The organism is Streptomyces sp. NPDC024698 (assembly GCF_055559015.1).
On the sequence record NZ_JBVHLK010000008.1, the window covers coordinates 281,486 to 337,844 of the forward strand.

Here is a 56,359-nt window from a genome sequence, read left to right on the forward strand (position 1 = left end):
CGGCGCCGTGTGGTGGCGGCGCACGTCGACCTGCATCTCCATGTACCGCTGGTGTTCGTTCGTCACGTGGTAGAGGTCGCGGGGCAGGGTGTGGATCGGCCGGGGGTCGCCGAGCATCTCGCAGTCCATCCCGATGACATGCGAGACGATGTCACGGACCGACCAGCCGGGGCACGGGGTCCGCCGGTTCCACTCGCCCTCCACCAGCGGCTGCACCAGCTCGGATATCGCTTCGATGGAGTGGGCCCAGGCGTCGGCGTAGGACTGAAGACTCGGATGCAGACTCACGGAACGGGACCCCTCGGGCGGTTGGACGCGGGCAGTGCACAGGCAGCGGGTGTCTTGGGACGCTAAGTTACGCTGCTGTGAGGCACCCCGGCAGTGCTTTCGTGTGACGATCGTAGGCCCGTATGGACGGCTCGAATGCCAGGACGGTGGTAGTGTGCGCGCCTCGCTCCTCCAGATCGACGTAAACGAAGACGAATCGGTCGCTTCCCGCAGGCTCCGGGTGGCGGACCTGGTACGGGATCAGGCCGGAGCCGATCTCGTCGTGCTCCCCGAGCTGTGGACCACCGGCGCCTTCGCCTACGAGGAGTTCCGTGAGCAGGCCGAACCGCTGGACGGGCCGACCCACGAGGCGATGAGCAAGGCGGCGAGCGACGCGGGCGTGTGGCTGCACGCCGGCTCGATCCCCGAGCTCGCCGCGTCCGGGACCGGCACCGTGGCCGAGGCCCCCCTCTACAACACCTCCCTGGTGTACTCCCCCGCCGGTGAACTCGTCGCCGCCTACCGCAAGATCCACCGCTTCGGCTTCGACCAGGGCGAGGCCGTGCTGATGGGCGCGGGCACGGACCTGGTGACGGTGCGGCTGCCGGAGACCGTCCTCGGCCTGGCCACCTGCTACGACCTCCGGTTCCCCGAGCTCTTCCGCGGGCTCGTCGACGCCGGGGCGCAGACCCTCGTCCTCTCGGCGGGCTGGCCCGAACGGCGCCGTGCCCACTGGACCCTGCTCGCGCAGGCGCGTGCCGTCGAGAACCAGACGTTCGTCCTCGCCTGCGGAACGGCCGGTACGCACGCGGGAGTTCCCCAGGCCGGTCACTCGATCGTGGTCGACCCGTGGGGCGAGGTCCTCGCCGAGGCGGGTCCCGGCGAGGAGATCCTCACCGTGGACTTCGACCCGGCCAAGGTCGCGGCGACCCGGGAGCAGTTCCCGGCCCTGAAGGACCGTCTGCTGGGCCTGGACACCCCGGCCCGCTGACCACCGCGCGCGTCCGGCCGGCCGGGGTCTCCCCCCACCACCCGTGCCGGACGCCCGCACCCGGCCGGGGACCCGGAACCCGAAGTCCCCGGGACGGGTGCCGCCCTCCCGTACCGTCAGTCGTCCCCTCGCTCCTTCTCCGCGAGATGGATCACGCACACCGCGACCGCGATCAGCAGCGCCGGATCGGCGTCGTCGCGTACGACGTCGACGCCGTAGGTGTCGCGGAGGTGGAGCCAGCGCCGGGAGATCTGGGCGAGGAGTTCGTTGTCGTAGTCGACGGCGAACTCACGGTCGAGGATCTTTCCGCTGACGTCGAGTTCGGTGCCGTCGACCAGCGACACCCGATAGTGATTGCGGAGCAGGGACAGACGCTTGCGCTTGATGGTCGCGAGCGGATCGCCGTCCCGCTCGATGATCATCGTGTCGCGCAGCGCGAGCATCTTCTGGTGGATGTCGATCAGGACGCGTCCGCGGGTGTCCTTCAGCTGGAAGGTGTCCCGCAGCCGCATGGCCTTGCCGTCGACGAGGAAGACCTTGTTGCCGTGGTCGTCCTCGATCCAGTAGTCGTCACCGAAACCCAGCAGCCGGTCGCGCACGAGGTATCTCATGCCGTCACCGGTTCCCCGCCGAACGCCCCGAAACGCCGCCGGTAGGCCGACGGGCTGAGTCCGGGACCCGGCAGGGTGGCACCCTTGATCGCATGAACGCTGCTTCCTCCGCCCCGCGCCGTGTCCGTGTCCGTGCTCCCGAGCTCGTGGGGAAGGGCGGGTGGCTCAACACGGGTGGGAAGGATCTGAAGCTCGCCGACTTCCGGGGCCGGATCCTGATCCTGGACTTCTGGACCTTCTGTTGTATCAACTGCCTGCACGTCCTGGACGAGTTGCGGGAGCTGGAGGAGAAGCACCGGGACACCGTCGTCATCGTCGGGGTGCACTCGCCGAAGTTCGTGCACGAGGCGGAGCACCAGGCGGTGGTCGACGCCGTGGAGCGTTACGGGGTGGAGCACCCGGTGCTCGACGACCCGGAGCTCGCGACCTGGAAGCAGTACGCCGTACGGGCCTGGCCGACGCTCGTGGTGATCGACCCCGAGGGGTACGTCGTCGCCCAGCACGCCGGCGAGGGGCATGCCCACGCCATCGAGCGGCTGGTGGAGGAGCTGGAGGCAGAGCACGCGGCGAAGGGCACCCTGCGCCGGGGCGACGGGCCGTACGTGGCGCCCGAACCCGAGCCGACCGTGCTGCGCTTCCCGGGCAAGGCGCTCGCCCTGCCGAACGGGAATCTGCTGGTCAGCGACACGACCCGGCATCAGCTCGTGGAGCTGGAGGAGGACGGCGAGACGGTCGTCCGGCGTATCGGATCGGGCGGCCGGGGCTTCGTGGACGGCGCCGCCGAGAAGGCGGGGTTCAGCGAGCCGCAGGGCCTCGCGCTGCTGGACGAGGGCACGGTCGTCGTCGCGGACACCGTCAACCACGCGCTGCGCCGGGTCGATCTCGCGACCGGCGCGGTCTCCACCCTCGCGGGCACCGGGCGCCAGTGGTGGCAGGGGTCGCCGACGTCGGGTCCGGCGCGTGAGATCGATCTGTCCTCGCCGTGGGACGTGGCCCTGTTCGGCGGGAAGATCTGGATCGCCATGGCCGGGGTGCACCAGCTGTGGGCGTACGACCCGGCGACGGAGGGTGTGGCGGTCACCGCGGGCACGACGAACGAGGGGCTGGTCGACGGACCGGGACCCGAGGCCTGGTTCGCGCAGCCGTCGGGGCTCGCCGCGACGGCCGACCGGCTGTGGTTGGCGGACTCCGAGACCTCGGCACTGCGCTGGGTCGACCTGGACGAGGTCGTGCACACGGCGGTCGGCACCGGTCTTTTCGACTTCGGGCACCGCGACGGGGCCGCCGGACAGGCCCTGCTCCAGCACCCGTTGGGTGTCACCGCGCTCCCCGACGGTTCGGTCGCGGTCTGCGACACCTACAACCACGCGCTGCGCCGCTACGACCCCGCGACGGGTGAGGTGACCACACTGGCCACGGATCTGCGGGAGCCGAGCGACGCCGTGCTGGTGGGGGACGACATCGTGGTGGTGGAGTCGGCCCGGCACCGGCTGACCCGGCTGCGGCTGCCCGAGGAGGCCGTACGGGTCGAGTCGGTCGCCCATCGCACGCAGCGCGCGGCCACCGAGGTCACCCCGGGGGCCGTCAGGCTGGACGTGATCTTCCAGGCGCCGGCCGGGCAGAAGCTGGACACCCGCTACGGCCCGTCGACCCGGCTCCTCGTCTCGGCCACACCGCCCGAGCTGCTGCTCGCGGGTGAGGGCGCCGGCACGGATCTCTCACGGGCCGTCCAGCTGAACCCGGCGGTCACGGAAGGCGTGCTGCACGTGTCGGCGATGGTGGCGTCCTGCGACGACGACCCGGACAACGAGTACCCGGCCTGTCATGTGCACCAGCAGGACTGGGGGGTGCCGGTCCGCCTCACCGAGAGCGGAGCGGACCGGCTGCCCCTGGTCCTCGCGGGCATGGACGGCTGAGCGGACTCAGACGCCGTATCCGTCGGAGTAGCCGTCGCGGCGGCGCCGGTCGTCGTCCACGACGGTCGCCGCGGGCGGTACGACCACGCGCCGGCGCCTGGCGATGCTGCTGAAGGTGGTCACGCCGATCAGTCCGACGATCATGAGGATCACGCCGACCAGATGAAGGTTGACCCCCTGCATGTGCCAGTCGGTCGCGAACGTGAGGATCGCCCCCGCGGCGATGAGGATGATGCATCCGCCCAGGCCCATGGGTGTCGTCTCCTTGTGATGGCAACTCCGAGTCGTTCCGGACCTGTTCCGGGTACCCGGGACCTCGCGGGCCATGCGGAGGCGGTTCCCCGCATCGCGCGCCGCCGCTCGTGGCGGCGGCGCGCTCCACCTCAACTCGACGTGGGTTTCGCGGCCGGGGCTATGCCTCCAGGAACGCCACCAGCGCGTTCGTCAGCAGGAACGGGTCGTCTGCGCCGCAGAGTTCGCGGGCGCTGTGCATGGACAGGATGGCCACGCCGATGTCGACCGTTCTGATGCCGTGCCGTGCCGCCGTGATGGGGCCGATGGTGGTGCCGCAGGGCATCGAGTTGTTGGAGACGAAGGACTGGAAGGGCACGCCCGCCTTCTCGCAGGCGGCGGCGAACACGGACCGGCCCGAACCGTCGGTGGCGTAGCGGTTGTTGACGTTCACCTTGAGGATGGGGCCGCCGTTGGCGCGCGGGTGGTGCGTCGGGTCGTGCCGCTCGGCGTAGTTGGGGTGCACGGCGTGGCCGGTGTCGCAGGAGAGGCAGACAGTGCCGGCGAAGGCGCGGGCCCGGTCCTCGTAGGAGCCGCCGCGGGCGAAGACAGAACGTTCCAGCACACCGCCGAGCAGCGGTCCGTCTGCTCCGGTGTCGCTCTGGGAGCCGTTCTCCTCGTGGTCGAAGGCGGCGAGGACGGGGATGTACGAGAGCTTGGAGCCGTCCGCCGCGACCGCCGCGAGCGCGGCCGTGGCCGCGTGCACGGACAGCAGGTTGTCCATGCGCGGTCCGGCGAGCAGTTCGTTGTCGCGGCCCAGATAGGAGGGCCGTTCGACGGAGTGGGTCATCAGGTCCCAGCCGGTGACCTCGCCCGCGCCCAGTCCCGACTCCTGTTCCAGGAAGGAGATCAGGTCGCCCTCGCGGGTGTCGCCGAGTCCCCAGACGGGCTGGAGGTGGCGCTGCTTGTCGAGCTTGAGCCCCTCGCTGGTGACGGAGCGGTCCAGGTGGATGGCCAGCTGCGGCACGCGCAGCAGGGGGCGGTCGATGTTGACCAGGCGGGTCGAGCCGTCCCGCAGCGACAGCCGTCCGGCCAGGCCCAGGTCCCGGTCGAGCCAGGAGTTCAGCAGCGGTCCGCCGTAGATCTCCACGGCGATCTGCCGCCAGCCGTGCGCTCCGGTGTCGGGGAGCGGCTTGACCCGCAGGTTCGGGGAGTCGGTGTGCGCGCCGATGATCCGGAAGGGTGTGTGGGCGTCGGCGCCCTTCGGCACGTACCAGGCGATGATCGCCCCTCCGCGCAGCACGTACTTCCCGCCGCTGGTCCCGTCCCACGCGTCGGTCTCGGCGACCTGACGGAATCCGGCCTTCTCCAGCCGCTCGGCGGCGGTCGCCACGGCGTGGTACGGCGTGGGGCTCACCGCGAGGAAGGACATGAGGTCGTCGGTGTGGCCGCGGTCGAAGCGGGTGGGTGCACTCATGGGTTCACCTTAACGACGCACGAGGGCCCGCTCCCTGGGTTGGGAACGGGCCCTCGTAAGGGGGATGTGAAGGGTGGACACCTTGGGACACCTGAGCGGACGAACAGGTGCCGGACCGGTGTCGGGTGGGCCCGGCGGGCCTGGACGGGGCCTTAGAAGGCGGCCTCGTCCAGCTCCATCAGGTCCAGGTCGACGCCCTCGGCGAGCTTGCGGGCACCGGTGACGCCGGGGAGGACGTTGGCGGCGAAGAACCTCGCGGCCGCGATCTTGCCGGTGTAGAAGGGCACATCCTTGGCGGAGGCGGTCTCCAGCTTCTCGGCGGCGACGGCGGCACCGCGCAGCAGCAGGTAGCCGACGACCACGTCACCGGAGGCCATCAGCAGGCGGGTGGTGTTGAGGCCCACCTTGTAGATGTTCTTGACGTCCTGCTCGGTTGCGGCGAGGTCGGTCAGCATCAGGCCGACGATGGCCTCCAGCTCGACGGCGGCCTTGGCGAGCTGCTCACGGGCGGTGGACAGCTCCTCGCCGCCGGTGCCGAGGGCCAGGAACTTCTTGATGTCCTCGGCGAGGGAGTTCAGCGCGGCGCCCTGGTTGCGGACGATCTTGCGGAAGAAGTAGTCCTGGCCCTGGATCGCGGTGGTGCCCTCGTACAGCGTGTCGATCTTGGCGTCACGGATGTACTGCTCGATCGGGTATTCCTGGAGGAAGCCGGAGCCGCCGAAGATCTGGAGCGACTGGGCGAGGAGCTCGTAGCCCTTCTCGGAGCCGTAGCCCTTCACGATCGGCAGGAGGAGGTCGTTCAGGGCCTCGGCGGCGGCGGTGTCCTCACCGGCGGCCTGAAGGACCTGGATCTCGTCCTGGACGGCGGCGGTGTGCAGGACCAGGGCGCGCATGCCCTCGGCGTACGCCTTCTGCGTCATGAGCGAGCGGCGCACGTCCGGGTGGTGCGTGATGGTGACCTTGGGCGCGGCCTTGTCCATGAAGTCGGCCAGGTCGGTGCCCTGGACGCGCTCCTTGGCGTACTCCAGCGCGTTCAGGTAGCCGGTGGACAGCGTGGAGATGGCCTTCGTGCCGACCATCATGCGGGCGAACTCGATGATGCGGAACATCTGGCGGATGCCGTCGTGCTTGTCGCCGATCAGCCAGCCCTTGGCGGGGTGGCGGTCGCCGAAGGTCATCTCGCAGGTGTTGGAGGCCTTCAGGCCCATCTTGTGCTCGACGTTCGTCGCGTACACGCCGTTGCGCTCGCCCAGCTCGCCGGTCTCGAAGTCGAACTCGAACTTCGGGACGAGGAAGAGGGACAGGCCCTTGGTGCCGGGGCCGTGGCCCTCGGGGCGGGCGAGGACGTAGTGGAGGATGTTCTCCTCCATGTCGTGCTCACCGGAGGTGATGAAGCGCTTCACGCCCTCGATGTGCCAGGAGCCGTCCGCCTGCTCGATCGCCTTGGTGCGGCCGGCGCCCACGTCCGAGCCGGCGTCCGGCTCGGTGAGGACCATGGTGGAGCCCCAGCGCTTCTCGACGGCCATCGTGGCGATGTGCTTCTGGACGTCGTTGCCCTCCTCGAAGAGGATGCCCGCGAACGCGGGGCCCGAGGAGTACATCCACACGGCCGGGTTCGCGCCCAGGATCAGCTCCGCGTACGCCCAGATGAGGGAGCGGGGCGCGGTGGAGCCGCCGATCTCCTCGGGCACGCCGAGGCGCCAGTACTCGGAGTCCATGAACGCCTTGTACGACTTCTTGAAGGACGCCGGGACGGGCGCGGTGTTGGTCTCCGGGTCGAAGACCGGCGGGTTGCGGTCGGCGTCCGCGAAGGACTCGGCCAGCTCGTTCTCCGAGAGGCGGGTCAGCTCCCCGAGGATGCTCTTGGCGGTGTCCGTGTCCATTTCCGCGAACGGGCCGGTGCCGTACAGCTTGTCGCGCCCGAGCACCTCGAAGAGGTTGAACTCGATGTCGCGGAGATTCGACTTGTAGTGCCCCATGGCGACGGCTCCGTAAGGGATCGGCGAGGCACTGACTCCTCGCATCTGGTTCACGTACCAACAAGTAGCTTCGATGATGCTACCCGTCAGTAATAAGAAGCAACCCCGAGTGGGCCATATGTGGCCCACTACTCTTTGACGCATGTACGGCTACGAGCAGAACGCAGGCGCCCAGCAGGGGTACGTCCCGCCGCAGCAGCAGATGCCCGGCCAGATGCCGGACGGCCAGATGGCCGGCGGGTACGGCCAGCAGCAGCCCCTGTATCCGGAGCCGTCCCCGCCGTCCCTGCCGGACGCGGTCCGCGCCTTCACCACGGGTGCCATGGCGGCCGAGGACTTCCAGCAGGTCTTCGCCACCTCCAAGGTCTACTGTCCGCGCGGTGACAACCCCGGGTTCCTGGCGCTGCACAACACCCAGCAGCCCGTGATCCCGATGTTCACCTCGCTCAAGGAACTGCGCCGGTACGCGGGCAAGGAGTCCAAGTACTTCGTGATCACCGGGGCCGAGGTGATCGACCTGCTGCCCACGGGCTACGGCTTCGTGATCGACATGGAGGGCAAGCACCGGATGGTCTTCGACGCGAAGGCCGTGGAGCAGATGGTCGACTTCGCCATGCGCCGTATGTACGGCTGACGGTCGCCGCGGGTGCCGCCGGCGCCCCGGTGTCCGCTCGGTCGGATGCCTCTCGAACCTGTGACGCCCGGAGGGAATGCCCTCCGGGCGTCCGTCGTTACGAGTGGCAGAAAGTTCAATCCTCAACTAAACTCGAAGCACAAGGAGGTACCGACATGCCCGCAGTGACTGTCGAGAACCCGCTGGCCCTGCCCCGTGTGGCCGCGCCCGCCGACGCGGTGGAGCGTCCCGTGCTGACCGTGACGACCGCGCCCAGCGGCTTCGAGGGCGAGGGTTTCCCGGTCCGCCGGGCGTTCGCCGGGATCAACTACCGGCACCTCGACCCGTTCATCATGATGGACCAGATGGGTGAGGTGGAGTACGCGCCGGGCGAGCCCAAGGGCACCCCCTGGCACCCGCACCGCGGCTTCGAGACCGTGACCTACATCATCGACGGCATCTTCGACCACCAGGACTCCAACGGTGGCGGCGGCACGATCACCAACGGTGACACCCAGTGGATGACGGCCGGTTCCGGACTGCTCCACATCGAGGCGCCGCCGGAGCACCTGGTGGCGTCGGGCGGCCTCTTCCACGGGCTCCAGCTGTGGGTGAACCTGCCGGCCAAGGACAAGATGATGGCCCCCCGGTACCAGGACATCCGGGGCGGCACCGTGCAGCTGCTCAGTACCCCGGACGGCGGCGCGCTCCTGCGGGTCATCGCCGGTGAGCTCGACGGCCACCAGGGCCCCGGCATCACGCACACCCCGATCACCATGGTCCACGCCACGATCCGGCCCGGTGCCGAGATCACCCTGCCGTGGCGCGAGGACTTCAACGGCCTCGCCTACGTGCTCGCCGGACGCGGCAGCGTGGGCGCGGACCGCCGGCCGGTCCACACCGGCCAGACCGCCGTCTTCGGCACGGGCTCCTCGCTGACCGTCCGGGCGGACGAGAAGCAGGACTCCAACACGCCGGACCTGGAGGTCGTGCTGCTCGGCGGCCGGCCGATCAGGGAGCCCATGGCCCACTACGGCCCGTTCGTGATGAACACCCGCGACGAGCTCCAGCAGGCCTTCGAGGACTTCCAGAAGGGCCGCCTGGGGACCATCCCGGCGGTGCACGGGATGTCGGAGGGCGGCCCGCAGGGCTGAGCCCCGCCCGCGGACCCGTCGTCGCGTCGAAGGGAAGCCCCGTCCGCCGAGTGGACGGGGCTTCCCCCGTTCGGGCTTCCCCGGACGCCGCCACGGCTGACGCATGGTCAGCTGGCAGGGTGCAGCTACTCCCCGAGGGTGCCCGGCGGCTGGCGGCCTGGTGCGTCGTGATCCTCCTGGCCGCCGGGGTGGGATGGGTGGGGATCCAGCTGTGCGCGGAGTTCCGCACGGCGGTCGTGCCGGTGCTGCTCGCCCTGCTCGGCACCGCCCTGCTCGGCCCGCTGTACCGGCGGATGGTCAAGGCGCGGCTCAACCGCTCGCTGGCCGCCGCCCTCACCTGTGTCGCGGTGGCCGTCGTCGTCGGCGGTGCCGTCTACGTCGTCGTCGCCGCGCTCATCCACACCGGCGCCCAGATCGTGTCCTCGCTGCGGCAGGCCTCGCGGTCCGTCGCCGAGCACTTCGGCGCGGCGGGCACCTCGCTCGACGACCTCGCCGCCAACTCCAAGGACCTGCTGGCCAAGTTCGGCGGCACGGCCGCGTCCAACGTCGTCAGCGGGGTCAGCGTGGTGGCCGAGACCCTCGCCATGGGCTTCCTCGCCCTGCTGCTCGTGTTCTTCTTCCTGCGCGACTCCCACCGGGTGGCCGGATCGCTGCGCTCGCTCGCGCCCCGGGGGACCGCCGACGTCGTCGAGGCCATGGCCCGGCGTGCCTACGGGGCCGTCGAGGGCTTCATGCGCGGGACGACGATCATCGCGCTCATCGACGCCCTCTGCATCACCGTCGGGCTCCTGGTCCTGCGCGTCCCGGGCGCGGTCGGGCTCGGCGCGCTGGTCTTCGTGGGGGCGTACATCCCGTATCTCGGCGCGTTCCTCTCCGGCACGGTGGCCGTCCTGGTGGCCCTCGCGGACCGGGGTTTCGTCATCGCCCTGTGGACGCTCGGGGTCGTGCTCGCCATCCAGATGCTGGAGGGGTACGGCCTCCAGCCGATGATCCAGAGCCGGCAGGTGCAGATGCACCCGGCGGTGGTGCTGCTCGCGATCACGGCGGGCGCGTCCGTGGCGGGCGTCCTCGGCATGCTGCTCGCCGTCCCCCTGACAGCCGCCGCCTTCGGCGTCGTGCACGAACTCCGGGTGCGCTACGCCCCGCAGGGGCCGGACGGGCCGCCGGGCGCGGAGGGCCCCGGTACGCCGGGATTCCCCGGAGCGCCGGGGGCACCGGGACCGTCCGCCGACGCGTAGCCGTCAGCGTGCCCCCGGATCCCCCGTGCGATCCGCGTCCCCCGTGCGGCCCGCGTCCCCCGGTTCGCCGAGGTTCGGGACCGGCGTCCCGGTGTACGCCTCCCACGCGCCGAGCAGCGCGGTGTCGTCACCGGTCCCGGCCTCGCCGCAACCGGTGTCCGGCGCCTCGGAGAACTCGAACCAGATGCTCTTGCCCTGGCCGCGGGGGTCCACCCCCCAGGCGTCCGCGAGCATCTCGACGAGCAGGAGTCCGCGTCCGGACGAGGCCAGCTCCCCCGGGTGGCGCCGGTGCGGCAGGTCGTCGCTGGCGTCGGTCACCTCGACCCGCATCCGCCGTTTGCCGGGGTCGCCCGCCACCTCGGCGACGAGCAGCGCGTTCGCGTCGGTGTGCACGAGGACGTTGGTGACCATCTCGGAGACGAGCAGGACCGCGGAGTCGAGCTGGTCGGCCGAGGTCCAGTCGTGCAGGAGCTCCCGCACCTGCTGACGGGCGTCCGCGATCCGCTCGGGCTCGGCTTGCGCCACGGTCAGCATCGTGCGGCGGGCCGGCGGCCGTACGGGCGGGGCCGTGTCGTCTCCTGCGCCTTCCAGGGGCAGCCGGGACAGCAGCAGCACGGCGATGTCGTCCTCGCGCCGGTCGGCCAGCGGACCGGTGGTGTGATGGGAGGAGGGCCCGTGCACGGCCTGGACGAGGGCGTCGGCGAGCGTCTCCATGTCGCCGTCGTGGGATTCGAGGATCCGGCGGATACGGCGCCAGCCGGTGTCGAGGTCGTGCCCGCCGGTCTCGATGAGCCCGTCGGTACAGATCAGCATGGTCTCGCCCGGTTCCAGGACGAGCCGGGTCGTGGGGTAGTCGGCGTCCGGGTCGATGCCGAGCGGCAGCCCTCCCGCCGTGGGCCGCATCAGTACGGTTCCGTCCATCATCCGGATCGCAGGGTCGGGATGCCCCGCGCGGGCGATGTCCAGCGTTCCGGTCGCCGGTTCGACCTCCACGTACAGACAGGTCGCGAAGCGCACATCGGCGGGGTCCGCCGGCTCCTCGCTCGCGTCGGCGCCGCCGCTCGACCCGTACGTCACCGAGTCGGTGACCCCGTAGAGGAAGCGCGCCGCCCGTGACAGCACGGCGTCGGGGCGATGGCCCTCGGACGCGTAGGCGCGCAGCGCTATCCGGAGCTGGCCCATCAGACCCGCCGCACGGACGTCATGACCCTGCACATCGCCGATGACCAGGGCGTAGCGGCCGGCCGGCAGCGGGATCACGTCGTACCAGTCGCCGCCGACCTGGAGGCCGCCGCCGGTCGGGACATAGCGCGCGGCGACGCTCATGCCCGGCATCCGCGGGCCGAGCGTCGGCATCATCGAGCGCTGGAGGCCGTCGGTCAGCTCCCGGGCGGTCTCGGCGGCCCCGGCGCGGGAGAGTGCCTGGGCGAGCATGCGGGCCACGGTCGTGAGGACCGAGCGCTCGTCGGGCGTGAAGGTGACGGGATAGGTGAACGCCGCCATCCAGGTGCCCATGGTGCTGCCGGCGACGGTGAGCGGCAGGAAGGCCCAGGACTGCCGTCCGAAGTGCTGCGCGAGCGGCCAGGACGCCGGATAGCGGTCCTTGTAGTCGTCGGGGGAGGAGAGATAGACCGCCCGGCCCGTGCGGACGACCTCCGCGGCCGGATAGTCCGTGGCCAGCGACATCTGGGAGAAGGGGTCCTCGTCGCCCGGCTGGTGTCCGTGGTGGCCGATGATCGTCAGGCGGTCGCCCTCCGCGCCGAAGACGGCCAGTCCGTCCGGAGAGAAGCCGGGCATCGACAGCCCCGCCGCCACCCGCAGCACCTCCGCCGTGGACCGCGCCTCGGCCAGCGCCCGTCCCGCGTCCAGCAGGAACGCCTCCCGCGAGCGGCGCCAGTCCCCGGTGACAGGGGTGCGCGCGGCGGCGTCCGGCGGCTGCTCGCTGACCTCCTGAAGGGTGCCGATCAGCTCGTACTCCCCGGTCTCGGGGTCGACGAGCGGCTTGGAGCGGCTGCGGACCGTGCGGAGCACCCGGCCGTGCTCGTCCATGATCCGCATGCGGGCCTCGGCGAGGGTGCCCTCGGCGACCGCGAGGTGCACCACCCCGTCCATCTCGTTCCAGTCGACGGGGTGGACATGGGAGCGGGCGCCCGCCTCGGTGAGTGTCGTCAGCTCGGCGGGCATACCGATCAGGCGGGCGGCCTCCGCGTCGAAGGTGACCTCTCCCGAGGCGTTGTCCCAGCGCCACACGCCGGTGGCGAGAGTGGCCAGGACGTCCCCCATGGCGGGCAGGGGCTCACCGGTGCGCATGCGCCCACTGTAGGAACAGGTGATCGGTGCCTGCCACCGATGCCCGTCACCGCGCGGAGCGCCCAATGAGGGGGAGGTGACCTGGCCTGCCCGGTACCCTGGGGGTGTTTCACGTGAAACAGGCCCCCAATCCGCGAAGACTGGATGAACCTCGATGCATCGGTACAGGTCCCACACCTGCGGCGAGCTCCGCGCCTCTGACGTCGGCAGTGACGTCCGGCTGAGCGGCTGGCTGCACAATCGCCGAGACCTGGGCGGCATCCTCTTCATCGATCTGCGCGACCACTACGGCATCACGCAGCTCGTCGCCCGCCCCGGCACCCCCGCCTACGAGGCCCTGGACAAGGTCTCGAAGGAGTCGACCGTCCGCGTCGACGGCAAGGTCGTCTCGCGTGGCACGGAGAACGTGAACCCGGACCTGCCCACCGGTGAGGTCGAGGTCGAGGTGAGCGAGGTCGAACTGCTCGGCGCCGCCGCCCCGCTGCCCTTCACGATCAACGCCGAGGACGGTGTCAACGAGGAGCGCCGTCTGGAGTACCGCTTCCTCGACCTGCGCCGCGAGCGCATGCACCGCAACATCCTGCTGCGTACGGCCGTGATCTCCGCGATCCGTCACAAGATGACGGCGCTGGGCTTCAACGAGATGGCCACCCCGATCCTCAGCGCCACCTCCCCCGAGGGCGCGCGCGACTTCGTGGTCCCCTCCCGGCTGAACCCCGGCAGGTTCTACGCGCTGCCGCAGGCGCCGCAGCAGTTCAAGCAGCTGCTGATGATCTCCGGCTTCGACCGCTACTTCCAGATCGCGCCCTGCTTCCGCGACGAGGACGCCCGCGCGGACCGCTCGCCGGGCGAGTTCTACCAGCTCGACGTGGAGATGTCCTTCGTCGAGCAGGAGGACGTGTTCCAGCCGATCGAGAAGCTCATGACGGAGCTGTTCGAGGAGTTCGGCGGTGACCGTCACGTCACCTCCCCCTTCCCGCGCATCCCGTTCCGCGAGTCGATGCTGAAGTACGGCTCCGACAAGCCGGACCTGCGGGCCCAGCTGGAGCTCGTCGACATCACCGACATCTTCGAGGGCTCCGAGTTCAAGGCCTTCGCCGGCAAGCACGTGCGCGCGCTGCCGGTGCCGGACGTGGCCGGCCAGTCGCGGAAGTTCTTCGACGGCCTCGGCGACTACGCGGTCGAGCAGGGCGCGAAGGGCCTGGCCTGGGTGCGCGTGGGCGAGGACGGTTCGCTGACCGGCCCGATCGCCAAGTTCCTCACCGAGGACAACGTCGCCGAGCTGACCAAGCGTCTCTCCCTGGCCGCCGGACACGCGGTGTTCTTCGGCGCGGGCGAGTTCGACGAGGTCTCGAAGATCATGGGCGCGGTGCGGGTCGAGGCCGCGAAGCGCTCGGGCAACTTCGAGGAGAACGTCTTCCGCTTCTGCTGGATCGTCGACTTCCCGATGTACGAGAAGGACGAGGAGACCGGGAAGCTCGACTTCTCGCACAACCCGTTCTCGATGCCGCAGGGCGGTCTTCAGGCCCTGGAGACCCAGGACCCGCTGGACATCCTCGGCTGGCAGTACGACATCGTCTGCAACGGCGTCGAGCTGTCCTCCGGCGCGATCCGCAACCACGAGCCCGAGATCATGCTCAAGGCCTTCGAGATCGCCGGCTACGACCGCGAGACGGTCGAGGAGCAGTTCGCCGGCATGCTGCGCGCCTTCCGCTTCGGCGCCCCGCCGCACGGCGGGATCGCCCCGGGTGTCGACCGCATCGTCATGCTGCTCGCCGATGAGCCGAACATCCGCGAGACCATCGCGTTCCCGCTCAACGGCAACGCGCAGGACCTGATGATGGGCGCGCCCACGGAGCTGGACGAGACCCGGCTGCGCGAGCTGCACCTCTCGGTCCGCAAGCCACAGCCGAAGTAGGCAGGCTCCGCGGCACCGGAAGGCGCCGCACACCGAAGTGGCCCGGAACCAGCGATGGTTCCGGGCCATTCTCGTGCGGTCCGTGAAACCACAGCCCGCACCCATGCTGCTGACAGGTCGGCTCCCTACCGTCCCGCGCATGACTGAGACCCAAGGACTCGCGCACCAAGGGAACATGACCAGGCGCAAGGTCGTCGTCGCGGGCGGAGTGGCCGTGGCGGCCGTGGGCGTGGGCGGCGCCGCCGCCGTGAACGCGTTCGCGGACGAGGCCACGACCGGCACCACGACGGCCGCGTCCGGTGCGGAGAGCTGTTACGCGCTGACCTCGGAGACCACCGAGGGCCCCTACTACATCGACGCGGACAAGATCCGCCGGGACATCACCGAGGACCAGCCGGGCATCCCGCTGACCCTCGCGCTCAAGGTGATCGACGCCGAGACGTGCAGACCGGTCAGGAACGCGGCGGTGGACATCTGGCACTGCTCGGCGCTGGGCGTGTACTCCGGCTACGAGGCGATGAGCAACGGCGGTGGCGGCGGCGGCCCGTCGGGCGGGCCCACGGACGTCCCGTCCGGCACCCCGACGGGTGAACCCCCGTCAGGTCCGCCCCCGGGAGGCGGTGGCGGGCACACCGAGCCCACCGACGACAAGCGGTATCTGCGCGGCACCTGGAGGACCGACCGGCACGGCCGGGTCACCTTCAGGACGCTCTTCCCCGGCTGGTACCGGGGCCGTTGCGTCCACATCCATGTGAAGGTCCATGTGGACGGCACCTGGACCGACGCGGGCTACGAGGGCGGGCACGCCTGTCACACCGGCCAGCTCTTCTTCTCGGAGGCGTCCGTCCTGGCCTCGGCGGAGGTCGCCCCGTACTCCACCAGCACGACCCCCCGCACGACCCTGGACAAGGACACGATCTACCCGGGCAACGGGCACGAAGGCGGCCTTCTGTACCTCGCGTACGACAGGAGGCACATCGCCCGGGGCGTCCACGCCCGGCTGACGATGGCCGTCGCGCCGGACGAGACCCACGACAGCACCGACACCGGTCCGGGCCCGTCGGCCACGCCGTCCTGACCTCTGGGCCCGCCGGCGGTCAGGTGTCGTACGTGCCGTCCCACGGCTCGGAGAAACCGAGGCGGTCGGGGTAGAGCTCGGCCCAGGCCTCGCCCTCGTCCACACCGGCCAGCAGGCCGAACAGCACACCGTCGACGGTGATCCGGAACGGCCGGATCGCTATGTCCGTGTACGAGCGCCGGGGCAGGCTGCGCAGCAGCTTCGCCAGGTGGACGCGGGCACGGGAGAGCACCGAGAACTCCCCGGCCGCGGCTCGCTGCTGTTCGGCCCAGGTGCCGGCGCACCAGACCTCCGAGTCGCGGTAGCGGCCCTCGGAGTCGAAGGTGTGGAGAACCGTGTACAGACGTTTGTGTTCTTCCCAGCCGTCGTCGGGACGGAACCCTTCGGGGAAGGCGTACGTGATCGACGCCAGGAACTGACCGTCCGCGTACCGGCCGATGGTCTCGGTGCGGTGCTTCGGTTCGTAGGCGATCGGAATGACCTCGGGGACTGCCACCATGGCGGAAACCATACGGGTGACCGGGGGTTTAGTGGAGCCGGGGTCCATTACGGATCGGCGGCATCGGACAGAGAGTGGCTTTCCCGGCTCTTTGCCGGGTCTTAACCGCCCTCTCACCTGGTTCTCGGCGATGAAAAGGGGGGCGCGGACGGATCGTCCGTGCCCCCTTCTCATGCTCCGATTCCCCGGCCGGGAGGCCTCAGGAGAGCGACCGGTATCCGCTCCAGCCGGTGGCTATCTTCGTGCGGGAGCCGAACGATCCCTTGCCGTCCCCGTTGTTGCGGTAGAGGGCCCCGCTCGTGTCCCGGGAGACCAGGTCGGCCCGGCCGTCGTCGGTGATGTCACCGACGCCGACGACGGCGTTGTAGGAGCCGCCCCAGTCGGCGAACACCTTCACCCGGGCGGCGAAGGTTCCGTTCCCCTTGCCGTCGTAGCGGTAGAGGGTGTTGGACGTGTCCTGGACGAGCAGGTCGCCGATGCCGTCGCCGCCGAGGTCACCGGCCCCGAGGATCTTCTTGTAGCCCTTCCAGGCGTCGTAGAGCTTCACGCGGGCCGACAGTGTGCCCGTGCTCGTCCCCTTGAAGAGGTAGACGGTCCCGGTGGACGCGACGCGCGCGATCAGGTCGGGCCGGCCGTCGCCGCTCACGTCGCCGGGCGAGGTCAGGACGTCGTACTGCGTCCAGCCGCTGCTCGCGAGCGTGGTGTACGACGTCTTCGGGGTGAGGGCCGCGCCGCAGCGCGGCTTGTAGAGGCGCAGGGCCCCGCTGCCCAGCCGGACGAGGACGTCGTTGCAGCGGTCGCCGTTCAGGTCGCCGAACGGTACGGCCTTGATGCTGGTGGCCCAGCCGGAGCCGCTGATCTTCTCGCCGAACTTCCCGGTGCCGGTGCCCGACTGGAAGGTCAGGCCGCCGGACGAGTTCAGGGTGAGGAGGTCGCCGCGGCCGTCGGGTCCGTCCGGGCTGGAGAAGTCGTGCCGTACGGGCGCGCCGCTCAGGAGGAAGCCCTTGCCGGTCGCCACGGTGACCGCCGAGGCGGTGCCGATGCCGGTGGCCTTGAGGGTCCAGGTGAACTCTCCGTTGGGGAAGCGGGCGTTGTCGACCGTCGTGCCGGACCAGTCCGTCCCCACCGAGACGGTGGAAGCGCCCCCGGTGAACGTACGGGTGGCCTTGCCCTTCGCGCCGCTCTGGACGGAGGCGAAGGTGACCGACCAGGAAGTGACGGGGCGGGAGAGCAGCCAGGAGCCCTGGAACGGCATCGTGGGGTCGGCGTAGTCCGTCGCCTCGGTCGTGAAGGCCGTCACGGCCGACGGGGCGACGCCGGTCCTGGCGATGTGCGTCCGCTCGTACAGGTCGGTCCAGGCCACCATGCCCGTGTACTCGTCGACGGTCCACTTGAAGCGGCGGTCCATGGCGAGGCCCGTGTCGGCGACGTCGGTGGCGAGCACGCGGCCGGTGCCGGTCGCCGCGTCCGTCAGCACCAGGGTGCCGGCGGCGCGGTCGTGGCGGACGGTGAAGCCGTCCCCGAGCAGTACGTCGCCGCCGCTCACCGCGCGGGAGGAGGCGGCCTTGGTGTCGTACACGCCGGCCGAGCCGTCGCCGCACGTCCAGTACACCCAGCGGCCCGCTGCCTGGAGCTCTTCGGGCACGCAGGACATGCCCGGAACCGTCACCGTCGCGAGGGTCTTGTCCTCGGTCAGGCTGTACGAGGTGAGCTTGCCCGTGGTGGAGGCGCTCCACAGGGTGGAGCCGTTGAGGGCGGCGGCGCGCACGGAGCGCTTCAGCTTCTGGCCCTGGCCGAACTCGCCGATGTACTGCTGCGGGGAGGTGCCCCCGGAGTCGTAGACCGCGTAGTTGTCCGAGACGTCGACGATGTGGCCGCCCGTGGTGCCGAACTCGAGGGTCCAGTCCGATGAGCCGTCGTCGATGGCGACCAGCCGGTCCTTGCCGCTCAGGCCGGTGCCGGTGGTGCCGAGGAAGGCGTCCCGCGCGCCGTCGGCGAGACTGCCCCAGAGCATCGAGCAGGCCGTGCCCGGGTACGGGCAGCGGGTGAGCACCCTGTCCCCGGCCTCCGGCGCGGAGGCGGTGAACTGCCCGCCGGCCACGGCGAGCGTGCGCAGCGAGGTGGTGTCCATGATGTTGCTGGGGTCGTCCTCGGCCACGCGCAGGGCGCCCCGGCTGAGCGCGAGACCGGTCTTGGCGTTCTCCGTCGCCGGGACCTGGGCCAGCTGCTCCAGGCCGGGCGTGCCGTCCGCGGCCTCGGTGAGGCGCCGCACCCACCAGTCGCTCGCCCCGGTGCCGCCGGTGACGAGCGCGCCGCCGCCGGTCGCGCGGAGGACGTACGCCCCCGCCTTCGCCGCCAGGGTCTGCGAGGAGCCGTCCTTCAGGGAGTCGGCCCGCAGTTCGCTGGTGCCGGTGCCGGTGTGCAGCGGGAGCAGCAGCCGGTCGCCGGAGAGCACCGGGGCGCCGTCGAGCTGGGCACCGGGCGGGGGCAGGTCGATCACCTGCTCCTCGGCTTCGGGGTCCGTGCGGGGCTTGACGTGCAGGATGCCGCCGGCCGCGTCGTACCAGCCGATCCGGTCGTCGTCGAGGACGTCGTACTGCTGCGAGTACGGGCTGGAGAAGGCCGGGGTGGCGGTGGCCGTCGCCAGGTCGAGGTAGTACACGGAGCCGCCGACCTTGAACAGCACGCCGTGCGCGTCGGCGGCCGTGACCGAACCCGAGGTGATCCGCATCCAGTCGGGGGTGATGGCGCGGGAGCGCCAGGTGCCGTCGACGAGGTCGTGCACCGCGTACTCGGTCAGGACGGTCCGTCCGGCGAGCCCCCGGTACGCCTCGTCCGAGGTGAACGACGTCGTCTTCCGGGTCGCCGGGTCCCACAGGGCCACGGAGCCGGCCGACGGCAGCGCGACCAGGTCGGCGTCGCTGCCGTACCAGGCGATGGGGCAGTTCGAGGAGCCGAGGCTCGCGCAGGCGACCGTGGGCGTGTACACACCGTCGGCGGTCCTGACGACCGTGCTGGTGCCGTCGGCGTAGTCCGTCCACAGCAGTCCGGTGATCCCGGTCTGCCGGTGCAGGAAGCCGCTCGCGCCGGCCACCAGCGGGCGGTCGGCGCGCGGTTGTGTGCCCGCGGGGTCGGTCAGGGTGATCTCGGAGGTGGACCCGGCCGGTGCGGCCGGGTCCGCCGAGGCGCCGTTCTGCGGCAGAACGGCGAGGGTGGCGGCCGTCACGGCGACCGCTATGGAGGAGACGGCCGCGGCAAGGCCGCGCCGTCTCGGGGCGTGTCTGCCCACGTGCGATGTCCCTCCCCACGAGGGCGTTCGCCCTCGCCAAGTGAGCGGACTTTACCAGCCCTTTTACTTCCCTTGACGGGTGGGTGGGCCGGTGCGCACGGGGCTCCTTCAGCCCTGCTCGCCGCCGAAGCGCTCCTTGTACGACTCCAGGTCCTCGTCCGTGATCTTGGCGAACAGGACCGGGGGAACGGTGAAGGGGGTTCCGGCGGGGAGGAAGGCCAGGGCGCGGGCCTCGTCCGCGGTCACCCAGGCCGCCGTGTCGTCCGCGAGGGCGAAGGCCGAGCGCATCGCGCGGGCGGACGCCGGGATCAAGGGCTCCGACACCACCGAGTAGAGGTGGATCAGGTTCATCGCCGTGCGGAGCGTGAGCGCCGCGCCCTCGGGGCTGGTCTTGATCTCCAGCCAGGGGGCCTTCTCCTCCAGGTAGGAGTTGCCCGCGGACCACAGGGCGCGCAGCGCGGCGGCCGCCTTGCGGAACTGGAGGGCCTCCATCTGGGCCTCGTACTCCGCGAGCAGGCCCGCGATCTCCGTGCCCAGCTTCGCCTCGGCCTCGCCGGCCTCCGCACCCGCCGGGACCTCCTCGCCGAAGCGCTTCTTGGAGAAGGACAGGACGCGGTTGACGAAGTTGCCGAGGGTGTCGGCCAGGTCCTTGTTCACCGTGGTGGTGAAGTGCTCCCAGGTGAACGAGGAGTCGTCCGACTCGGGGGCGTTGGCGATGAGGAAGTAGCGCCAGTAGTCGGCGGGCAGGATGGCCAGCGCCTGGTCCGTGAAGACACCGCGCTTCTGGGACGTGGAGAACTTCCCGCCGTAGTACGTCAGCCAGTTGAAGGCCTTGACGTAGTCGACCTTCTTCCACGGCTCGCGCACGCCCAGCTCGGTGGCCGGGAACATCACGGTGTGGAAGGGCACGTTGTCCTTCGCCATGAACTGCGTGTAGCGGACCGGGTTCTCGCCGGAGTCCGCGTCGTACCACCAGGACTTCCAGTCGCGGTTCTCGGTGTCCTGGTCGGACCACTCCCTCGTCGCGCCGATGTACTCGATCGGGGCGTCGAACCAGACGTAGAAGACCTTGCCCTCGGCCGCGAGCTCCGGCCAGGTGTCGGCCGGGACCGGGACGCCCCAGTCCAGGTCACGGGTGATCGCGCGGTCGTGGAGGCCCTCGGTCAGCCACTTGCGGGCGATGGAGGAGGCGAGCTGCGGCCACTCGGACTCGTGCCGGGCCACCCACTCCTCGACCTCGTGCTGGAGCTTGGACTGGAGGAGGAACAGGTGCTTCGTCTCGCGGACCTCCAGGTCCGTCGAGCCGGAGATCGCCGAACGCGGGTCGATCAGGTCCGTGGGGTCGAGCACGCGCGTGCAGTTCTCGCACTGGTCGCCGCGGGCTTTGTCGTACCCGCAGTGCGGGCAGGTGCCCTCGACGTAACGGTCGGGGAGGAACCGGCCGTCCGCCGGCGAGTACACCTGACGGATCGCGCGCTCCTCGATGAAGCCGTTCTCGTTCAGGCGGCGCGCGAAGTGCTGGGTGATGTCGCGGTTCTCCGGGCTTGAGCTGCGGCCGAAGTAGTCGAAGGCCAGCTCGAAGCCGTCGTACACGGCCTTCTGCGCGTCGTGCGCCTGCGCGCAGAACTCGTCGACCGGCAGGCCGCGCTCCTTGGCCGCCAGCTCGGCGGGGGTGCCGTGCTCGTCCGTCGCGCAGATGTACAGGACGTCGTGGCCGCGCTGGCGGAGGTAGCGGGAGTACACGTCCGCCGGGAGCATGGACCCCACCATGTTGCCCAGGTGCTTGATCCCGTTGATGTACGGAAGGGCGCTGGTGATGAGGTGTCGAGCCATCGCGGGCTGCTCCCAGGTCGCTGCGTGGGGCGACGATCGCGTCCGGTTTCCGGTGGGCCGGTCGTCGCCGGTGAACCTTGAAATCGTAGCCGACATGGGTGGGCCGCCCGCTTCCCGTTTTAAGGCGTGGGAAGGGGGCGGCCGGGGTGCTGCTGAGGAGGGGTTACGGGCGCCAGTTCTCCAGCACGCCGTCGTAGACCTCGACGTCCGTCAGCTCGCGCGGGGCCGGGCCCGCGTGGAAGAAGGCCGTGTTCCCGGTCTTCAGCTTGCGCAGGTAGTCGAAGGCCTTGTTGTCGTGCTCGCCGAAGGCGACGAACGAGAAGAAGACGCCCGGGTTGTTCTTCGCCGCGTCTGTGAGGGACTGGGTGGCGGGGGTCTTCGCGTCCGGGGCGCCGTCCACCTGGAAGATCACCAGGGCGGGGTCGGCGGAGCCGGAGCGCTGGTGGTGGGTGACGACCTCCTCGACGGCCGCGTGGTAGCTCGTACGGCCCATGCGGCCGAGGCCGGCGTGCAGGTCGTCGACCTTGTTGTCGTGCTCGGCGAGGGTGAGGGCGCCGGTGCCGTCCAGCTCGGTGGAGAAGAAGACGACGTGGACGGTCGCCTCCGGGTCCAGGTGGGCGGCGAGGGCGAGGGCCTGCTCGCCGAGGGCCTGGGCGGAGCCGTCCTTGTAGTAGGCGCGCATGGACGACGAGCGGTCGAGAACGAGGTAGACCTTGGCGCGGGTGCCGGTGAGGTTCCGCTTCTCGAGCGCGGAACCGGCTTCCTGGTACGCCGTCACCAGGGCCGGGGCCTCGGACTTGACGTGGGTCAGGGGGACGGCGGGGGTGCCCGCCTCGGCTTCGCCTTCGGCGGGACTGTTCCCACCCGCACCACCCGTGCTGCTTTCGTCATCGGCTGCGGGGGTCGCCAGTGGGGCGTCGCCACCGTCGGCGACCGCGGGCACATCCACGAGAGCGGCCTCGGCAACGGGCTCCGCCTCGGCGGCAGCCTCCGGCTCGGTGACGGGTTCGGCTTCCACCTCGGCCGGGACCTCGGCGACGGGCTCGGCCGGGACCTCCGCGACGGGCTCGGCCGGAACCTCGGCCTCGGCAACGGGCTCCGCCTCGGCGACGGGTTCGGGCTCGGTTTCCGCCTCGGCGACGGACTCCGGCTCGGCCACGGGCTCGACCTCGGCAACCGGCTCCGCCTCGGCGACGGCTGCGGCGACCGGCTCGGACTCCGCCTCGGCGGCGGGCTCGATGACCGGCTCAACCTCGGCGACGACCTCCGCCTCGGCAACCGGCTCCGCCTCGGCGGCTTCGGGCTCGGCTTCGGCAGCAGGCGCGGCTTCGACGACCGTCTCGGCCTCGGGCTCGGCGACGGCCTCGGTCTCGGTGACCGGCTCCGCCTCGGTGACGGCGACCGGATCCGCCTCGGTGACGGGCTCGGCGACCGTCTCGGCCGCGGCCTCCGCCTCTGTGACCGGCTCGGCCTCAGCAGCAGGCGCGGCCTCGGTCTCGGTGACGGCTTCGGCGACCGGCTCGGCGTCGGTGGCCGACTCGACCTCGGGCTCGGTGACGGCGACCGGCTCCGCCTCGGCGGCAGGCTCGGCCTCGGTAACCGGCTCCGCCTCAGCGGCAGGCTCCGGCTCGGGGGCCGGCTTCGGTGGGGGCTGGGATTCGCTGGTGGGATTCGCCGGAGGCGCTTGCTTGGGTACCGTCACGTTGTCGAAGGCCGCCGAGACCAGCTCGTCGACCACGGAGGGTTCCGATGCCGGAGCCGGAATCCTCGGCTCGGCCTCGGGAGAATCGGGAGAAAGTGTCGGCTCCTCGGCGGGAGCCGGGACCGCCGCGGTCGACGTGGCCTCTCGCGAGGTCTCCGCGTCAGCGTCACGACCCTTGCGTGAGCGGCCGAACGCATTCCGCAGGAGAGTGAGAATGCCCATGTGCGCAACCCTTCGCGTGAGTTGATCCCGTCAATCCCTGGCCAGGACGGACACGTAAGGTTAGCGGCCACAGATGGTGATCTTCGGCAGGGGCGGCGCTCCGGACGACCGTCGCGTCAACCCCCTTACAGCGCCCACGGGTTCACTTTCCTACCATGGTGATTTGTCGGAATTCCGAATTCCGTCCGTCCCGCGCACGGAGCCGGGACGATGGCCGAATAGTCGGTGCCGACGCCGTCCCTGTCAATGCGGTGAGGCGATCGCCCTGGCTGCCGCGACCTCCTGCCGCACCGGTTCGAGCACGCTGCCCGCGGGCCCGGTGAGCTCGGTCGGGACGGCGAACAGCACGTCCGTCCCGCGCAGCCCCTCGGACAACTCCCTCAGCTGGCGGGCGATCGTGGTGATCTCGGCCGCGGACGGCTCGTCCGCGCCCTGCCGGACCCGGACCCGGGCGGCGGTCGTCGCGTCCACGATCCGCTCGACGGCCACGACGAGCGGCATCCAGGCCGCGGCGCGGCGCCCGTTCGGCGGCGGCTCGGTCAGCGCGCGCTGGAACTCCGTACGGATGGAGGAGAGGTCGCGGTACAGCCGGCGTCTGCTGCGGGCGCGGGCCGGCGGATCGGCGGCGTCCCCGAAGGCCAGCTCGACATAGCCGGCGGTGTCGGCGACCGCCCGCGCGAGCCGGTCGCCGACCCGGGCGTGCCAGCTCTCCGGCCACAGGAGGTACCCGGCCACCAGGGCGATGGCGCAGCCGATCAGGGAGTCGACGAGCCGGGGGACGATGAGCCCGGTGCCCAGGTGGTTGAGGATGTCGGACAGCAGCAGGATCACCGGGGTGATCGCGGCGGTCTGATAGCCGTAGCCGCGCGGGGTCAGAGCCGGGATGAGCGCGCCGAGCACCATCAGCGCGGGCACGTCCCACCAGCCGCGCGGCACCACCGTGAACACGGCCGCCGCGACGACGAGGCCCGCGACCGTGCCGAGCGCGCGCAGCAGGGCCCGCGAGAAGACGGAACCGTAGTCGGGCTTCATGACGAAGGTGATGGTGAGCGCGACCCAGTACGAGCGTGGCACCTCGACGGTCGAGACGAGCACCTGGCCGAGGCCGATGCACAGGGCGAGCCGGGTGCCGTAGCGCCAGGAGGCTCCCGACAGCAGGACGTTGCGGGTGGTGCGGACGGCGCGGACGCGCAGCGCGGCGGGCCGGCCGAGCCGGTCGTCGAGGGCGCGCGGGTCGGGGGACCGGTCGGCCACGACACGGGCGGCGTGCCGCAGGGCGTGGTCGACGGCGCGCGCGGTCTCGTCGGCCGGGGCGGGCAGCCGCAGTTCGGCGGGGCCGGGCCGGCCGGCCTCGACGGCGTCGGCGAGCAGGTGCATGGAGGCGGGGATCGCGGCGGGCAGGGGCGTGCCCCGCTGGTGGGCGACGGGGGCGGCCTCGACGATGGGGGTGAGGGCGTTCAGCTGGGCGAGCAGCCGGACGAGGTCGGGGCTGCGGCCGTGGTGGAAGGCGCGCCGGGCGAGGACGAGGTCGTACGAGTCGTTGAGGGACCGGGTGACGGCGAGGCGGAGGCGCTCGTACGCGTCGGTGCCGCCGGCGGCGAGGAGGTCCGCGACGCTGCGGTAGGTGCCCGCGACGGCGGATCGCTCCGGCACCCCCGAGCGCAGCGGCCAGGCGAGCAGGGTCAGCGCGAGGACGAGGAGTCCGCCGCCGGACATCAGCAGCGGGGCGAGCCACCAGGCGCCGGGGAGCGGAAGTCCGGCGCCGATCACGCAGTTGAGGAGCAGCAGCAGTCCGGTGACGGAGGCGACCGCGCCGATCGACGAGATCATCCCGGAGACCAGGGCGACCAGGGTCACCGTCGCGACGGCGGTCCAGCCGTGTCCGTAGACCGCGGCGCCGATGGTGACGCCGATCGCGCCGGAGAGCTGCGGGACGGCGATGTTGAAGATCCGCATGCGGTACGCGTCCGCGGTGTCGCCGATGACCCCGGACAGCGCGCCCATGGAGGCGAGGGCGCCGTACGCGGGCTGTCCGCAGGCGAGGCCGACGGCGAGGGGGAGCGCGAGGGCGATGCCGGCGCGGGCCGCGGCGGCCCGGTTGACGGGGAACTGCTCCGGCCGGAGGTTCCTGACCAGCCAGTCGGGAGGGGTGAGGCCGATGGGGAACTCGCGGGACATGTCCCAAGTATGGCGGTTTCCCGGGGACTCCCTCCGGGCCGGTCCGGCCGGCGGGGCCCTGGGCGCGGCTGAGCGTCCGTGTCCGGTGTGAGGTCAGGCACCCACCCGGGTCGACGGTTCCGCGGGTGTCGGCCGGGGCGCCTCGGCCGGCCGCCGTCTGCGGACGTACGCACCGGCCAGCGCGGAGGTCAGAGCCACCGTCAGACCCAGCGCGAGCAGCAGCCAGCTGACGAACCGCAAGGTCTCGGTGAGGGCGTCGTAGACCGCGCCCGCGGCCGTGCGGGACACGTCGGGCGGCAGGTCGGCGAGGGTGAGCCTGCGGCCGACGGTGATCGCGACACCGAGCAGCGCGGCGCCCAGCGCGGTGCCGAGGCCCGTCGCGAGGACCGCCCGGCGACGGCGTACGGCGATGACGATGCCGGTCGCCGCGAAGACGACCGACGCCGACGGGAGCCAGAATCCGGCGACTTCGAGCACGTGGAACCCCTTCCGGAGCCGGGCCAGGTCCTCCGCCTCGAGCACGGTGATCTCGGCGTGCTCGACCGGGATCCGGTCGGCCAGCGGCATGTGGTCGTCGGCGAGCCGGCGTTTGACCCGCTCGGTGAGGGGCGCGAGATCGACGGTCACCGCGCCCTCGCGGTCCTCGCGCAGCGCCCGCATCACGGCGTCGTGCGCGGCCAGGTTGGCGGCCTCCCACGCCGTGCGGTACGCCTCGGTCTCGGTGAACGAGCGCACGGCGTCCCGCACGAAGTGGTTCACCGGCCCCTGGAGCCGGGGCCGGACGTGGACCTCGCGCAGGATGTCGTCGGTGACGCCGGCCGCGATCGCGTCGCGGACGTCGTCGTCGGCGGCGAGCGGCGCCATGGTGGCCTCGTACCGTTCGGAGTCGCCGAGGCCGTAGGTCGCCCACGCCGACAGCGCGCCGAGCGGCGCGAGGAGGCAGGCGAGCGCGATCAGCACGGCCGACAGGGTGCTCCGGACACGAGGGGACACGTCTTCAGGCAAGGTCTCCCCGGCCCCGTGCGCGACCCGGCCGACTGCAAATGGGCGCATATGACAAGCCGTACGGGGAAGCCGCCGCGTCCGGCCCGCGCATCCCAGCGGCCCCAAGGGTTCTGGGCGTTCGGGTGGAGGCCTCACTCGTTCGGGTGTTTCCTGGATCTGGGGAGAAGGAGGCCGATATGCGCACCACCCCAGCCCTGCGGACTTTCGCCGGGGCCCTGCTCAGCGGCGGTGTACTGACCGCCCTGGCCGCCGGACCCGCCCTGGCCGCGACCGGGTCGGCGCCCACCGGCGACGGCTCCGGCAGCCCCGTCTGGGGCACCGTCATCTCCCGCGGGGAGATGAACGTGCGGCTTCAGCCCAGCACCGACTCACCCGTCGTCGGCGCGCTCTCACCGGGCAGTCAGGACCGCGTGCAGTGCGCGGTGAACGGGCAGAGCGTGCTCGGCACCACCGTCTGGTACTGGCTCGTCGGCGCCCACGCCTGGGCCAGCTCCGCCTTCGTGGACACCGGCGGCCGCTCGGTGCCGAGCTGCTCGGACCCGTGCCCCGACCAGAAGGACGGGACGTGGCACAACGCGCACTGGGACAACGAACGCAGCCCGCGCAACGACCCCGGCTGGAGCATGACCGCCTCCGGCTCCTGGAGCTTCACCGTGACCAGCGCGTGGAGCTGGACGGTGTCCGGCTCCTCCTCGAACTCCTGGGACTGGGTCCCAGGTGGCAGGTGAGTAGGTGAGTGAGGGAATGCATGAGGCCCCGGCGATCCGCCGGGGCCTCATGTGCTGTGCGCGCCTTGCGCTGTTTGCGGTGTGTCGTGTCGCCGATGCCATGTGCGCCGGTGCCATATGTGTCTGTGCCGTGCGCGCCGTTCCGCCGTCCTGCGGCGGAACGGCGCGGTACGACGTCAGCTCGCCTTTCCCGCCGCGTCCTCGTGCGTGTAGTAGCGGTAGAAGGCGACCGCGTACACGCCCACCGCCACCGGCAGCGACATGAACACGGACCGCAGAATGGTCGCGTCGGTCTGGCTGTACAGGAAACCGAACGCGCAGCCCGCGAACACGGCCCAGACCAGCGCGTGCATCTCGCGCCGCATCAGCGGCGCGAGAGTCCGGACGGCCATGTAGGCCCCCGCGAACGCGATGGCGCACACGAAGCCGAACAGCACGTTCCAGCCCGTGATGGCGCCCGCGTCGCGGTTGATGGCGGCGGCCCAGTAGCCGTAGACGAGCCCGCCGGCGACGGGGACGCCCCATTGGGCGATCGTGTGGGTCTGTTCCCCGAAGACGTCGGTCGATCCTGATGTACGTGGTGTCCCTGACACGGGTGCGGCTTGAGCCATGGAAGGACTCCTTTCTGCTCGCCCCCGCCTTCCAGGTCACACCTCGCCGCAGCCCCTGGCAAGTCGGGACGAAACCTTCGCGCGACCCCCGCGGCGCCCGGGCCACGGGCTCCTCGCCGCACCCGCGAGATGCCCTCCACGGCATCCCTCCCCTCGTCCCTCCCCTCGCCCCTCGCGCCACCCCTCCCGGCGTTCCGTCGGGATGCGGTGATCATGGTCGCGTGCTTCGCTGAGGTGCATGAAGCTCGTACTCTTCGGTGCCACCGGCATGGTCGGCAGCCGTATCGCCACGGAGGCGTCGGCGCGTGGACACCAGGTCGTCGCGGTCAGCCGCTCCGGGCAGTCCCCGGTCCCCGGCGTCGCCGCCACGGCGGCCGACGCCTCGGACCCGGCGAAGGTCGCCGAGCTGGTGGCCGGCGCGGACGCGGTGGGGTCGGCGTGCGTCCCGCCCCGCGACGGCTCGGACCCCCGCGACCCCTTCCTCGCCCTCAACCACTCCCTGGTCGAGGGCGTCCGCTCGGCCGGGGTGAACCGGCTGGTGATCGTCGGCGGCGCCGGCACCCTGGAGGTCGCGCCCGGCGAGGCCGCGTGCGACCAGCCGGACTTCCCCGAGGCCTACCTCCCCGAGGCGCTCGCCCACCGGGACGCTCTCGCCTATCTGCGCAGCGACGTCGACGACCTCGACTGGACCTACATCTCCCCGGCGGCCGAGATCGGCCCCGGCGAACGCACCGGCGAGTTCCGGATCGGCGGCGACCGCATGCTCACCGACGCGGGCGGCCAGAGCCGGATCAGCGCCGAGGACTACGCGATGGCCTTCGTCGACCAGCTGGAGATGCCCGTCCACCCGCACGGCCGGATGTCCGTCGCCTACTGAGAGCACGAGACGGAGGCGGTAGGGCGAGGTGGCCGACCCGAGGTCCGCACGCGACCGGCTTCAGGAAGCCCTTCGGCCGCGCGCCGGGCTGCCGGGGGCCCTCCAGCGGTCGAAACCGCTGAAGGTGCGCGGACGCAGCGTCGCCTGGCTGCCCCCGATGCTGCTGCTCATCGGCATCGTGCTGCTCGACGTCAACACCTCGGGCCGGTTCCGGATCATCTCCTGGCTCGTGCTCGTCCCGGTCATCGCCGCGGCGATCTGCGGAGTGCTGGGCACGGTGGCCTTCGCCGCGCTGGCGCTGCTCACCTATGGCTCAGTGGACACGCAGTGGCCGCACCAGTACCAGAACGGCCTGCCCGATTTCGTCCTCGTCGTGGTCGGCAGCGCGCTGGCGGCCCTCGCCTGCTCCGTCCGGCTGCGGGCCGAGCGGCGCATGCTGCACATGCGGGACATCGCCGAGACGACCCGGCGGACCGTGTTGCGCCCGATGCCCCCCGGCTGGGGCGGCCTCGACCACGCGGCCGTCTACCTCGCCGCCGACAGCGAGGCCCGGGTCGGCGGCGACTTCTACGACATCCAGCCCGGCCGGCACGGTACCCGGCTGCTGCTCGGTGACGTCCAGGGCAAGGGACTCGCGGCGGTCGAGGCGGCGGCCGCCCTGCTCGGCACCTTCCGCGAGGCGGGGTACCACGAGCCGGAACTCGGCACGGTCGCCGCCCGGTTGGAAGTCAGGATGTGGCGGCACAACCGCTACCGGGGAGCGCTCGGCCGCGACGACGGCGACCGTTTCGCGACCGGCGTCCTGGTCGCGTTCCCCGAGGCCACGCCGATGACGGTCGAGGTCGTCAACTTCGGGCACGAACCGCCGCTCGTCGTCGCCTCCGACGGAGTGCGGAGCCTGGATCCGGGGCACGGACTTCCGCTCGGCATGGCCGAGTTGGTGTCCGCACCGCCGCCCGTCCTCGTCGTCGCGCTGGCTCCGGGCGAGACGCTGCTCCTGGTCACGGACGGGGTGACCGAGGCCCGCGACGCGGCCGGGGAGTTCTTCCCGCTCCGCGACACCGTCACGAGGGCGCTGACGCGGGACCCGCGCACCGCCGAGCCGCACCGGCTCGTGCGCTTCGTGCGCGACGGCACCCTGGAGCACTGCGGCGGCAAACTCGCCGACGACACCACGATCTTCGCCGTACGGCGCCCGGCGGGTGGCGCCCGGCGGACGTAGCCGGGGTGGCGGACGCGGACCTCGGGGTCACGGGCCGGGCGGGGCGTTCGCCTCTTCGCGTCCCCTCTTTGCATGCGCAGCCGTTACGGTGCTGAGGTGTCCGATCGATGGGGGAGGCAACCTGTGCCCGGAACCGTGCTGCTGCTCGCGGCCTCACCGGTGGGCAGGGGGTGCCTGGTGGACGCGGCCTCCGTGCTCCCCGTGCTCGCGGCCGTCGCCCCGCCGGTGCTGTCGGGCACCGACACGGCGAACGTCGTCGAACTGGCCGACCCACTGGAGCCGCAGGCCGTCCTGACCCGGCTGCGCGCGGCGGCCGCGGCCCCCGGGCCGCTGACCATGTTCGTGACGGGCCAGCTCCAACTGGACCGCCGCCAGCGGCTTCCGCACCTCGCGCTGGCCCGCACCACGCCGGCGACGGTCCGTTACACCGCCTTCCCCTGGCGCTGGTTCGCCGACGAACTCCGGTTGCGGTCACCGGGTTCGACGACCGTCTTCCTCGACCTGCACGCGGACCCGGACACGTGGGAGTTCCTCGCCGGGCGGCCCCTCACGGCGGGCCCCTCGACCGAGCTGTACGGCCGCGTCGCCCCGCCGCCGTCCCGTCGTACGGTGGGCCGGCCGGCGTACATGCGGGCGGTCGCCACCCTGCTCCGCAGCGGGCACCGGCCTCCCCTCGCCGAGCTCCACGAGCTGGCTCTGGCGCGGGTGTCGGGCGAGGAGAGCACCCGGCCGGGAGCGGCGGATCTCGTGCTCGCGCCCGGCAGGTCCTGGGCCGGACGACCCTGGCCACCGGCACCGGAGTTCACGACCGTCACGGCTCCGCCGACGACCCCACCGCCTCCGCCGGCCCCGCCCGCCGTGGTGCCCGCGCCGCCGGGGACGGTCCCCGGCCGGACGGACCGGCCCGGCGGTCCACCGGCCCCCGATCCGCACGGGGAGATCACCGCGGCCGTCCGCGACGGGCGTCACGACGAGGCCCTCGCGCTGGCGGCGCGGTGGGAGCGGGAGGCGCTGCGGACGTACGGGCACGGGTCCGAGCAGGTGCTGCACTGGATGGAGGTACGGGCCGACCTGGCGATGATGGCCGGGGACGCCGAGCGCAGCTGCCGGGGCTGGCTGGCCCTCGCGGCGACCCGGCTGGACGCCGGCCAGGCGCCCGGCACGCCGGAGGTGGAGTCGGCCGTGGACCGCGCGCACCACCAGTGGGGCCGTGTCGGAGACCCGGCGCGGGCCCGCGAACTAGGGGCGGAACTGGCCCGGTTGAGACAGCGGGTGCCCGGACGCCGGGAGGGCGCGCTGGACCATGTCCAGCGGCAGCTGCGGCAGTTGCAGACCCCCGTCTGATCCGGGAGGGCTCAGCCCCCGGCCGCCAGCGATGCCAGCGCCCCCGACACCAGGGTCCGTACGCCCGGCGCGACCGTGGACAGGTCCGGGGCGAAGTGCGGGCTGTGGTTGGCGGGAACGGCGGCGAGCCTGGTCATGAGGTCGTCGCCGCCCGGGGCCGCGTTCCAGACGTCGGCCGGGGTGCTGGTCACGAACCAGTAGGAGTACGGGATCCGGCCGGCCGCGAGCCGGGGGAAGTCCTCGCTGCCCATGGCCGGACCGGGGTCGAGGACCGTGCCGGCGCCGAAGACCTCGCCGTGCACGGCGGCGATCCGGCGGTCGGTGTCGGCGTCGTTGACGGTCATCGGGAAGTCGTTGCCGACGGTCACCGTGGGCTCGGCCGGACAGCCGGCCGCCGCGCACTCACCGGCGGCGACGCGCCGCACGGCGGCGATCATCCGCTCCCGCACGTCAGGCGACTGTGTCCGCAGGTTCAGGGCGATGCGGGCCTCGGAGGGGATGATGTTGTGCCGGGTGCCGGCCTCGATCCGCCCCACCGTCAGCACGGCGGAGTCCCGGGCCGCGACCTCCCGGCTGACGACCGTCTGGAGCCGCGTCACGATGTACGCGGCGGTGACCACCGGGTCGACGGCCGCCTCGGGCCGCGAACCGTGCCCGCCCCGCCCGTGCACGACGATGTCGATGTCGGTCGAGGCGGACATGATCAGGCCGGGGGAGTGCGCGTACAGCCCGGCGGGACCCGGCGCCACATGCTGGGCGAGCAGGACGTCGGCCCGCGGGAAGCGTTCGTGCAGGCCGTCGGCGACCATGCGGGCCGCGCCCTCGCCGGTCTCCTCGGCGGGCTGCCCGACCAGCACCAGCGTGCCGGACCAGGTGTCCCGTCCGGCGGCGAGCGCCTCCGCGGCGCCGGTGAGCCAGGTGACGTGCAGATCGTGGCCGCAGGCGTGCATGACCCCCTCGGTCGCCGAGGCGTACGGCAGTCCGGTCTCCTCGGTGACGGGCAGCGCGTCCATGTCGGCGCGCAGCAGGACGGTGGGTCCTTCGCCGTTCCGCAGGACGCCGACGACGCCCGTCCCGCCCACGCCCTCGGTCGTGTCGTACCCGGCCTTGCGCAGCCGCTCCGCGAGGGCCGCGGCCGTACGGTGTTCGCGCAGCGACAGTTCGGGATGCCGGTGCAGGTCCCGGTAGAAGTCCTCCAGTGCGGGGACCGGGAGGTCGGCGGTGAGGTCCAGCGCGGTGCGTGCGGCGGCAGAGGTCACGGGGTCACTGTAGGCGCCGTGATTCCCGCCTGCGAGGGGTTCGCCGCGGTCGTGGAACGGCTGAGGAGTCCGTCACCGGCCCGCGCGGCGTCCCCGGTGTCCCTAGGGTGCGGTCGTGTACGCGGAGGGCGGGGTCCCGGGGGCCTGTTCGGCGGCTCTGGCCGGGCCGACGTTCGCCGCGGTGACCAGAGCGGCGACCGCGATGAGGGCGGCGAGCAACCCCCTGGAGTAGCGCGCGGAAATACGTCGGAGCACGGTGACCTCGCAACAACAGCGGCGTATTAAGCATGCTTAATCCGGCGCTTAACGTAGAGGCTCCCGGGCTCCCGTCGCAAGAGGGTCCCGCCGCCGGACAGTAGCCGCAAGCCGGACCGGCCCGACTCGGCTTGATGGCATGCTTGACCCATGGCGGAGCGGGACGACCCTGAGATCATCGGGCGCAGGGTGCAACAGCTGCGCACAGAACGAGGCCTGACGCAGAGACAGCTCGCGGAACCGGTGTACACACCGGCGTACATCTCCACTCTGGAGGCCGGCCGGGTCAGGGCCTCCGAACCCGCGCTGCGGCACATAGCCGGGCGCCTCGGCGTCGCGTACGAGGAGCTGGTGACCGGACGGCCCGCCCATCTCGCCACCGATCTGCGGCTGCGGCTGACGGACGCGCAGCGCACACTCTCCACCGGGGAGGCCGAGGTGGCCGCGGGGACCTACACCACCCTGCTCGCGGAGGCGGAGGCCCACGGGCTGGTCGCCGAACAGGCGGCGGCCCTCCTCGGACTCGGCGAATGCGCCCTGGACACAGGTGATCTGGAGACGGCGCAGCGGCGCTTCGAGGAGGCGGAGCAGCGGCTGGGGGACGCGCCGCTGCCGCAGCGGGTGCCCGCCGTGCGCGGCCGTGCGGTCTCCCACTATCTCGCCGGTGAACTGCGGTACTCCTGCTACCTGTTCGAGTCCACCCTCGACGAGCTGAACCGGACGGGGCTGCACGACCCGGAGGCGCTGCTCCTCCTCTACACGGGGGTCATAGCGCCCTACATGGACATGGGCGCGCACGCCAGGGCCGCCCAGGCCGCCGAGTTCGCGCTCGCCCTCGCCCCGCAGGTCCAGGACCCGGCGCTGGTGGCGCGGATGCACCGGTCGGTGGCCCGGACGATGATCGCCGAGGGGCGTATCGCCGAGGCCGACGTCTCCCTGGCCAAGGCCGCCGAGCTCTACCGGCAGCTCCAGATCCGCACCGAGCTCGCCAACTGCCACTGGATGCGCGGCTACCTGTATGCCCAGAACGGCGAACTGGAGCGTGCGGAGGACGAGTTGCGCGAGGCGCAGGCCATGCTGTCGGCGAAGCGGGCCGCGCTCTACACCAGCCAGGTCGCGGTGGAACTGGCCGATGTGCTGCACAGGCGGGGCAAGTCGGGGGAGGCGGACGCGCTGCTGCGGCAGGTGCTCGGTGAGCTGCATTCCGAGCGGGGCGCCATCCACGCGGCCGCCGCGCACCGGCTGCTCGGCATCATCGCGGAGGACACCCGGGACACCGAGGCGGCCGAGGAGCACTATGTGCGGGCGATGAGCCTGCTGGAGCGGGCCGGTGCGGCGGGCGACCTGGCGGACCTGTGCCGGCTGCTCGGTGATCTGCTGCGGCGCACCGGCCGGGTGGAGGCGGCCCTGGACGCCTACCGCACGGGCCTCGGCCACCGCACCGCCCCGGGCACGACGACCCTCGGCCCGGCCCCGGCCCAGCCGCCCCTCTGAAGGGGTTCAGGAGCCCGTGCCGGTGGCCGTGCGCGTGCTCGTCCCGGAACCCGGGTTCCCCGTGCCGCCGACGGGCACGGACGGGGCCGAGGCGCCGTTCGAGGGCCTGATATCGACCACCGCGCCCACGGCGAGCCGGTCGTACAGCTGCCGGGCGTCGGCCTTGTCCAGGCCGATCCAGCCGTGTTCCGGGTCGGAGAAGCTCTCGCTGCCCGAGCCCAGGGATCCGACGTAGTCCTTCGTGCCGTCGGGTGCGGTGAGTTCGACCACCCAGGACGCCTTGAAGGAGTAGCCGCCGCCGAAGCCGACCGTTCTGGAGGAGATCCGTCTGACGGCCGTCTTCGCGCTGACCGTCGTGCGGACCGTCGGGGTGGGGCCGTTCAGGTTGTCGTAGTGGAGCGTCAGCCGGTGGCCGGCCACGGTGATCACCCGCCTGCCCAGATCGATCGTGGCGTCCGGCGGTGCCTCCGGCAGGCTCGTGCCGACGGTGGGGCGCGTGGCGGGCGGAGGGCTGTGCCGCGCCGTGCCGCCCGGGTTCAGTACGGCGGTGAGGGCGAGCACGCCCGCGACGGAGACGCCGGCCGCGGCCCACGCCGTACGTCGGCGGCGCCGGCGGCCTGTCGCCCGGCCGCGGATCTCGGCTCCGGTCAGCGCCGGGGGGCGCTCCGCGTCGGTCGCCAACTCGCGGAGCGCGGAGGTGAGTTCATCGGACACGGTTGCCCTCCCTCTCCCCCTCGCCCGACGGGCACGCGGGGCCCGATGTGCGCACGCGATCCGCTGGGCGCACGGGGTCCGACGGGCGCGCGGAGCCGGTCAGGTCCGCCGGATCCTCCGAGAGCACCCGCGCCAGCGCCGCCCGGCCGCGTGAGAGCCGGGCCTTGACCGTGCCGACGGGGGCACCGGTTTCGGAGGCTACCTGCTCGACACTCAAGTCGCACAGATGGTGCAGAACGATCGCCATGCGCTGTGCCTCGGGCAGGGTGCGCAGCGCGGCCACGAGCGCGGTGTGCTCGGGCCCGGGGCCCGGGGTGTGGCCGGCCGGAGGCGTGCCCCGCACCAGTTCCAGCCGGCGCCGGGCCCGGCGCCAGCGGCTCACCGCGAGCCGGGTCGCCACGGTCCGTATCCACGCCTCGGGAGCGCCGTCGGCGAGGAACTCCCCGCGCCGGTCCCAGGCGCGTACGAAAGCCTCCTGCACGACGTCCTGCGCTTCGCCGTGATCCCCCGTGAACGCGTAGAGCTGGCCGGTCAGGCGAGGGAACGCGCTGGCGTAGAACGCGTCGAACTCTTCCTCGGTCATGCTCTCCGTCCGAAGGTCCGCGGATTCCCCGGCCGGGTGCAACCGGACCGCCCCCACCGCGCGTACAGGTCCCGTACGGCGCACATCGAGACACACCACAGGGGGATCACCATGACCGAGGGACGAAGAGGCGGCCGTGGCCGGCCGGCCCGAGCCTGGAGCGCCGCGGCCGTGTGCGTGCTGCTCGCCGGGTGTTCGGCGCAGGCGGTGGCCGACGGTGCGGGCGGGGGAAGCGGGCCGGGGGGCGGGACCGCCGTCACCGGCACCGCCGCGGGAACGGGCCGGCCGAAACCCTCCGCCACCCCGCCGGAGTCCCTGGCCGGCGCGCACGTCAACATCGCCGACGGGCAGACCGTGGGGGTCGGCATGCCCATCTCGGTGACCTTCGACCGTCCGATACCCGTGGCCGAACGGGCGCACGTGGAACGGCAGTTGAAGGTGACCGCCGATGTCGAGGGGTCCTGGGGGTGGGTCAAGGACCGTAACCTCGCCGACGGGCAGCGTGTCGACTTCCGGCCCCGCAGGTACTGGAAACCCGGCACGGCGGTCACCGTCCGGGCCGGGGCCGGAATCACCAGGCATTTCACGGTCGGCCGCTCCTTCGTCGCCACAGTGGATGTCCGTACACACTTCATGACGCTCGAAACCGCCGGATCGTCGCGCCGTGTCCCGATCACCGCGGGCGCGCCCGGCATGGACACCTGGAACGGCACGATGGTCGTCTCCGACAAGGCGTCCAAGGTGTTCATGGACTCGCGCTCGGTCGGCTTCGGCGACGCGTACGCGGATTACTACTACTACGCCGTCCATCTGACCGCCTCGGGCACCTACCTCCACCAGAATCCGAAGGCGAACGTCTACGGCGGCCGGCAGAACGTCACGCACGGCTGTGTCGGACTTGCCACCGGCGGTCCGGCGAAGCGGTTCTTCGACGAGGTCGTCCCGGGCGACGTCGTCAGGGTCGTCGGCTCCCGGGACACGGTCGCCGTCGGCAACGGCTACGGCGACTGGAACCTCGACTGGGACCGGTGGCGGGCGACGAGCGCGCTCTGACACCGGGGGCCGGGTCCGCTCCCGGCCGGACCCGGGCCGAGCACGGGGGCACCACGGGGGACGCGCGGGCGTACGCCCCCTGTGGTGCCCGTGTCCCGGGCGGGCCGCGGACGCCGATCCGGTCCGCTCGGGACCCGCCGCGACGGCTTGTCCGGTCCGCGACAGGCTCGCCCGGCGGACGGCCCCGCGCACCGGGAAGATCGTGGAACCGGGACCCCGACGGTGACCTCGGCGAACGCGCGGCCTGCCCGGCGGGGACCGGACGCGAGGGCGCCCGGGAGCCGTGATCCGTAGTCCTCGGGGTGGCCGAGTCGGAGCGGGATCGAGACCATCAAGCCCTACCGCCCGCCGGAATAGGGCCCATACTGGATTCACGATGAGTAAATCCTCCGCGCCCCGGCGCCACCTGCCCACCAGCCCCTTCGCTGCACCCGTAGTCCCCGTGGCCAAGGAGTTCAGCCTCGGAGACCGCGTCTCCCACGACCAGTACGGCCTGGGCACGATCGTCGGCGTCGAAGAGGGCATCGCGATGCTCGTCGACTTCGGCGCCCGCCAGGTCCGCGTGCTGAGTCCCTACACCCGGATGGACCGGCTCTGACGCACATCCACTGACACCTCCGGCCCGAGGCAGCCGCGCACCGGCTGTCCGGGCCGTGGTGCGTCCTGGGGCGCCGCCGCCCGGACGGCCGCCGGGGTCCCGGGTACGAGGCCCGGACGGCCGACGCGTCCGTGAGCGCCGCTCCTCAGCCCTGGGGCGGGGCGGGCGACTTCCCTGCCAGGACGTCCTTCAGCCGGTTCGTGCCCGCCTGGACCGCCTGCTCGGTCGACTGGTGCTCGGTGCCGGAGAGTCCGCCGTTGGTGAGGGACAGGGCGCTGTCGCCGACCCGCACCGCCGCGAAGTCGAGCGTCAGCGTGTCCGGGTCGCCCTCCAGCTTGCCGCTCATCGTCACCCGCAGTCCCTGGCGGGCGTCCCCCACATCGGGCAGATGTGTCGAGATGACCTGGACCGTCTGCCGGTCCCCCTTGCCGTCGATGGCCGTGAACTGGTCGCAGACGTCCGGCAGCGTCGCCAGCCACTTCAGCTGGGTGTCCAGGGAGCTCTGCCCGTACGAGGCGACCTCGTAGCGCATCTGGGCGTCGTCGGCGCTGTCGTCGAAACCGGTGACGGCACTGGCGCCCAGCGGCTTGCCCAGCAGGTTCTCCGCGTACAGACCGTCCAGGAGCTTCTGGCACTGCTGGGCGTTCCCCTTGTCGGTGACGAAGGCCGACGCGTCGACCTTGCTCCTGAGCAGCGTGTCGTGCCAGGCCGCCACGCCCTTCGACTCGTCCCACTGCGACCCGAGGTCGGAGTTGGTGATCAGCGCGCTCCGGGCCTCGGCCGCGGTGAGCACACGGGGGGACGCGGAGGGAGAGGGGGAGGCGACGCCGGGTTCCTCGGCCACGGGCGAGGCCGGGACCGTGGAGGCGGGGGACGCGGAGGAGTCCGTACGGCCGGAGCCGCCGTCGCCCCCGCCGTTCGAGCAGGCGGCCGTCGACAGCAGCATCCCCGCGGTCAGGGCGGATGCGAGGAGACAGGACGGACGGATCATGCGAGGGCCTCCCGAGGACGGTCCCGAGGTCGGGCTGTGTCCCTCCACGCCACCACCGGCCACGTCCCCCCACCAGCGCACCGGTCCGTCCGGGTGAGTGCGGCGCGTCGCTGCCGAGGGGCCGCCGCCGGGTGATCCCGTCCGGCACAGACCGGGATCTGCCAGAGTGGAAGGTGATGCACGCGCCCCAGGGAAGCACCATGAGCCCCACCGACCGGTTCGAAGACGACGACTACCCCGCCTACACGATGGGCCGCGCGGCCGAGCTGATCGGCGCCACGCCCGCGTTCCTGCGGGCCGTCGGGGAGGCCGGGCTGATCACCCCGCTGCGTTCCGAGGGCGGCCACCGCCGTTACTCCCGCAACCAGCTCAGGCTCGCGGCCCGCGCCCGGGATCTCGTCGACCAGGGCACGCCCGTCGAGGCCGCGTGCAGAATCGTCACGCTGGAGGACTCCCTCGACGAGGCCCTGCGGATCAACGCGGAGCTGCGTGGCTCGACACCGCAGGACGCTTGAACGGGCTGTCGGGGGTACTCGGGGGACGCTTCCCGGTGGTCCCCCTGATATCTGCACCGGCCGATACAGAATTTGCTGCACGGGCCCGCGAGGTTTTGATATTCCCCGTGCCGGGGTGACATAGTGCGCCCGCTTCGGCACGTCTGGCGTGCTACTGTCGATTTCAGTTGCAGTTGTGGTTCCCAAAGATTTTCCGGTGCATTCCGGTTGGGGCTTCATTGCGGCAGCGCGGGTTCACGAGGTGTGGATCTGCGAGCTTAGCCCCGAAGGAGATTTGACATGGCTACTGGCACCGTGAAGTGGTTCAACGCGGAAAAGGGCTTCGGCTTCATCGAGCAGGACGGCGGCGGCGCCGACGTCTTCGCTCACTACTCGAACATCGCCACCTCTGGCTTCCGTGAGCTCCAGGAAGGCCAGAAGGTGACCTTCGACGTCACGCAGGGCCAGAAGGGCCCGCAGGCGGAGAACATCGTCCCCGCCTAGTCCGGGACACCGGATGGCCGGTGTGCGCACCTCACGGTGCGTACGCCGGCCATCTGTTTTTTACGGTCATGGAAATTGCGATGAATTTTCGGTGTCCGTTCCCCATTTCGGCGACGCTAAACCCGGGTCACGTGGGCCGGTTACCGCACCGCCAGGACCGCCCGGTTAGCGCACCGCCAGCACGGCGCGCACGGTCTTGCCGCCGAAGCCCGTACTGACGATCTCCAGACTGTGGGCCAGCTGCTGGACCATGGCCAGCCCCCGCCCGCTTTCCGACTCCGCGTCCAGTACGCCGATCCGCGGCCTTCCGGGACTGTCGTCGCGGACCTCGACGGTCACGCGTCCGTGCCCCAGCTGAAGCCGCAGCCGGCAACCGCTGCGGCCGTGCCGCACGGCGTTGGCGACGAGCTCGGAGGCGATCAGTGTGGCGTCGTCCACCTGGTCGGCGGTGGGTGAGGCGAGCCGTGGCCGCGGCCGGGTCAGGAACGCCGTGGTCAGTTTGCGGGCCCTGCCCGCCGAGACGGCCGTACGCGGCAGTGTGTACTCCACGCGGGCGGTCGGCCGGACGGTGCGCTGGTGCGCACGCATGACTGACACCTCTCTTCCCCCTCCCAGGACGACAGGCCCCCGCCGACGGCTCCGTCCCCGTCGGCCGGGACCCCGCGCGAAACGGTGCGCGGCCGGTCCTGCCCTCGGGTGATGCCCCACCCGGGCGATCGGCAACCAGGGACGTGCGTCACAAAGCTGCCACGGACACGTCAGGGCAGCCCGGCAGCCCGTTCAGCTCCCGGAGTCCAGCAGGCGGAAGTCGGCGTAGTCGAATCCGGGCGCCACGACACAGCTGACCAGAACCTCCTCGTCACCGGCCGGACGAGCGGACTGCCAGACCCCGCCGGGGACGAGGACCTGAGGGCGCTCCCCGGCCTCGATCCGGGGGCCGACGCGGACCACCTGCGGGGTGGACTGGGGAGTGGTCCCGTCCCCGCCGAGCAGGAGGTCGAGGGGGCCGCCGCGGTGCCACAGCCAGAGTTCGTCCGAGCGGACGGTGTGCCAGGCCGAGGTGTCACCGGGTGCGAGGAGGAAGTAGATGGCGGTGGCGGCCGGGCGGGGGCCGGGGTAGCCGTCGGGCACGAACGCCTGCGGCGCGGTCCAGGTCTCGGCGAACCAGCCGCCCTCCGGGTGGGGACGCATGTCCAGGGCGGCGGCCAGCGCCGGGATCCCGGTCTCAGGAGAGGTCATCCCTTGCGTCTATCACGTGCCCTGACGGAGGTTCAACCAACTGCGGATGGACACCCCCCAGGCCGTGTACGCAAGGCCTCGCCCGCCCGGCGGGTGGACGACGCGACCTCGCGGACGCGCCCTAGGCCGGATAGGCGTGGGTCTGGGCCGCCTTCACCGTGGCCCAGACCAGGGAGCCCGGATGCAGGCCGAGTTCGGCCGCGGCGACCGTCGTCAGGTCGGCGGCGAGCGGGAGTTCGCCGGTGAGGGCCACGCGGATCTGGTCGCCGTGCGTCTCCAGGCCCGCGACCCGGCACTGCCACAGGTTGCGGGCGCTGGAGCCGGTGGGCCGGTCGCGGTGCAGTGTCACGGCGCCCGGCGGGAACGCCACGAACACGGGCCCGTCGAGCCGCTCGGTCGTGGTGATCCCCGGACCCGCCTCCAGCCGTACGGTGTGGCCCTCGGCCTCGCCGCGGTAGAGGTTGAGCCCGACGAGCTGGGCGATGTAGTCGGTGCGGGGCCTGCGGGCGATGTCCGAGGGGCCGCCCTCCTGGACCACCCGGCCGTCCTCGACCACCACGAGCCGGTCGGCGAGCACCATCGCGTCCAGCGGGTCGTGTGTCACGAGGACCGCGACGGCCTCGAAGTCGGCCAGATGGCGGCGCAGTTGGGCCCGCACGTCCAGGCGGGTCCGGGCGTCGAGCGCGGCGAGCGGTTCGTCGAGCAGCAGCAGCCGGGGACGGGTGGCGAGGGCGCGGGCGACGGCGACCCGCTGCGCCTGCCCGCCGGAGAGCCGGCGCGGCCTGGTCCCGGCGAACTCGGCGAGGCCCATGCGCTCCAGCCACGCGGCCGCCTGGGTCCGGGCCTCCGCCTTGGACACGCCCTGACAGCGCGGCCCGAAGGCCACGTTGTCGAGCGCGGACAGATGCGGGAAGAGCAGATAGTCCTGGAAGACGACGCCGACGGGGCGCGACTCGGGCGGCGTACGGTCCAACGGGACGCCGTCCAGCCGCAGTCGGCCGCCCTCGGACAGGGGGGTGAGCCCGGCCAGCGCGCGCAGCGCCGTCGTCTTGCCCGCCCCGTTCGGACCGAGCAGGGCCACGACCTCGCCGGGGGCCGCGCTCAGCTCGATGTCGAGGAGGAACGAGCCGCGCCGGACGACGAGGCGGGCGTCGAGGCCCGTGCCGGACGGCTCGGCGGTCTTCGGCGGGTTCGTCCCGGTCATGAGGCCGCCGTCATCCAGCGGTCCCGCAGCCCGGCGAGGACCGCGACCGACACCAGGAGCAGGACGAGACTCAGCGCGGTCGCGGCGTCGGGGTCGCTCTGCAAAGCCAGATACACGGCCAGCGGCATGGTCTGGGTGCGGCCGGGGAAGTTGCCCGCGAAGGTGATCGTCGCGCCGAACTCGCCGAGCGCGCGGGCCCAGGCCAGGACGGAACCGGCGGCGATGCCGGGGGCGATGAGCGGCAGGGTGACCCGGCGGAACGCGGTGAAGCGGGAGGCGCCGAGGGTCATGGCGGCCTCCTCGTAGCGCGGGTCGGCCGCCCGCAGGGTGCCTTCCACGCTGATCACCAGGAAGGGCATCGCCACGAAGGCCTCGGCCACGACCACCCCGGCCGTGGTGAAGGGCAGCGTGATCCCGAACCACGTGTCGAGCAGCCTGCCGACGACGCCGTTGCGGCCGAGGGCCAGCAGCAGCGCGACACCGCCGACCACCGGGGGCAGCACGAGGGGCAGGGTGACCAGGGCCCGTACGAGCCCGCGTCCCGGGAACTCGGTGCGCGCCAGCAGCCAGGCGAGCGGCACCCCGAGCAGCATGCACAGCGCGGTGGCCGAGGTCGCCGAGAACAGGGACAGCTGGAGCGCCTGCCAGACCCCGGGCTTGGCCAACTGGTCGGGGAGGGTGTGCCAGGGCGCCCGGACGAGCAGCGCGACCAGCGGGAGGAGCAGGAACGCGAGCCCGACGAGGGCCGGAACCAGCAGGGGAAGCGGTGTCCCGCCCCCGACCCCGCCCCGTACCCGGCCCGGCGTCCGGCCGCGCCGGCGCCGCGGCCCACCGGCGAGGGTGTCGGCCGGGGCACCGGACGGGTCGGGCGGGGTCACGGGATCACTCACGGCTTCGGGAGACGGGTTCGGGGCGGCCGGGACGCGGACGGACCCGGACCGCGGGGGTCAGGACCGGTCCGGACCCGGACCGCGAAGGCCGGGACCGGATCCGCTGCGGCGAAGGCCTGGACCGGACCCGGTACGGCGAGGGTCAGGACGTGGGCTTGAGGAAGCCGGCCCCGGTCAGCACCTTCTGGCCCTCCGGGGACCGCACCAGCTCGATGAAGGCCTTGGCGGCGGCCGAGTTGGGCGCGTCCTTGAGCAGGGCGATCGGGTAGTCGTTGATGGCGTCGGCGGACTCGGGGAACTCCACGCCCTCCACCTTGTCACCCCCGGCCTTCACATCGGTCTTGTACACGACCGCCGCGTCGGCCTCCTTCAGCTCCACCTTGGTCAGGGCGCTCTTGACGTCCTGCTCGTAGGAGACGGGGGTGAGCTTCAGCTTGCTCGCGTCCAGCGCCTTCTGCGCGGCGGCGCCGCAGGGCACGGTCTTGTCGCACAGCACGACCTTGAGGCCGGACTTGGTGAGGTCCTTCAGGGAGGCGACCTTGTGCGGGTTGCCGGGCAGGGTGGCGATCTCCAGCTGGTTGCGCACGAAGGTGGCGGGGGTGGTCGCCACGTCGCCCTTGTCGGTCACGATGGCCATCGTCTTGGGGCTGGCCGCGGCGAAGACGTCCGCCGGGGCGCCGCCCGTGATGCTCGCGGCGAGGCTGTCGCTGCCGCCGAAGCTGAAGGTGACCTTGGTGCCCGGGTGGGCCTTCTCGAACTCCTGGCCGAGGGCCGTGAAGCTCTCCTTCAGCGAGGCGGCGGCGAACACGGTCACCGTGCCGGAGAGCTTCGACGAGGAGGCCGCGGACGACTTCTTCGCGTCCGAGGAGCCGGACGTGCTGTCCGAGGAGGAGCAGGCGCTCAGGGCCAGCAGCGCGGCGGCGCCGACGCCGGCCACCTGAAGGGTCCGGCTGGTGCGGCGGGTCCGGTGCGCGGATCGGGTCGTCACGGTTCTACTCCCTCGAAGACTCTGAGGCTCGCTGAAGCCTCCGTCGTGATCCTCAGTGCTGAGCTCACGTTCTGCAATGGCCTGATCATACTTCCGCATATGCGAGCGATAAGTCTCCTGTCCTATCGCATGAGCTGTGCCCAGCGGGTTCGGATGTACGCATGTGCGTTTGTCTCGGGCCGCCCGGCGGGTACGGTCCACCGGGAGGTGCTGTCCAGTGAGCCAGTCCCTGACGCAGCCGACACCACCGGCTCCCCCGCTCGCGGAACTCGCGCTGACCGGTGACCTCGCCCGGCCCGCCCTGCTGACCGTTTCCGATCTGCTCGCCTGGCCCCAGCACCGGGTGCGGGTCGCCTTCGAGTGCGCCACCAGCGGGGTGCGGCACCACGGATTCGAGGGTCCCCTGCTGCACGACGTGCTGCGGGACGCCGGCCCCCGCTTCGACCCGGCCCGCCGCAAGGACCGGCTGCGCTTCCTCATCGCGGTGGCCGGCGCGGACGGCCACCACGCGCTGCTCACCTGGGCCGAGATCGACCCCGACTTCGCGGACGCCCCGGTGCTGCTGGCGGTCGGCATCGACGGCACCGCGCTGGACCGGGCGGGACCGCAGCTGGTCCTGCCGCAGGACCGGTGCGGGGCCCGGCACATCAGCGGCATCAACACCATCAGGGTGGACGGCTGTTACCCGTCCTGGCCGGGCGGGACCACCGGCTGAGCGCCCGCGCCCGGTGTCCCCCGGGCGCGCGTACGGCTTCTGCCCGGACTCCGTGGTCCGGCGGCCGGTCAGGCGCGGTCGATGTGCACGTTGGTCGACTTGACCTTGGCCGTCGCCTCCACGCCGACCTCCAGGCCCAGTTCCTCGACGGCCTCCCGGGTCAGCAGGGACACCAGCCGGTGGGGTCCCGCCTGGATCTCCACCTGGGCGGCGACGTCACCGAGCTTGACGGCGGTGACGATGCCGGGGAAGGAGTTGCGGACCGAGGTGTGCGAGCTGACGCCCTCCTCGTGCCCGGCCCCGGCCAGTTCCACCGAGAACGCGGCGAGGTCGCGGCCCTCGATCAGGCGCCGTCCGCTGTCGTCCCGGTGCGTCGCCACCCGCCCGGCGTCCGCCCAGCGACGGGCGGTGTCGGGGCTCACGCCGAGGAGCCGCGCGGCCTGGCCGATCGTGTAGGACTGCATGGGCGGACGATAGGCAGGTGCTTCGCGCCCCTGCAAGCCGGACCCCGGGCGCGGCGCGGGCGGTCGCGAACAGCGCGAACACGCCTCAAGGCGGCCGCCGTCGGCAGAGGCCGGGCGCCGCCGTCCGGCCGGTGCGGGGACACGCGGGCCGGAGGACATGGTCAGCGGCCGCGCCCCCTGGCGTCCGCGTAGGAGCGGAGGAAGAGCGCCTCGACATGGGCCATGTGCTCGATCTCGGCCGGGTCGACGCTCTCGTTCGGCGCGTGGATGAGGCACTTGGGCTCCTCCACGCCCATGAGCACGATCTCGGCGCGGGGGTAGGTCACGGCGAGGACGTTGCACAGCGGGATGGAGCCGCCCTGGCCGAGGAAGGCCATGGGCCTGCCGTAGACCTCGTTCATGGCGCGGCCGAGCGCCGCATAGGCGGGGCCGTCGGTCGCCGCCTCGAAGGGGGCGCCGGTGCTCTCGTCCTCGACGCCCACCCGTACTCCCCAGGGCGCCGCCTCGGTGAGGTGCCGGGTGAGGGCCGCGCGGGCCGTCGCCGGGTCGGTGCCGGGCGGGATCCGCAGGCTCACCCGGGCCCGCGCGGTGGGCGGTACGGCGGCGGCGGAGCCGACCACCGGGGGGCAGTCGATGCCGAGGACGGTGACGGCGGGGCGGGCCCACAGCCGGTCGGCGACCGTGCCGGTGCCGGTGAGCCGGACGCCGTCCAGCACTCCGGCGTCGGCGCGGAACTGCTCCTCGTCGTAGCCGACGCCCTCCCAGGTGCCCTCGCAGTCGAGTCCCTCGACGCGGGTGGCGCCGGTGGCCGGGTCGCGCAGGGTGGAGAGCAGCTGGATCAGCGCGGCGAGCGCGTCCGGGGCGGGGCCGCCGAACATGCCCGAGTGGATCTCTCCGGCCAGGGTGTCGACCGTGACGACGACGTTGACGAGGCCGCGCAGGGTGACGGTGGCGGTGCCGGTGCCGACCTCGGCGTTGCCGGTGTCGCACACCAGCAGGGCGTCGGCGAGGAACTGTTCCGGGTGCTGGGCCACGTACTGTTCCAGACCTCCCGTGCCCTGTTCCTCAGAGCCCTCGGCGACGAACTTCAGGCCGACCGGGAGGTCGTCGCCGAGCGCGCGCAGGGCGGTCAGGTGCATCACGATGTTGCCCTTGCAGTCCGCGGTGCCGCGCCCGTACCAGCGGCCGTCGCGTTCGGTGAGGGCGAAGGGCGGTGTGGTCCAGGCGTCGTCGTCGAGCGGTGGCTGGACGTCGTAGTGGCAGTACAGCAGGACGGTGGGGGCGCCGGGCGGCGGCGGGCGGTGGCCGATGACCGCGTGGCTTCCGTCGGGCGTCTCGGCGAGATGGACGTCGTGGAGTCCCGCCTCGGTGAAGGCGTCCGCGACCCACTGCGCTGCCCGCCGGCACTCCTCGGGCGGGTACTGGCGCGGGTCGGCGACGGAGGGGATGGCGACCAGCTCGGCCAGGTCCGTCCTGGCCCGGTCCATCAAGCCGGCGATCCTCCCGGCGAGTTCGGACATGGTCACCGCCTCACCGTGTCGTCGGTCTTCAGGTCGTCGAGCTTGTCATTGATCTTGTCCAGCTTCTCCGGGCAGTAGATCTCGATGATCGTGGCCTCCGCCCGGAGCGATCTGCCGTCGCCGATGACGGGCCGCTGGCCGACGAACGCGGCGCCGTTGGACACATTGATCTTCCACAGCGCCGACTTGAGGGCGCTGGCCGGATCGTCGCAGACCAGGCCGCCGTCGGTACCCAGCAGGCTGGCGATCAACTCGGTGTCGGGGCGTGGGAGTCCGGCCTTCACCGCGGCGTCGGCGAGCTGGTTCGCCTTGCTCGTGGCCTTGTTGTTCGTCGTGATGGCCGAGTAGCGCAGGAGCCCGACGACGACGAGACCGAGCAGGACGACGATGGCCCCGTAGTAGATCCACTTGTGCTCGGATGCGAACCGGGTGGGACTCATGCCCCCGCCTCCTCCTCGCGCGCGGCCTCGCTCTGCCAGCTCGGCTTGCGGAACCTCAGGAACGCCCAGGGGATCAGCAGACCGAGGACGCCGAGCCCGCAGCCGATGATGACGACGTACAGCAGGACGCTGCTGCTGCCGAACTGGGAGGGCGGCACGAAGCCGATGACCATGGCCGAGGCCGAGGCCAGGAAGCCGACGACGCACACCAGGTTGAGCGCCGGGACGCGGTAGCCGCGCGGGTGGTCGGCCTGGTTCTTCCGCAGCCGCATCGCCGCGACGAACATCAGCAGATAGACGATGAGGTACACCTGCGTGGTGATCGTCGAGAAGATCCAGTACACGTTGGAGACGTTCGGGATGAAGGCGTAGCCCAGCGCGATCACGGTGGTCACGACGCCCTGGGTCACCAGGATGTTCTGCTGGATGCCGAAGCGGTTCAACTGCTGGAGGTACGGCGGCAGATAGCCCTCGCTGCGGGAGATCTCCAGCAGGCCCTTGGAGGGTCCGGCGAGCCAGGTCAGCATCCCGGCCAGCGACGCGGAGATCAGCATCACGGCCGCGATCGGTGTCATCCAGCCGATGTCGAAGTACGAGAAGAACGCGTCGAACGCCTGCATGACACCGGCGGTGAGGCTGGTCTGGTCGGCGGGCACCACCCAGCTGATGGCCAGTGCGGGCAGGATGAAGATCAGCAGCACCAGGCCCATCGCCAGGAACATCGACTTCGGGTACTCCTTCGCCGGGTTCTTCAGCGAGGACACGTGGACGGCGTTCATCTCCATGCCGGAGTACGAGAGGAAGTTGTTGACGATCAGGACGAGGCTGGCCAGGCCCGTCCACTCCGGCAGCAGATGGCTCGCCGTCATGGGCGCCGCGGAGGGGTTGCCCTGGGCCAGGAAGACCATGCCGAGCACGACGAGGATCGTGCCGGGCACCAGGGTGCCGATGACCAGACCCCAACTGGACAGTCCGGCCAGGGCCTTGGTGCCGCGCGAGGAGACCCAGACACCGGTCCAGTACAGGACCACGATGACGATCGCGGTGTAGAGACCGCTGGAGGCCAGGGCCGGGTCGATGATGTACGCGATGGTGCTCGCCACGAAGGCCAGCAGACTCGGGTAGTAGAAGATCGTCATCGCGAACTGGCACCACACGGCGAGGAATCCGAGCGGCTTGGACAGTCCTTCGCTCACCCAGCGGTAGACGCCGCCGTTCCAGCCCGAGGCCAGTTCCGCCGAGACCAGGGCGGTCGGCAGCAGGAACACGATCGCCGGGACGAGGTAGAGGAACACGCAGGCGAGCCCGTAGACCGCCATCGTGGGGGCGGCCCGCAGGCTCGCGACCGAGGCGGTCGTCATGAGGGCCAGCGTCAGCCAGGTGAGCCGTGGCGCCGCGGGGATCGTGGCCCGCGTGGCCTGCGCCTTCTGCCGTGGCGCGTCCGCGGGCATGTCCATCGAGCTCATCGGACGCCTCCCCGTTCCTTGTCGAAAGCGATGGGCCCAGCCTTGACACGGACCGGGGCCACCGCCCGCCGGGTGGCCCGTCCGAGTGACCGGCCCGACCCCCGCGCCGGGTCCCGCCGCCCGTCCGGGTGACCGACCCCCGCGCCGGGCCCCTCCGCCCGTCCGGGTGACCTCACTCGTTCGGACCGCTTCGCTCGCCCGCGGGGTGGCGGCTCCGCAGGCTGGGAGGCGGACCGCGCATCCGTGGGTGGGCGGCCGGGCGCCGAGGAGAGGTGGCCGATGACGGCGGAAACGGGCGCCGCTCCGGACGAAGTGGCCGCTTTCCTGGCCCGGTTGACCCGGCTGCTGCTGCGGTCCAGCGGCGAGGGTGCCGTCACCATCGAGCGCACCGTCCGGGGCACCGCCCGCGCGCTGGACACCGACGCCTCCGTCCTGCTCGTGCCGGACGGAGCCGCGCTGACCGTCGGCACCGGCGGCGACTCCCGCACGGTGACCCTGCGCGCAGTCCCCGAGGTGTTCAGGCTCGACCAGGTCGTGGCCCTGAAACCGCTCGTCCAGGACGTACGGGCGGGGCGGATCGGCGTGCGGGAGGCCGACCGCGGGCTGGCCGCGATCGAGACGTCCGAGCCGCCCTACCCGTGGTGGCTCAAGCTGCTCGGCATCGTCCTGTTCACCCTGGGCTTCGCGCCGCTCATGCAGTCCACGTGGTACGAGGTGGGCGCCACCGCGGTCCTCGGCGCCGTCGCCGCCGTCCTGGCCGTCGCGGCGGACCGCGTCCCCCGGTACGCCACCGTGCTCCCGCTGGTCGTCTCGACCGTCGTCTCCGCGATCACCGTCGAGGTATTCGCCCGCGACCCCTCGCACGGCGGACCCGTCCTGCTGATGCTGCCCGCGCTCTTCTTCTTCGTGCCCGGCGACTATCTGAGCGCCGCCGCGGCCGAACTCGCTGCCGGCTACATCACCACCGGCGCGATCCGGCTCGTCTACGCCGCCTTCCTCCTCGTACAGCTCTATGTCGGGGTCCTGCTGGGCCTGTACCTGACCGGCACCTCCACGCGCGCCCTCTTCGACATCGCCGCCGCGTCCGATCTGCCCCGCTGGGCCCTGTTCCTGGGCTGGATCGTCTTCACCACCGGCACCGTGCTCGCCTTCGCCGTCCCGTTCCGGCTGCTGCCGCCCCTGCTCGTCCTGGTCTACGTCACCGTCGCCGTGCAGTCCCTGGCCACCAAGGCGATCGGCGAGACGGGCGGAACGTTCGTCGCGGCCGTCGTCCTGGCCGCCGCCGCGACGAGGCTCGCCCTGCGGCCGAACCGGCCGCCCCGGCTCGTCCTGCTCCTGCCCGGCTTCTTCACCCTCACCGTCGGCTCCCTCGGCATGCGCGGGCTGACCACTCTGGCGGGCGGCTACGTCATCGAGGGATTCCGCGATCTGCTGAAACTCGTCACGATCGTCACGGCCATCGCCGTGGGTCTGGTCCTCGGAGCGGTCCTCGCCCAGCCGGCGCACCCCGACCGCTGAAGCCGGGGCGGCCGCCACCGCCGAAGCCGGGGCGGCCGCCCGGGTCACCAGCCCGTCAGCAACAGGTGGTTGAGGAGGAGGGCCGTCACCGCCTGGGCCACGAGCCAGGCCCGGGGACGGGGGAGGAACGCCCCGGCCGGCAGCAGCCACATCGCGAACGGCAGCCAGATGCGTTCGGTCTCGGCCTTGCTCATACCGGAGAGATCGGCGACGAGCAGGGCCAGCAGCGCCGCGACGACCAGGACGGACAGACGCGGGGCGGTGCCGCGCGCGCGGGCCGCGGAGGTCGGAGCGGCGGCCGCGGTCCGGACGGTCTTCGGCACCGCCCTGCGCAGTCCCGCCACGGTGGCCGGCCCCGTGATCAGCACCGTGCAGGCCAGATTCGCCCAGACCCAGTAGCCGTACGGCCGCACGCCTCCCGCCCCTTGGTAGTAGCGGACGACCAACAGGCGGTACGCCTCCCACCAGTCGAAGCCGAGCAGGGTGAACACGGTGGGCACGACGGCGAGTCCGGCCAGGGCGTACGGGAGCGGGCGGGTCCTGGAGCGGCGGCCCAGCAGCAGGACGGCGCAGGCGATCACCAGGATCAGGGTCAGGCCGTACGACAGATACGCGGTGAGGCCGAGGAGGAGCCCGGAGGCGAGGCCCGCCGTCCGTGGCCGGTGGCCCGTGACCGCGAGGGCGAGCAGGGCCAGGGCCCACGCGGCGACGGCCGCGAAGTAGCCGTCCGCCGAAGTGCCCATCCACACGGCCGCCGGGGCGAGGGCGAGGTAGGGCGCGGCGCGCCGGGCGAGAGCCTCCCCGGCCAGGGCGCGCACCGTGACCAGCACCGCCACCCCGGCCGTCGCGCCGACGGTGACGCACCAGACGCCCGCCCAGGCCCCGCCGCCCAGTCCGATCCGGTCGAGGAGGACGAAGGTGAGGGTGGCGGCCGGCGGATGCCCGGCGATGTGCGCGGGCCAGTGGCCGGGGGAGTGCAGCAGGATGTGATGGGTGAAGTCCCGCAGGGCGGCAGGGATGTCGTGGAAGCGGTCGACCGGCGTGATGACCTGGAGGTACTCGGACGGGGTGGTGAGCCGCCCGGCCACACCCCGCTGCCAGCCGTCGACCAGGGCGAGGGAGAACGTCCACGCCGTCGTCGTGCCCCACACGGCGGACAGCAGCCGTCGCCACGACAGCCGGGCGGCGAGGCGAGGCCCGTACGCCACCACGGCGACCGCGACGGCGATCGCGGCCGGGGTGCCGGGCCCGGTGTGCGGCCCCCAGTGCCCGTACAGCGGAGCGGCGCCGACGAACAGCGTGCCGTCGCGGTGTTCGACGACGTAGCCGACGACCGCCGCCGTCAGCACGAGCAGCGCGCCGGCCAGCGCCGCGGCCAGGTCGCGCCGGACGGCCCGTGGCCCCACCGGTGACCGGCTCGGGCGACGCGAGCGTGAAGGGGGCGTGCGCGAGGCGGCGGAGGGATCCGGTGGGGGATTCGAAGGGACTTCGGGGCGGTCGGGGATCGGCGCCCGGGGGCGTTCGCGGTTCACCCCCGCACGCTAGGCCGGGAGGTTTCCGGGACGGGGGCCACCAAGGTGGACGTCAGAGTTTCGTCATGGTTTGAGAACCCGTTCGGGGGGTGCCGCGGGCCTACGGTCGGGACCATGTCACGGTCTCCCTCGTCCCCCGCGTTCTGGCGCAGTCCGCTGCGCGGCCCCTGGTTCACCTCCGTGCTGGGCGTGGTGCTGCTCGGTGGCATCACGGTGCTGTTCGTGACGGGGCTCCTGTCGTACGCGGCCTACAACCCGGACCTCTCGCCGGTGAACGACATGACCCCCGACAAGGGGATCCTCGGGTTCTACCTCTTCGCCTGGCCCACCGGTCCGGTCTGGCTGTACCGCCTCACCCAGGGCGTCCACGTCACGCTCGGGCTCGCGCTGATCCCGGTCCTGCTGGCGAAACTCTGGTCGGTCCTGCCGAAGCTGTTCACGCTGCCGCCGGCCCGCTCGCTCGCGCACGCCCTGGAACGGCTCTCGCTGCTCCTTCTGGTCGGGGGCGCACTCTTCGAGTTCACCACCGGCGTGCTGAACATCCAGCTCGACTACGTCTTCCCCGGTTCCTTCTACACCCTCCACTTCTACGGCGCCTGGGTGTTCATCGCCGCGTTCGTGACACACGCCGTGCTGCGGACACCCACGGCCGTGCGCAACCTGCGCGGCCTCCGCACTCCCGGGGCGCGGCCCGAACCGGCCGGCTCGTCGTCCGGCGCGAACGAACCGGCGCCGCCCGAGCGCGAGTTGGTGGCCCCGGACCCGCTGCCGCCGACCGTCTCGCGGCGCGGGGCCCTCGGGTTCGTCGGAGGCGGCTCCCTGCTGCTGGCCGCCACCACGGGTGGCCGCAGTTTCGACGGGCCGCTGCGGGACACGGCGCTGCTCGCACCGCACGGCGGCGCCGAACCCGGTTCAGGACCCCAGGCGTTCCAGATCAACAAGACCGCCACGGCACGCGGGATCACCCCCGCCGAGACCAGCGATGAGGTCTGGCGCCTGACCGTCACGGGGAACGGCCGGACGGTTCGGCTGAGCCGCAGCGACCTCAAGGAACTCCCCCTGCACAGCGCCGCGTTGCCCATCGCCTGTGTGGAGGGCTGGTCGACGTCCGACCAGTGGTGGAGAGGTGTGCGGCTGCGTGACCTGGCGCGGCTCGTCGGCTACGAGGCGGACGCGGCCCCCGACGTCCTCGTGGAGTCGTTGCAGCGGCACGGGGCGTTCCGCGTGGCCGCCCTGCGCGACAACCAGGTGCGCGACACCCGTTCGCTGCTCGCGCTGTCCGTCAACGGCGAGGATCTCTCGCCCGATCACGGCTACCCGGCGCGGATCATCGTCCCGGCCGCGCCCGGCGTGCTCAACACCAAATGGGTGGCCAAGATGACGTTCGGAGACCTGTGATGCGACGCCTTGGTCCGAGGGGAGCCGGAGCACCGGCGACACGGCGGAATCTGATCGGCAGCCCTTTCCAGCTCCTGCTGTTGGCCTGCTCGTTCGCACTGGCCGCCTACGCGGGGGTGCGGCTGCTCACGGCGGACTGGTCCCGGGTGGCCATCTGGTTCGTGGGCGCGGCGGTGCTGCACGACCTGGTGCTGGTGCCGTTGTACGCCGGTGCCGACCGGGCCGTCTCGAAGGCGCTGGACGCGGGAGGCCACCGGGACAAGACGATGTACGTCCGTGTTCCGGCGGCCCTGTCCGGTCTGCTCCTGCTGGTGTGGTTCCCGCTGATCAGCGGGAAGGTCGCCGACCACTACCGGTCGGCGACCGCCTTGCCGGCCGACGGTTTCCTGGCCCGCTGGCTGCTGATCACGGCGGCGCTGTTCGCCGGGTCCGCGCTGCTGCTCGTCCTGCGGTCCCGCCGGGCCTCCCGCCGCGGCCCGTTGCGCAGGGCCACGAAGGAACGTCCGGCCGCCGACCACTGAGCGTCGGCGCGCCATCCGGCGCGCGCCGCGTGCCGGAGCAGGGCCGGGGTGCCGACCCGGGCCCACGGAAACGCGGCCCGGTCACCGGAGGCCCCTAGGTCGCCGGCCCCGCCGCCGGCCGGGTGCTCCGCCGCACCGGCCATGACGTCATGCCCGCTCCCGTCGCCGTGGGCGGCGCCGACGACACGGACGATACGGACGTCGACGCGTTCGTCGACGTCCGCGCCCGCCACGGTCTCGGCGATCAACAGGCCTCCAGGGGAGAGCAGTTCCGCCGTACGCCGCAGCAGTGCCGCCGGGTCTCCGCCGATCCCGATGTTGCCGTCCAGAAGGAGGGCCGTGTCCCAGCGGCCCTCGCCGGGCAGCGGTTCGAAGACCGACCGGCGCAGCGCCTGGCCGCCGAGCCGTACCGTGTGGGCCACGGCCGCCTCGCTGACGTCGATGCCGAGGACGGGCCGTCCCCGGGCCGCGAGTTCCGCGACCAGCCGTCCCGGCCCGCACCCCACGTCGAGCACGGCGCCCTCGCAGCGGGCCAGCACCTCCAGATCGACGGCGTCGGCGCGGGCGCACCAGCGTTCCACCTCCAGCGGGAGAAGCCAGCCGTCCGTCCGCCGCAGGAACAGCGGGCCCCGGCCGGCGCCCAGCGCGTCGGCGTAGGGATCGTCGGCCCACGCGTGCGCGGCCCGCCCGGGCAGGGCCTCCGTACCGGTGCCACCGCTTCCGCCCGCATCCAACGCGGTCGTCCCCCGACCGCCGCTCACCGTCCGACACCCAGCGACCCGGCGTCCGGCTCGGCATCCCGCGGTCCGGTATCCGGCGGTGCGGCTCCCGGCCCGGGACCCAGCGGCCCGGCGTCCGGCCTGGCATCTCGCGGTTCCGCATCCCGGGGTCCGGCGCCCGGCCCGGCATCTCGGAGTGCGGCGTCCGGTCCGGCGTCCGGCCCCGGGCCCGGACCGGCGAGGGCCCGCGCGTCCCGTACGGCCTGAAGCCCGGCGACGAACCCCGAGCCCTGTGCGGTCGCGGACCCCGAGCTCTGCCCGGTCGCGGACCCTGAGTCCCGTCCGGTCGCGGGCTCCGAGTCCTGTCCGGTGACGGGCCCGGAGTCCCCCGGGTCCCGGTGGTTCCGGTCGGCCGGGTGTCCCGCGTTCTGTTCCGGCAGCCGCGCGGCTGCCGTTGCTGTCGGGGTTAGCCGGTTCAGTTCCGCCGCGAAGACGCTCCCGGGCACCTCCGCCGCGACCGCTCGCGCGTCCGCGGCGGTGTCCACGTCCCGCAGGCGGGGCAGATCCCGCACCCGCAGACCGGCGCCGACGAGCCGGTCCCGCTGCGCGGCGCCCGTCGTGGGCATCGACATCGGCACCCCGCGCAGCAGTTCCGGGTCGGGTTCGGCGAGCCCCAACGCCCAGAAGCCGCCGTCCTCGGCGGGCCCGAAGTACGCGTCGCAGTCCGCGAAGTCCACCGTGAGCAGCGCGGGCGTCACCTGGGGCGTGTCCATGCCGATGAGCAGCGCGGGCCCGTCGCAGCCCGCGAACGCCGAGGCCAGCCGTTCGTCGAGGCCGCCGGCGCATTGCCGTACGACGTCGAAGCCCGCCGGGAGCCAGGGGCCCGGCGTCCCGTCGAGCACGAGGACCCGGCGTCGCGCCGGTGCGGCGGCCACCGCGCGCAGGGTGTCCACGAGGGCGGCCTCCGCGAGCGCCGCTGCTTCCCCGGGGGTGAACGGCGGCGTGAGCCGGGTCTTCACCCGTCCGGGGCGCGGTTCCTTGGCGATGACGAGCAGCGTGACGCTCACTGGGCGGTTCCTCCTCGGGACGGTGCGAGGGCCGGCTCCGCGGATGCGGCCGGGGACGGGGCCTGGGCTCCGCTCCCCGCCGCCGCCCGGTCGGACGCGGGCGGTTCGGCCAGCACGCGGCGCATGTCCCGTACCGCCTGCCAGGTGCCGCGCCAGGTGCCGGTGACCTTGGAGACGCCGGTACGGGCCAGGTAGGGCACGTCGTGCTCGGTGACGCGCCAGCCGGCGTCGGCGGCGCGGACGACCATCTCCAACGGGTAGCCGCTGCGCCGGTCGGTGAGCCCGAGGCCGAGCAGCGCCTCCCGGCGGGCCGCGCGCAGCGGGCCGAGGTCGTGCAGCCGCAGGCCGGTGCGGCGCCGCAGCATCCGGGCCAGCGCGATGTTGCCCGCACGGGCGTGCGGGGGCCAGGCACCACGTTCGGTCGGCCGGCGCCGCCCGAGGACGAGGTCGGCCTCGCCGGCCCGGACCTCGGCGACGAACGGCAGGAGCAGGGCCGGGTCCAGGGAACCGTCGCAGTCGCAGAAGCAGACGATGTCCGCGGTGGCGGCGGTCAGCCCGGCGTGGCAGGCGGCGCCGAAACCGCGGCGCTCCTCGCGTACGACGGTGGCACCGAGCGCGCGGGCGAGTTCCGCGGAGCCGTCCGTGGAGCCGTTGTCCACCACCAGGGCGCGCCAGCCGGACGGGATCCGGGAGAGCACCCAGGGCAGGGCGCCCGCCTCGTTCAGACAGGGAAGGACCAGGTCGACGTCCGGGTCCGGTACGGGAAAGGTCGTCACCCGCTTCACCCTACGAACGCGAAAGGGAGATAACGGACTTCATGTCCTTACGAAACTCGGACGTCGCCGCAAGGGAGCCGGGCCGGACCCGGCCGGGTGGGACGCTGGAGGCATGCATCCAGCGCACGAATCCCCAGGTCCCGGACCCGTCCCGAGCGCGGGCGGGAGCCCGGGGCCCGCGCCTGGCGCGGACGAGGGCCCGGGGCCCGTGCCCGACCCCCGCGGAGAGACGGCCGGACTCCCCGGCGAGGCGGCCACCCGTGTGCTCGTGGTGGACGACGACCCGACCGTGGCCGAGGTCGTCTCCGGCTACCTCCACCGTGCCGGCTATCGCGTCGACCGTGCCGCGGACGGCGCCGCCGCGCTCGCGCGTGCCGCCGCGCACCGGCCCGACCTGGTGGTGCTCGATCTGATGCTGCCGGGCATGGACGGCCTTGAGGTGTGCCGCCGGCTGCGCGCCCAGGGCCCCGTCCCGGTCATCATGCTCACCGCGCGCGGCGACGAGGACGACCGGATCCTCGGTCTGGAGGTCGGCGCCGACGACTACGTCACCAAGCCCTTCAGCCCGAGGGAACTGGTCCTGAGGGTCGAGTCCGTTCTGCGCAGGACCCGGCCGGTGGCCGCCGCCCGTCCGCTGCGCGCCGCGGGTCTCGCGGTCGACCCG

50 protein-coding genes and 1 pseudogene (2 of these 51 cut by a window edge) are annotated in these 56,359 nt (G+C 72.3%); 20 read left to right on the forward strand and 31 right to left on the reverse strand.

Going from position 1 to position 56,359, the window contains the following annotated elements:
• A protein-coding gene (locus ACZ4AA_RS21010; protein ID WP_467604160.1) for a maleylpyruvate isomerase family mycothiol-dependent enzyme crosses the window boundary here: on the reverse strand, positions 1-288 show its beginning. 537 nt of this gene lie to the left of the window's left edge; only the first 288 of its 825 coding nucleotides appear in the window; it begins with the start codon at positions 286-288; its stop codon lies beyond the left edge, outside the window.
• Positions 289-442: 154 nt separating this feature from the next.
• Between ACZ4AA_RS21010 and ACZ4AA_RS21015 the strand changes: the two genes are divergently transcribed.
• The gene (locus ACZ4AA_RS21015; RefSeq protein WP_467604162.1) at positions 443-1,258 is read left to right on the forward strand and encodes a carbon-nitrogen family hydrolase; all 816 of its coding nucleotides are present in this window, start codon (positions 443-445) and stop codon (positions 1,256-1,258) included.
• Positions 1,259-1,374: 116 nt separating this feature from the next.
• On the opposite strand, the gene ACZ4AA_RS21020 is transcribed toward ACZ4AA_RS21015, so the two are convergent.
• Positions 1,375-1,869 (reverse strand): LURP-one-related/scramblase family protein, encoded by a 495-nt coding sequence (locus tag ACZ4AA_RS21020; RefSeq protein ID WP_467604165.1) that lies wholly within the window; start codon positions 1,867-1,869, stop codon positions 1,375-1,377.
• A 92-nt stretch (positions 1,870-1,961) separates the two neighbouring features.
• Between ACZ4AA_RS21020 and ACZ4AA_RS21025 the strand changes: the two genes are divergently transcribed.
• A complete protein-coding gene (locus ACZ4AA_RS21025; RefSeq protein ID WP_467604168.1) occupies positions 1,962-3,785 on the forward strand; it encodes an NHL domain-containing thioredoxin family protein in 1,824 nt (607 codons plus the stop codon).
• Between the two features lie 6 nt (positions 3,786-3,791).
• Here ACZ4AA_RS21025 and ACZ4AA_RS21030 read toward each other — a convergent pair whose 3' ends face one another.
• The 3 genes from ACZ4AA_RS21030 to ACZ4AA_RS21040 form a co-directional block, all read right to left on the reverse strand.
• Entirely contained in the window at positions 3,792-4,037 is a 246-nt protein-coding gene (locus ACZ4AA_RS21030; protein ID WP_467604170.1) for a DUF6458 family protein, read from the reverse strand.
• A 160-nt stretch (positions 4,038-4,197) separates the two neighbouring features.
• A complete protein-coding gene (locus tag ACZ4AA_RS21035; RefSeq protein WP_467604173.1) occupies positions 4,198-5,493 on the reverse strand; it encodes a M18 family aminopeptidase in 1,296 nt (431 codons plus the stop codon).
• Between the two features lie 152 nt (positions 5,494-5,645).
• A complete protein-coding gene (locus ACZ4AA_RS21040) occupies positions 5,646-7,472 on the reverse strand; it encodes an acyl-CoA dehydrogenase (protein WP_467604382.1) in 1,827 nt (608 codons plus the stop codon).
• Positions 7,473-7,614: 142 nt separating this feature from the next.
• Between ACZ4AA_RS21040 and ACZ4AA_RS21045 the strand changes: the two genes are divergently transcribed.
• The 3 genes from ACZ4AA_RS21045 (at position 7,615) to ACZ4AA_RS21055 (ending at position 10,477) form a co-directional block, all read left to right on the forward strand.
• A complete protein-coding gene (locus ACZ4AA_RS21045; RefSeq protein WP_385397409.1) occupies positions 7,615-8,106 on the forward strand; it encodes an SseB family protein in 492 nt (163 codons plus the stop codon).
• Between the two features lie 155 nt (positions 8,107-8,261).
• Positions 8,262-9,239, forward strand: coding sequence for a pirin family protein (locus ACZ4AA_RS21050; protein WP_467604176.1), 978 nt, complete (start codon positions 8,262-8,264; stop codon positions 9,237-9,239).
• A 119-nt stretch (positions 9,240-9,358) separates the two neighbouring features.
• Positions 9,359-10,477 carry an AI-2E family transporter gene (locus tag ACZ4AA_RS21055; protein WP_467604179.1) on the forward strand — a complete coding sequence of 373 codons (1,119 nt, stop codon included), beginning with the start codon at positions 9,359-9,361 and terminating at the stop codon, positions 10,475-10,477.
• A 3-nt stretch (positions 10,478-10,480) separates the two neighbouring features.
• Here the strand turns inward: ACZ4AA_RS21055 and ACZ4AA_RS21060 are convergent, their stop codons facing one another.
• Entirely contained in the window at positions 10,481-12,787 is a 2,307-nt protein-coding gene (locus ACZ4AA_RS21060; protein ID WP_467604182.1) for a SpoIIE family protein phosphatase, read from the reverse strand.
• A 154-nt stretch (positions 12,788-12,941) separates the two neighbouring features.
• Here ACZ4AA_RS21060 and aspS point away from each other — a divergent pair, with 154 nt between their 5' ends.
• Positions 12,942-14,705: an aspartate--tRNA ligase gene (gene aspS, locus ACZ4AA_RS21065; RefSeq protein WP_467604184.1), complete on the forward strand. Its 1,764-nt coding sequence runs from the start codon at positions 12,942-12,944 to the stop codon at positions 14,703-14,705.
• Between the two features lie 139 nt (positions 14,706-14,844).
• Positions 14,845-15,783: an intradiol ring-cleavage dioxygenase gene (locus tag ACZ4AA_RS21070; protein WP_467604189.1), complete on the forward strand. Its 939-nt coding sequence runs from the start codon at positions 14,845-14,847 to the stop codon at positions 15,781-15,783.
• A 19-nt stretch (positions 15,784-15,802) separates the two neighbouring features.
• On the opposite strand, the gene ACZ4AA_RS21075 is transcribed toward ACZ4AA_RS21070, so the two are convergent.
• The 6 genes from ACZ4AA_RS21075 to ACZ4AA_RS21100 all read right to left on the reverse strand — a co-directional run bounded on the left by ACZ4AA_RS21075 (position 15,803) and on the right by ACZ4AA_RS21100 (position 26,499).
• The gene (locus ACZ4AA_RS21075) at positions 15,803-16,279 is read right to left on the reverse strand and encodes a hypothetical protein (RefSeq protein ID WP_467604385.1); all 477 of its coding nucleotides are present in this window, start codon (positions 16,277-16,279) and stop codon (positions 15,803-15,805) included.
• A 202-nt stretch (positions 16,280-16,481) separates the two neighbouring features.
• On the reverse strand, positions 16,482-19,571 hold the full coding sequence (locus tag ACZ4AA_RS21080) for an FG-GAP repeat domain-containing protein (RefSeq protein ID WP_467604192.1): 3,090 nt from the start codon (positions 19,569-19,571) through the stop codon (positions 16,482-16,484).
• Positions 19,572-19,679: 108 nt separating this feature from the next.
• Complete coding sequence (gene metG / locus ACZ4AA_RS21085) at positions 19,680-21,404, reverse strand: methionine--tRNA ligase (RefSeq protein WP_467604194.1); 1,725 nt, start codon at positions 21,402-21,404, stop codon at positions 19,680-19,682.
• Positions 21,405-21,567: 163 nt separating this feature from the next.
• Positions 21,568-23,328, reverse strand: coding sequence for a VWA domain-containing protein (locus ACZ4AA_RS21090; protein ID WP_467604197.1), 1,761 nt, complete (start codon positions 23,326-23,328; stop codon positions 21,568-21,570).
• A 243-nt stretch (positions 23,329-23,571) separates the two neighbouring features.
• Positions 23,572-25,506: an FUSC family protein gene (locus ACZ4AA_RS21095; RefSeq protein WP_467604200.1), complete on the reverse strand. Its 1,935-nt coding sequence runs from the start codon at positions 25,504-25,506 to the stop codon at positions 23,572-23,574.
• A 93-nt stretch (positions 25,507-25,599) separates the two neighbouring features.
• A complete protein-coding gene (locus ACZ4AA_RS21100) occupies positions 25,600-26,499 on the reverse strand; it encodes a hypothetical protein (protein ID WP_467604203.1) in 900 nt (299 codons plus the stop codon).
• A gap of 188 nt (positions 26,500-26,687) precedes the next feature.
• On the opposite strand from ACZ4AA_RS21100, the gene ACZ4AA_RS21105 reads away from it, so the two are divergent.
• Positions 26,688-27,239 carry an SH3 domain-containing protein gene (locus tag ACZ4AA_RS21105; RefSeq protein ID WP_467604206.1) on the forward strand — a complete coding sequence of 184 codons (552 nt, stop codon included), beginning with the start codon at positions 26,688-26,690 and terminating at the stop codon, positions 27,237-27,239.
• A gap of 176 nt (positions 27,240-27,415) precedes the next feature.
• On the opposite strand, the gene ACZ4AA_RS21110 is transcribed toward ACZ4AA_RS21105, so the two are convergent.
• Complete coding sequence (locus ACZ4AA_RS21110) at positions 27,416-27,850, reverse strand: hypothetical protein (protein WP_467604210.1); 435 nt, start codon at positions 27,848-27,850, stop codon at positions 27,416-27,418.
• A 238-nt stretch (positions 27,851-28,088) separates the two neighbouring features.
• Here ACZ4AA_RS21110 and ACZ4AA_RS21115 point away from each other — a divergent pair, with 238 nt between their 5' ends.
• From ACZ4AA_RS21115 to ACZ4AA_RS21125, 3 genes are all read left to right on the forward strand, one after another.
• Complete coding sequence (locus ACZ4AA_RS21115) at positions 28,089-28,727, forward strand: NAD(P)-dependent oxidoreductase (RefSeq protein ID WP_467604213.1); 639 nt, start codon at positions 28,089-28,091, stop codon at positions 28,725-28,727.
• A gap of 28 nt (positions 28,728-28,755) precedes the next feature.
• Complete coding sequence (locus ACZ4AA_RS21120) at positions 28,756-29,949, forward strand: PP2C family protein-serine/threonine phosphatase (RefSeq protein WP_467604217.1); 1,194 nt, start codon at positions 28,756-28,758, stop codon at positions 29,947-29,949.
• 123 nt (positions 29,950-30,072) lie between these two features.
• Positions 30,073-31,293, forward strand: coding sequence for a hypothetical protein (locus ACZ4AA_RS21125; RefSeq protein WP_467604219.1), 1,221 nt, complete (start codon positions 30,073-30,075; stop codon positions 31,291-31,293).
• A gap of 11 nt (positions 31,294-31,304) precedes the next feature.
• Here ACZ4AA_RS21125 and ACZ4AA_RS21130 read toward each other — a convergent pair whose 3' ends face one another.
• On the reverse strand, positions 31,305-32,552 hold the full coding sequence (locus ACZ4AA_RS21130; protein WP_467604222.1) for an amidohydrolase: 1,248 nt from the start codon (positions 32,550-32,552) through the stop codon (positions 31,305-31,307).
• Between the two features lie 102 nt (positions 32,553-32,654).
• Complete coding sequence (locus ACZ4AA_RS21135) at positions 32,655-32,807, reverse strand: hypothetical protein (protein WP_467604228.1); 153 nt, start codon at positions 32,805-32,807, stop codon at positions 32,655-32,657.
• 150 nt (positions 32,808-32,957) lie between these two features.
• Between ACZ4AA_RS21135 and ACZ4AA_RS21140 the strand changes: the two genes are divergently transcribed.
• Positions 32,958-34,301 carry a helix-turn-helix domain-containing protein gene (locus tag ACZ4AA_RS21140; protein ID WP_467604232.1) on the forward strand — a complete coding sequence of 448 codons (1,344 nt, stop codon included), beginning with the start codon at positions 32,958-32,960 and terminating at the stop codon, positions 34,299-34,301.
• A 6-nt stretch (positions 34,302-34,307) separates the two neighbouring features.
• Here the strand turns inward: ACZ4AA_RS21140 and ACZ4AA_RS21145 are convergent, their stop codons facing one another.
• Together ACZ4AA_RS21145 and ACZ4AA_RS21150 are read right to left on the reverse strand one after the other, a co-directional pair.
• A complete protein-coding gene (locus ACZ4AA_RS21145; protein WP_467604236.1) occupies positions 34,308-35,015 on the reverse strand; it encodes a hypothetical protein in 708 nt (235 codons plus the stop codon).
• Entirely contained in the window at positions 35,005-35,598 is a 594-nt protein-coding gene (locus tag ACZ4AA_RS21150; protein ID WP_467604241.1) for a SigE family RNA polymerase sigma factor, read from the reverse strand. Before ACZ4AA_RS21150 ends, ACZ4AA_RS21145 begins: the two co-directional genes overlap by 11 nt.
• Before the next feature lie 111 nt (positions 35,599-35,709).
• On the opposite strand from ACZ4AA_RS21150, the gene ACZ4AA_RS21155 reads away from it, so the two are divergent.
• Together ACZ4AA_RS21155 and ACZ4AA_RS21160 are read left to right on the forward strand one after the other, a co-directional pair.
• Positions 35,710-36,651 (forward strand): L,D-transpeptidase, encoded by a 942-nt coding sequence (locus tag ACZ4AA_RS21155; RefSeq protein WP_467604245.1) that lies wholly within the window; start codon positions 35,710-35,712, stop codon positions 36,649-36,651.
• 376 nt (positions 36,652-37,027) lie between these two features.
• Positions 37,028-37,249, forward strand: coding sequence for a hypothetical protein (locus ACZ4AA_RS21160; protein WP_037614735.1), 222 nt, complete (start codon positions 37,028-37,030; stop codon positions 37,247-37,249).
• Between the two features lie 145 nt (positions 37,250-37,394).
• Here the strand turns inward: ACZ4AA_RS21160 and ACZ4AA_RS21165 are convergent, their stop codons facing one another.
• The gene (locus ACZ4AA_RS21165; RefSeq protein WP_467604249.1) at positions 37,395-38,240 is read right to left on the reverse strand and encodes a hypothetical protein; all 846 of its coding nucleotides are present in this window, start codon (positions 38,238-38,240) and stop codon (positions 37,395-37,397) included.
• A 200-nt stretch (positions 38,241-38,440) separates the two neighbouring features.
• On the opposite strand from ACZ4AA_RS21165, the gene ACZ4AA_RS21170 reads away from it, so the two are divergent.
• Both ACZ4AA_RS21170 and ACZ4AA_RS21175 read left to right on the forward strand, forming a co-directional pair.
• Positions 38,441-38,755: a MerR family transcriptional regulator gene (locus tag ACZ4AA_RS21170; RefSeq protein ID WP_467604255.1), complete on the forward strand. Its 315-nt coding sequence runs from the start codon at positions 38,441-38,443 to the stop codon at positions 38,753-38,755.
• A gap of 279 nt (positions 38,756-39,034) precedes the next feature.
• Positions 39,035-39,238, forward strand: coding sequence for a cold-shock protein (locus ACZ4AA_RS21175; protein WP_020871138.1), 204 nt, complete (start codon positions 39,035-39,037; stop codon positions 39,236-39,238).
• Between the two features lie 165 nt (positions 39,239-39,403).
• On the opposite strand, the gene ACZ4AA_RS21180 is transcribed toward ACZ4AA_RS21175, so the two are convergent.
• The 5 genes from ACZ4AA_RS21180 to modA all read right to left on the reverse strand — a co-directional run bounded on the left by ACZ4AA_RS21180 (position 39,404) and on the right by modA (position 43,559).
• On the reverse strand, positions 39,404-39,826 hold the full coding sequence (locus ACZ4AA_RS21180; RefSeq protein WP_467604259.1) for an ATP-binding protein: 423 nt from the start codon (positions 39,824-39,826) through the stop codon (positions 39,404-39,406).
• Positions 39,827-40,018: 192 nt separating this feature from the next.
• A complete protein-coding gene (locus ACZ4AA_RS21185) occupies positions 40,019-40,477 on the reverse strand; it encodes a cupin domain-containing protein (protein WP_467604262.1) in 459 nt (152 codons plus the stop codon).
• A 121-nt stretch (positions 40,478-40,598) separates the two neighbouring features.
• Positions 40,599-41,681: an ABC transporter ATP-binding protein gene (locus ACZ4AA_RS21190; protein ID WP_467604265.1), complete on the reverse strand. Its 1,083-nt coding sequence runs from the start codon at positions 41,679-41,681 to the stop codon at positions 40,599-40,601.
• Entirely contained in the window at positions 41,678-42,559 is an 882-nt protein-coding gene (modB, locus tag ACZ4AA_RS21195; protein ID WP_467604388.1) for a molybdate ABC transporter permease subunit, read from the reverse strand. The genes ACZ4AA_RS21190 and modB overlap by 4 nt, the downstream gene beginning before the upstream one ends.
• 154 nt (positions 42,560-42,713) lie before the next feature.
• Positions 42,714-43,559, reverse strand: a complete 846-nt coding sequence (gene modA, locus ACZ4AA_RS21200) for a molybdate ABC transporter substrate-binding protein (RefSeq protein ID WP_467604269.1) — start codon at positions 43,557-43,559, stop codon at positions 42,714-42,716.
• A 217-nt stretch (positions 43,560-43,776) separates the two neighbouring features.
• Between modA and ACZ4AA_RS21205 the strand changes: the two genes are divergently transcribed.
• Positions 43,777-44,274 (forward strand): molybdopterin-dependent oxidoreductase, encoded by a 498-nt coding sequence (locus ACZ4AA_RS21205; protein WP_467604272.1) that lies wholly within the window; start codon positions 43,777-43,779, stop codon positions 44,272-44,274.
• A gap of 68 nt (positions 44,275-44,342) precedes the next feature.
• Here the strand turns inward: ACZ4AA_RS21205 and ACZ4AA_RS21210 are convergent, their stop codons facing one another.
• The 4 genes from ACZ4AA_RS21210 to ACZ4AA_RS21225 form a co-directional block, all read right to left on the reverse strand.
• Positions 44,343-44,738 (reverse strand): TOBE domain-containing protein, encoded by a 396-nt coding sequence (locus ACZ4AA_RS21210; RefSeq protein WP_467604276.1) that lies wholly within the window; start codon positions 44,736-44,738, stop codon positions 44,343-44,345.
• A 161-nt stretch (positions 44,739-44,899) separates the two neighbouring features.
• Positions 44,900-46,258 (reverse strand): M20/M25/M40 family metallo-hydrolase, encoded by a 1,359-nt coding sequence (locus tag ACZ4AA_RS21215; protein WP_467604393.1) that lies wholly within the window; start codon positions 46,256-46,258, stop codon positions 44,900-44,902.
• A gap of 2 nt (positions 46,259-46,260) precedes the next feature.
• Positions 46,261-46,698 (reverse strand): hypothetical protein, encoded by a 438-nt coding sequence (locus ACZ4AA_RS21220; RefSeq protein ID WP_467604280.1) that lies wholly within the window; start codon positions 46,696-46,698, stop codon positions 46,261-46,263.
• Positions 46,695-48,164: an APC family permease gene (locus ACZ4AA_RS21225; RefSeq protein WP_467604282.1), complete on the reverse strand. Its 1,470-nt coding sequence runs from the start codon at positions 48,162-48,164 to the stop codon at positions 46,695-46,697. The genes ACZ4AA_RS21220 and ACZ4AA_RS21225 overlap by 4 nt, the downstream gene beginning before the upstream one ends.
• Positions 48,165-48,443: 279 nt before the next feature.
• Here ACZ4AA_RS21225 and ACZ4AA_RS21230 point away from each other — a divergent pair, with 279 nt between their 5' ends.
• Positions 48,444-49,682: a threonine/serine exporter family protein gene (locus ACZ4AA_RS21230; protein WP_467604285.1), complete on the forward strand. Its 1,239-nt coding sequence runs from the start codon at positions 48,444-48,446 to the stop codon at positions 49,680-49,682.
• A 44-nt stretch (positions 49,683-49,726) separates the two neighbouring features.
• On the opposite strand, the gene ACZ4AA_RS21235 is transcribed toward ACZ4AA_RS21230, so the two are convergent.
• Positions 49,727-51,088, reverse strand: a complete 1,362-nt coding sequence (locus ACZ4AA_RS21235; RefSeq protein ID WP_467604289.1) for a hypothetical protein — start codon at positions 51,086-51,088, stop codon at positions 49,727-49,729.
• Between the two features lie 240 nt (positions 51,089-51,328).
• Between ACZ4AA_RS21235 and ACZ4AA_RS21240 the strand changes: the two genes are divergently transcribed.
• Positions 51,329-52,612: a molybdopterin-dependent oxidoreductase gene (locus tag ACZ4AA_RS21240; RefSeq protein WP_467604292.1), complete on the forward strand. Its 1,284-nt coding sequence runs from the start codon at positions 51,329-51,331 to the stop codon at positions 52,610-52,612.
• 349 nt (positions 52,613-52,961) lie between these two features.
• Here ACZ4AA_RS21240 and ACZ4AA_RS21245 read toward each other — a convergent pair whose 3' ends face one another.
• The 3 genes and pseudogenes from ACZ4AA_RS21245 to ACZ4AA_RS21255 form a co-directional block, all read right to left on the reverse strand.
• Positions 52,962-53,828, reverse strand: coding sequence for a class I SAM-dependent methyltransferase (locus ACZ4AA_RS21245; protein WP_467604396.1), 867 nt, complete (start codon positions 53,826-53,828; stop codon positions 52,962-52,964).
• 491 nt (positions 53,829-54,319) lie between these two features.
• Positions 54,320-54,919, reverse strand: a pseudogene (locus tag ACZ4AA_RS21250) (TIGR04282 family arsenosugar biosynthesis glycosyltransferase); the annotation flags it as partial.
• Positions 54,916-55,704, reverse strand: coding sequence for a glycosyltransferase family 2 protein (locus tag ACZ4AA_RS21255; protein ID WP_467604294.1), 789 nt, complete (start codon positions 55,702-55,704; stop codon positions 54,916-54,918). The gene ACZ4AA_RS21255 and the pseudogene ACZ4AA_RS21250, both read right to left, overlap by 4 nt.
• A 199-nt stretch (positions 55,705-55,903) precedes the next feature.
• Here ACZ4AA_RS21255 and ACZ4AA_RS21260 point away from each other — a divergent pair, with 199 nt between their 5' ends.
• A protein-coding gene (locus tag ACZ4AA_RS21260) for a response regulator (RefSeq protein WP_467604296.1) crosses the window boundary here: on the forward strand, positions 55,904-56,359 show its 5' portion. Its footprint extends 327 nt past the window's final position; 456 of the gene's 783 nt are visible here — the first part of the coding sequence; it begins with the start codon at positions 55,904-55,906; its stop codon lies off the right edge, out of view.

Excerpts from the sequence above, each read along its gene's own strand:
- ACZ4AA_RS21020 (WP_467604165.1), bottom strand. The coding sequence starts at position 1,869 with ATGAGATACCTCGTGCGCGACCGGCTGCTGGGTTTCGGTGACGACTAC.
- ACZ4AA_RS21025 (WP_467604168.1), top strand. The coding sequence starts at position 1,962 with ATGAACGCTGCTTCCTCCGCCCCGCGCCGTGTCCGTGTCCGTGCTCCC.
- ACZ4AA_RS21030 (WP_467604170.1), bottom strand. The coding sequence starts at position 4,037 with ATGGGCCTGGGCGGATGCATCATCCTCATCGCCGCGGGGGCGATCCTC.
- ACZ4AA_RS21035 (WP_467604173.1), bottom strand. The coding sequence starts at position 5,493 with ATGAGTGCACCCACCCGCTTCGACCGCGGCCACACCGACGACCTCATG.
- ACZ4AA_RS21040 (WP_467604382.1), bottom strand. The coding sequence starts at position 7,472 with ATGGGGCACTACAAGTCGAATCTCCGCGACATCGAGTTCAACCTCTTC.
- ACZ4AA_RS21045 (WP_385397409.1), top strand. The coding sequence starts at position 7,615 with ATGTACGGCTACGAGCAGAACGCAGGCGCCCAGCAGGGGTACGTCCCG.
- ACZ4AA_RS21050 (WP_467604176.1), top strand. The coding sequence starts at position 8,262 with ATGCCCGCAGTGACTGTCGAGAACCCGCTGGCCCTGCCCCGTGTGGCC.
- ACZ4AA_RS21060 (WP_467604182.1), bottom strand. The coding sequence starts at position 12,787 with ATGCGCACCGGTGAGCCCCTGCCCGCCATGGGGGACGTCCTGGCCACT.
- aspS (WP_467604184.1), top strand. The coding sequence starts at position 12,942 with ATGCATCGGTACAGGTCCCACACCTGCGGCGAGCTCCGCGCCTCTGAC.
- ACZ4AA_RS21070 (WP_467604189.1), top strand. The coding sequence starts at position 14,845 with ATGACTGAGACCCAAGGACTCGCGCACCAAGGGAACATGACCAGGCGC.
- metG (WP_467604194.1), bottom strand. The coding sequence starts at position 21,404 with ATGGCTCGACACCTCATCACCAGCGCCCTTCCGTACATCAACGGGATC.
- ACZ4AA_RS21090 (WP_467604197.1), bottom strand. The coding sequence starts at position 23,328 with ATGGGCATTCTCACTCTCCTGCGGAATGCGTTCGGCCGCTCACGCAAG.
- ACZ4AA_RS21095 (WP_467604200.1), bottom strand. The coding sequence starts at position 25,506 with ATGTCCCGCGAGTTCCCCATCGGCCTCACCCCTCCCGACTGGCTGGTC.
- ACZ4AA_RS21105 (WP_467604206.1), top strand. The coding sequence starts at position 26,688 with ATGCGCACCACCCCAGCCCTGCGGACTTTCGCCGGGGCCCTGCTCAGC.
- ACZ4AA_RS21110 (WP_467604210.1), bottom strand. The coding sequence starts at position 27,850 with ATGGCTCAAGCCGCACCCGTGTCAGGGACACCACGTACATCAGGATCG.
- ACZ4AA_RS21115 (WP_467604213.1), top strand. The coding sequence starts at position 28,089 with ATGAAGCTCGTACTCTTCGGTGCCACCGGCATGGTCGGCAGCCGTATC.
- ACZ4AA_RS21140 (WP_467604232.1), top strand. The coding sequence starts at position 32,958 with ATGGCGGAGCGGGACGACCCTGAGATCATCGGGCGCAGGGTGCAACAG.
- ACZ4AA_RS21150 (WP_467604241.1), bottom strand. The coding sequence starts at position 35,598 with ATGACCGAGGAAGAGTTCGACGCGTTCTACGCCAGCGCGTTCCCTCGC.
- ACZ4AA_RS21155 (WP_467604245.1), top strand. The coding sequence starts at position 35,710 with ATGACCGAGGGACGAAGAGGCGGCCGTGGCCGGCCGGCCCGAGCCTGG.
- ACZ4AA_RS21160 (WP_037614735.1), top strand. The coding sequence starts at position 37,028 with ATGAGTAAATCCTCCGCGCCCCGGCGCCACCTGCCCACCAGCCCCTTC.
- ACZ4AA_RS21165 (WP_467604249.1), bottom strand. The coding sequence starts at position 38,240 with ATGATCCGTCCGTCCTGTCTCCTCGCATCCGCCCTGACCGCGGGGATG.
- ACZ4AA_RS21170 (WP_467604255.1), top strand. The coding sequence starts at position 38,441 with ATGAGCCCCACCGACCGGTTCGAAGACGACGACTACCCCGCCTACACG.
- ACZ4AA_RS21175 (WP_020871138.1), top strand. The coding sequence starts at position 39,035 with ATGGCTACTGGCACCGTGAAGTGGTTCAACGCGGAAAAGGGCTTCGGC.
- ACZ4AA_RS21180 (WP_467604259.1), bottom strand. The coding sequence starts at position 39,826 with ATGCGTGCGCACCAGCGCACCGTCCGGCCGACCGCCCGCGTGGAGTAC.
- ACZ4AA_RS21185 (WP_467604262.1), bottom strand. The coding sequence starts at position 40,477 with ATGACCTCTCCTGAGACCGGGATCCCGGCGCTGGCCGCCGCCCTGGAC.
- ACZ4AA_RS21190 (WP_467604265.1), bottom strand. The coding sequence starts at position 41,681 with ATGACCGGGACGAACCCGCCGAAGACCGCCGAGCCGTCCGGCACGGGC.
- ACZ4AA_RS21210 (WP_467604276.1), bottom strand. The coding sequence starts at position 44,738 with ATGCAGTCCTACACGATCGGCCAGGCCGCGCGGCTCCTCGGCGTGAGC.
- ACZ4AA_RS21215 (WP_467604393.1), bottom strand. The coding sequence starts at position 46,258 with ATGTCCGAACTCGCCGGGAGGATCGCCGGCTTGATGGACCGGGCCAGG.
- ACZ4AA_RS21220 (WP_467604280.1), bottom strand. The coding sequence starts at position 46,698 with ATGAGTCCCACCCGGTTCGCATCCGAGCACAAGTGGATCTACTACGGG.
- ACZ4AA_RS21225 (WP_467604282.1), bottom strand. The coding sequence starts at position 48,164 with ATGAGCTCGATGGACATGCCCGCGGACGCGCCACGGCAGAAGGCGCAG.
- ACZ4AA_RS21230 (WP_467604285.1), top strand. The coding sequence starts at position 48,444 with ATGACGGCGGAAACGGGCGCCGCTCCGGACGAAGTGGCCGCTTTCCTG.
- ACZ4AA_RS21240 (WP_467604292.1), top strand. The coding sequence starts at position 51,329 with ATGTCACGGTCTCCCTCGTCCCCCGCGTTCTGGCGCAGTCCGCTGCGC.